At 59.7% G+C, this 57,671-nt stretch carries 41 protein-coding genes and 1 pseudogene (1 of these 42 running past the window's edge); 22 read left to right on the top strand and 20 right to left on the bottom strand.

Annotated features, from left to right (window positions below; translation table 11 throughout):
• The 6 genes from aroB to IE038_RS09040 form a co-directional block, all read left to right on the top strand.
• Window positions 1–752, top strand: the 3' portion of a protein-coding gene (gene aroB / locus IE038_RS09065) for a 3-dehydroquinate synthase (RefSeq protein WP_189395490.1). The gene continues 346 nt to the left of window position 1, outside the view; only the last 752 of its 1,098 coding nucleotides appear in the window; its start codon lies beyond the left edge, outside the window; the stop codon is at window positions 750–752.
• A 16-nt stretch (window positions 753–768) separates the two neighbouring features.
• The gene (locus IE038_RS09060) at window positions 769–2,406 is read left to right on the top strand and encodes an AAA family ATPase (protein ID WP_189395489.1); all 1,638 of its coding nucleotides are present in this window, start codon (window positions 769–771) and stop codon (window positions 2,404–2,406) included.
• A gap of 363 nt (window positions 2,407–2,769) precedes the next feature.
• A complete protein-coding gene (gene gltB, locus IE038_RS09055; RefSeq protein ID WP_189395488.1) occupies window positions 2,770–7,215 on the top strand; it encodes a glutamate synthase large subunit in 4,446 nt (1,481 codons plus the stop codon).
• A gap of 32 nt (window positions 7,216–7,247) precedes the next feature.
• Window positions 7,248–8,666 carry an FAD-dependent oxidoreductase gene (locus IE038_RS09050; RefSeq protein WP_099773340.1) on the top strand — a complete coding sequence of 473 codons (1,419 nt, stop codon included), beginning with the start codon at window positions 7,248–7,250 and terminating at the stop codon, window positions 8,664–8,666.
• 193 nt (window positions 8,667–8,859) lie between these two features.
• Window positions 8,860–9,924, top strand: coding sequence for a uroporphyrinogen decarboxylase (hemE, locus tag IE038_RS09045; RefSeq protein ID WP_102053224.1), 1,065 nt, complete (start codon window positions 8,860–8,862; stop codon window positions 9,922–9,924).
• A 109-nt stretch (window positions 9,925–10,033) separates the two neighbouring features.
• Complete coding sequence (locus IE038_RS09040; protein WP_163937240.1) at window positions 10,034–10,378, top strand: NirD/YgiW/YdeI family stress tolerance protein; 345 nt, start codon at window positions 10,034–10,036, stop codon at window positions 10,376–10,378.
• Window positions 10,379–10,415: 37 nt separating this feature from the next.
• Here IE038_RS09040 and IE038_RS09035 read toward each other — a convergent pair whose 3' ends face one another.
• Window positions 10,416–11,642, bottom strand: a complete 1,227-nt coding sequence (locus IE038_RS09035; RefSeq protein WP_229775649.1) for an MFS transporter — start codon at window positions 11,640–11,642, stop codon at window positions 10,416–10,418.
• A gap of 153 nt (window positions 11,643–11,795) precedes the next feature.
• On the opposite strand from IE038_RS09035, the gene IE038_RS09030 reads away from it, so the two are divergent.
• Window positions 11,796–12,698: a LysR family transcriptional regulator gene (locus IE038_RS09030; protein ID WP_163938617.1), complete on the top strand. Its 903-nt coding sequence runs from the start codon at window positions 11,796–11,798 to the stop codon at window positions 12,696–12,698.
• Window positions 12,699–12,751: 53 nt separating this feature from the next.
• Window positions 12,752–13,525 carry a ParA family protein gene (locus tag IE038_RS09025; RefSeq protein ID WP_065758219.1) on the top strand — a complete coding sequence of 258 codons (774 nt, stop codon included), beginning with the start codon at window positions 12,752–12,754 and terminating at the stop codon, window positions 13,523–13,525.
• On the opposite strand, the gene trxC is transcribed toward IE038_RS09025, so the two are convergent.
• From trxC to betI, 7 genes are all read right to left on the bottom strand, one after another.
• Window positions 13,522–13,956 (bottom strand): thioredoxin TrxC, encoded by a 435-nt coding sequence (trxC, locus tag IE038_RS09020; protein WP_189395487.1) that lies wholly within the window; start codon window positions 13,954–13,956, stop codon window positions 13,522–13,524. The two genes, IE038_RS09025 and trxC, sit on opposite strands and share 4 nt — an antisense overlap.
• A gap of 108 nt (window positions 13,957–14,064) precedes the next feature.
• Window positions 14,065–15,525 carry a protein adenylyltransferase SelO gene (selO, locus tag IE038_RS09015; protein WP_189395486.1) on the bottom strand — a complete coding sequence of 487 codons (1,461 nt, stop codon included), beginning with the start codon at window positions 15,523–15,525 and terminating at the stop codon, window positions 14,065–14,067.
• Window positions 15,526–15,583: 58 nt separating this feature from the next.
• Window positions 15,584–18,931: a mechanosensitive channel MscK gene (gene mscK / locus IE038_RS09010; protein ID WP_163938620.1), complete on the bottom strand. Its 3,348-nt coding sequence runs from the start codon at window positions 18,929–18,931 to the stop codon at window positions 15,584–15,586.
• Window positions 18,932–18,971: 40 nt separating this feature from the next.
• On the bottom strand, window positions 18,972–20,714 hold the full coding sequence (locus IE038_RS09005) for a potassium/proton antiporter (protein ID WP_189395485.1): 1,743 nt from the start codon (window positions 20,712–20,714) through the stop codon (window positions 18,972–18,974).
• Window positions 20,715–21,007: 293 nt separating this feature from the next.
• Window positions 21,008–22,705, bottom strand: a complete 1,698-nt coding sequence (gene betA, locus IE038_RS09000; RefSeq protein ID WP_163938623.1) for a choline dehydrogenase — start codon at window positions 22,703–22,705, stop codon at window positions 21,008–21,010.
• A 78-nt stretch (window positions 22,706–22,783) separates the two neighbouring features.
• On the bottom strand, window positions 22,784–24,256 hold the full coding sequence (betB, locus tag IE038_RS08995; protein ID WP_189395484.1) for a betaine-aldehyde dehydrogenase: 1,473 nt from the start codon (window positions 24,254–24,256) through the stop codon (window positions 22,784–22,786).
• 29 nt (window positions 24,257–24,285) lie between these two features.
• Entirely contained in the window at window positions 24,286–24,951 is a 666-nt protein-coding gene (gene betI, locus IE038_RS08990) for a transcriptional regulator BetI (RefSeq protein ID WP_163938626.1), read from the bottom strand.
• A gap of 481 nt (window positions 24,952–25,432) precedes the next feature.
• Between betI and IE038_RS08985 the strand changes: the two genes are divergently transcribed.
• From IE038_RS08985 to IE038_RS08975, 3 genes are all read left to right on the top strand, one after another.
• Window positions 25,433–27,379 (top strand): BCCT family transporter, encoded by a 1,947-nt coding sequence (locus IE038_RS08985; protein WP_163938666.1) that lies wholly within the window; start codon window positions 25,433–25,435, stop codon window positions 27,377–27,379.
• A gap of 130 nt (window positions 27,380–27,509) precedes the next feature.
• Entirely contained in the window at window positions 27,510–28,250 is a 741-nt protein-coding gene (locus IE038_RS08980; protein ID WP_189395482.1) for a substrate-binding periplasmic protein, read from the top strand.
• Window positions 28,251–28,354: 104 nt separating this feature from the next.
• Window positions 28,355–33,106, top strand: coding sequence for a dermonecrotic toxin domain-containing protein (locus IE038_RS08975; protein WP_189395481.1), 4,752 nt, complete (start codon window positions 28,355–28,357; stop codon window positions 33,104–33,106).
• A 27-nt stretch (window positions 33,107–33,133) separates the two neighbouring features.
• Here IE038_RS08975 and IE038_RS08970 read toward each other — a convergent pair whose 3' ends face one another.
• From IE038_RS08970 to gpmI, 4 genes are all read right to left on the bottom strand, one after another.
• On the bottom strand, window positions 33,134–33,883 hold the full coding sequence (locus IE038_RS08970) for a divergent polysaccharide deacetylase family protein (RefSeq protein ID WP_438810756.1): 750 nt from the start codon (window positions 33,881–33,883) through the stop codon (window positions 33,134–33,136).
• 19 nt (window positions 33,884–33,902) lie between these two features.
• Window positions 33,903–35,222, bottom strand: a complete 1,320-nt coding sequence (locus IE038_RS08965; RefSeq protein WP_163938636.1) for a S41 family peptidase — start codon at window positions 35,220–35,222, stop codon at window positions 33,903–33,905.
• An 87-nt stretch (window positions 35,223–35,309) separates the two neighbouring features.
• Window positions 35,310–36,596 carry a murein hydrolase activator EnvC family protein gene (locus IE038_RS08960; protein WP_163938639.1) on the bottom strand — a complete coding sequence of 429 codons (1,287 nt, stop codon included), beginning with the start codon at window positions 36,594–36,596 and terminating at the stop codon, window positions 35,310–35,312.
• Between the two features lie 127 nt (window positions 36,597–36,723).
• On the bottom strand, window positions 36,724–38,259 hold the full coding sequence (gene gpmI / locus IE038_RS08955) for a 2,3-bisphosphoglycerate-independent phosphoglycerate mutase (protein WP_163938642.1): 1,536 nt from the start codon (window positions 38,257–38,259) through the stop codon (window positions 36,724–36,726).
• A gap of 213 nt (window positions 38,260–38,472) precedes the next feature.
• Between gpmI and IE038_RS08950 the strand changes: the two genes are divergently transcribed.
• The 3 genes from IE038_RS08950 to secB are packed head-to-tail and all read left to right on the top strand — an operon-like array spanning window position 38,473 to window position 39,672.
• Complete coding sequence (locus IE038_RS08950) at window positions 38,473–38,886, top strand: rhodanese-like domain-containing protein (RefSeq protein ID WP_163938645.1); 414 nt, start codon at window positions 38,473–38,475, stop codon at window positions 38,884–38,886.
• A 3-nt stretch (window positions 38,887–38,889) separates the two neighbouring features.
• Window positions 38,890–39,144: a glutaredoxin 3 gene (grxC, locus tag IE038_RS08945; protein ID WP_163938648.1), complete on the top strand. Its 255-nt coding sequence runs from the start codon at window positions 38,890–38,892 to the stop codon at window positions 39,142–39,144.
• Window positions 39,145–39,183: 39 nt separating this feature from the next.
• Window positions 39,184–39,672, top strand: coding sequence for a protein-export chaperone SecB (gene secB / locus IE038_RS08940; protein WP_163938651.1), 489 nt, complete (start codon window positions 39,184–39,186; stop codon window positions 39,670–39,672).
• A 48-nt stretch (window positions 39,673–39,720) separates the two neighbouring features.
• On the opposite strand, the gene trmL is transcribed toward secB, so the two are convergent.
• On the bottom strand, window positions 39,721–40,176 hold the full coding sequence (trmL, locus tag IE038_RS08935) for a tRNA (uridine(34)/cytosine(34)/5-carboxymethylaminomethyluridine(34)-2'-O)-methyltransferase TrmL (protein WP_163938654.1): 456 nt from the start codon (window positions 40,174–40,176) through the stop codon (window positions 39,721–39,723).
• Between trmL and IE038_RS08930 the strand changes: the two genes are divergently transcribed.
• Window positions 40,175–40,612, top strand: a complete 438-nt coding sequence (locus IE038_RS08930; RefSeq protein WP_163938658.1) for a hypothetical protein — start codon at window positions 40,175–40,177, stop codon at window positions 40,610–40,612. The two genes, trmL and IE038_RS08930, sit on opposite strands and share 2 nt — an antisense overlap.
• Window positions 40,613–40,915: 303 nt before the next feature.
• Here IE038_RS08930 and ntrC read toward each other — a convergent pair whose 3' ends face one another.
• From ntrC to glnA, 4 genes are all read right to left on the bottom strand, one after another.
• Window positions 40,916–42,352, bottom strand: coding sequence for a nitrogen regulation protein NR(I) (ntrC, locus tag IE038_RS08925; protein ID WP_163938661.1), 1,437 nt, complete (start codon window positions 42,350–42,352; stop codon window positions 40,916–40,918).
• On the bottom strand, window positions 42,349–43,434 hold the full coding sequence (gene glnL / locus IE038_RS08920; protein WP_163938663.1) for a nitrogen regulation protein NR(II): 1,086 nt from the start codon (window positions 43,432–43,434) through the stop codon (window positions 42,349–42,351). The genes ntrC and glnL overlap by 4 nt, the downstream gene beginning before the upstream one ends.
• Before the next feature lie 391 nt (window positions 43,435–43,825).
• A complete protein-coding gene (locus IE038_RS08915) occupies window positions 43,826–44,242 on the bottom strand; it encodes a cupin domain-containing protein (RefSeq protein ID WP_163938046.1) in 417 nt (138 codons plus the stop codon).
• A 141-nt stretch (window positions 44,243–44,383) separates the two neighbouring features.
• Window positions 44,384–45,790: a glutamate--ammonia ligase gene (gene glnA, locus IE038_RS08910; RefSeq protein WP_065761549.1), complete on the bottom strand. Its 1,407-nt coding sequence runs from the start codon at window positions 45,788–45,790 to the stop codon at window positions 44,384–44,386.
• Window positions 45,791–46,120: 330 nt separating this feature from the next.
• Here glnA and thiI point away from each other — a divergent pair, with 330 nt between their 5' ends.
• On the top strand, window positions 46,121–47,575 hold the full coding sequence (thiI, locus tag IE038_RS08905) for a tRNA uracil 4-sulfurtransferase ThiI (RefSeq protein ID WP_189395479.1): 1,455 nt from the start codon (window positions 46,121–46,123) through the stop codon (window positions 47,573–47,575).
• A gap of 127 nt (window positions 47,576–47,702) precedes the next feature.
• Window positions 47,703–49,526 carry a translational GTPase TypA gene (gene typA, locus IE038_RS08900; protein WP_099773353.1) on the top strand — a complete coding sequence of 608 codons (1,824 nt, stop codon included), beginning with the start codon at window positions 47,703–47,705 and terminating at the stop codon, window positions 49,524–49,526.
• 97 nt (window positions 49,527–49,623) lie between these two features.
• Here the strand turns inward: typA and IE038_RS08895 are convergent, their stop codons facing one another.
• The gene (locus IE038_RS08895) at window positions 49,624–50,028 is read right to left on the bottom strand and encodes a YkgJ family cysteine cluster protein (RefSeq protein ID WP_189395537.1); all 405 of its coding nucleotides are present in this window, start codon (window positions 50,026–50,028) and stop codon (window positions 49,624–49,626) included.
• A 196-nt stretch (window positions 50,029–50,224) separates the two neighbouring features.
• Here IE038_RS08895 and IE038_RS08890 point away from each other — a divergent pair, with 196 nt between their 5' ends.
• The 3 genes from IE038_RS08890 to IE038_RS08880 all read left to right on the top strand — a co-directional run bounded on the left by IE038_RS08890 (window position 50,225) and on the right by IE038_RS08880 (window position 54,429).
• On the top strand, window positions 50,225–52,675 hold the full coding sequence (locus tag IE038_RS08890) for a glycogen/starch/alpha-glucan phosphorylase (RefSeq protein ID WP_189395478.1): 2,451 nt from the start codon (window positions 50,225–50,227) through the stop codon (window positions 52,673–52,675).
• 142 nt (window positions 52,676–52,817) lie between these two features.
• Window positions 52,818–53,828, top strand: coding sequence for a class 1 fructose-bisphosphatase (locus tag IE038_RS08885; RefSeq protein ID WP_163939227.1), 1,011 nt, complete (start codon window positions 52,818–52,820; stop codon window positions 53,826–53,828).
• Window positions 53,829–53,832: 4 nt separating this feature from the next.
• Window positions 53,833–54,429: a DUF924 family protein gene (locus IE038_RS08880; RefSeq protein WP_163939225.1), complete on the top strand. Its 597-nt coding sequence runs from the start codon at window positions 53,833–53,835 to the stop codon at window positions 54,427–54,429.
• A 36-nt stretch (window positions 54,430–54,465) separates the two neighbouring features.
• Here the strand turns inward: IE038_RS08880 and IE038_RS25250 are convergent, their stop codons facing one another.
• Window positions 54,466–55,191, bottom strand: coding sequence for a methyl-accepting chemotaxis protein (locus IE038_RS25250; RefSeq protein ID WP_438810757.1), 726 nt, complete (start codon window positions 55,189–55,191; stop codon window positions 54,466–54,468).
• Between the two features lie 129 nt (window positions 55,192–55,320).
• A pseudogene (locus tag IE038_RS25245) lies at window positions 55,321–56,358 on the bottom strand (cache domain-containing protein); the annotation flags it as partial.
• Window positions 56,359–56,582: 224 nt separating this feature from the next.
• Here IE038_RS25245 and IE038_RS08870 point away from each other — a divergent pair.
• Both IE038_RS08870 and IE038_RS08865 read left to right on the top strand, forming a co-directional pair.
• Window positions 56,583–56,837 (top strand): outer membrane protein assembly factor BamE, encoded by a 255-nt coding sequence (locus IE038_RS08870; protein WP_163939223.1) that lies wholly within the window; start codon window positions 56,583–56,585, stop codon window positions 56,835–56,837.
• Entirely contained in the window at window positions 56,834–57,406 is a 573-nt protein-coding gene (locus IE038_RS08865) for a lipocalin family protein (protein WP_163939221.1), read from the top strand. Before IE038_RS08870 ends, IE038_RS08865 begins: the two co-directional genes overlap by 4 nt.
• Window positions 57,407–57,671 lie beyond the last annotated feature (265 nt).

Raw genomic sequence — 57,671 nt, 5'->3', positions numbered from 1 at the left:
ACCAGCGTGGCGTGGATTTCATCCAGGTCCCGACCACGCTCCTGTCACAGGTCGACTCCTCGGTAGGTGGCAAGACCGGCATCAACCATCCGCTGGGCAAGAATATGGTCGGCGCGTTCTATCAGCCCAATGCGGTGCTGATCGATACCACCAGCCTGAATACCCTGCCGGCCCGCGAACTGTCGGCGGGCCTGGCTGAAGTGATCAAGTACGGCCTGATCTGCGATGAGCCGTTCCTGGGCTGGCTGGAAGCGAATGTCGATGCCCTGCGCAGGCTTGATCAAGCCGCGCTGACCGTTGCCATTCAGCGATCCTGTGCGGCCAAGGCCGCGGTGGTCGGCGCTGATGAGCGTGAGTCTGGCGTGCGTGCCACGCTCAACCTGGGGCATACCTTCGGTCATGCGATCGAGACCCACATGGGCTATGGTGTTTGGTTGCACGGTGAAGCCGTTGCCGCTGGCACAGTCATGGCGCTGGAAATGTCCATGCGTCTGGGCTGGATCAGTCAGCAGGCCCGAGATCGGGCCATCCGCCTGTTTCAATGCGCAGGCCTGCCGGTGGTGCCTCCACAGGAAATGACCCCGGCGCATTTCATGGAGCATATGGCGGTCGACAAAAAGGTACTCGACGGTCGCCTGCGGCTGGTGCTGTTACGCCAGTTGGGTGAGGCCGTGGTTACCGACGACTATCCAAGAGAGATTCTTCAGGCCACGCTGGAAGCGGATTACCGCGCGATCGTGGCCCAGCTTTGAGGTTGATAAGAGTTCGATGACTAGTTTGCATGCCGACGAGGCCTTTCTCGGCCATTACCAGTTGAGCCACGACCCCTTCGCTGCGCGGGTGCCGGGTTTCAAATTCTTCCCGGCCCAGCGCAAGCCGGTGTTGGGCCAACTCCATCACCTGGCGCGTTACAGTCAACTATTGCTGGTGGTCACCGGGCCGCTGGGCAGCGGCAAGACCTTGCTGCGCCAGGCCCTGGTCGCCAGTACCAACAAACAGTCCGTACAGAGCATTGTGGTCTCGGCACGTGGCGCCAGCGATGCTGCCAGTGTGTTGGGGCAGGTCGCTCAGTCGTTGAACCTGGCCAAGGCCGAGGTTCCGGAGATTCTCGCTCAGGTGGTGCAGTTGGCACTGACCGGGCAGGAAGTTTATTTGCTCGTCGATGATGCGGAACAACTCGATGAGTCGGCACTCCAAGCCTTGCTGGAACTGGCTGCGGGCACCCCTGAGGGTCGTCCGCATGTGTTCCTGTTCGGTGAGCCGTCACTGATCGCCGGGCTGGATGCGCTGAATGCCGAGCAGGAGCGCTTCCACGTCATTGAGCTGCAGCCTTACAGCGAGGATGAAACCCGGGAGTACCTGGAGCAGCGTCTGGAAGGTGCCGGAAGTGGCCTCAATGTGCTGACCAGTGAGCAAATCGCCGATATTCACGAGCATTCGGAGGGTTGGCCTGGCGTAATCAACCAGGTTGCCCGGGATGCCTTGATCGAAGCCATGATTGCCAGCCGCACGACGGCGAAGCGACCATCAATGGGGTTCAAAATGCCTAAGAAGTACGTACTGGCGTTGTCTGCTGTGGTAGTGGTCGCCGTTGGGGCGGCGGTGTTAATGCCCAAGAAGGGTGACCAGACGGCTCCTGGAGCGCCTGCAGAGCAGGCACAACTGCCACTGGGTCAGGGAAAACCAGGCACTGCCCAGTCCAACAATGGTGGCCCGGCCATCGAATTTGCCGGCTCCTCGCAGCCTATGCCATTGCCACTGGTGGGTCAGTCTCAACCGGTGATGCGTGGTCCGTTGGCTGAAGCTGCGGGCATGGGGGACGGTGATGAAAGTACGCCTGCTGGCGAAACTGCATTGCAGCCGCCTACGGTGACGACCATTGCGCCTCCTGCTGGCGTACCTGCTGGCCCTGCACCGACGCCTGCCCAGCCGGTTGCGGCTGCTCAGGTGCAACCTGCCACACATGCTCAACAAGCTCCTGTCGCTGCTGCCAGCAAGCCGGTTGCACCTGCGCCTGCAGCGAAGCCAGCACCCGCGCCTGTGCAAGTCGCTGCGGCCAAGCCAGCGCCGAAACCGGTAGAGAAGCCGGTAGAGAAACCGGTCGCGAAGGCCGCCGCCGGTGGCAACTGGTACGCCGGGCAAAAGCCGGGCAACTATGTGGTCCAGATCCTTGGTACCAGCTCTGAGGCGACGGCTCAGGCCTACGTCAATGCTCAGGGTGGCGACTATCGCTACTTCAAGAAAAACCTGCAGGGCAAGCCGCTGTTCGTCGTTACCTATGGCAACTTTGCCAGCCGTGATGCCGCACTTGCTGCAATCAAGGCCTTGCCAGCCAAGGTCCAGGCTGGTAAACCTTGGCCTCGTAGTGTTGCCAGCGTCCAACAAGAGCTGGCAGCGACCCGCTGAAATAGCTCGGTGGCACCACCCCCGCCACCTGCTGAGCGTCTCCTGAATTTCGGTCAAGCCTGCTGCGCCATGCGCGGCAGGCTTTTCTGTCCCAGACTGACGGCCAAAAGCCATTGCAGTCCAGGCTGAAACGCTTCAGACTCAAGCGAAGCCGCTATCACGGCAGTGCTTATAAAAACATTCAAAAATGCGACATGGATTTGCGTGGTTTCGTCGCGCGAATTTGTGGGCTACCTTGTCGCTGTGCAACAATGACTGCCCTTTTGCCCCCGCAAAGCTGGCGTTCGTTCGGCGTGGATGGTAAGTGGTTGTACTAAAAAGAGATTTGCCTTGGTGAGAGGCGAACCTGGTGAGAAAGTGTCTATGAAAACAGGTCTGTACCATCCCGAAGAATTCAAGGATAACTGTGGTTTCGGCCTGATCGCCCATATGACGGGCGAACCCAGCCACCACCTTTTGCAAACGGCCATCGAGGCCCTGACCTGCATGACCCACCGCGGTGGGATCAACGCCGACGGCAAGACCGGTGACGGCTGCGGTCTGCTGATGCAGAAGCCCGATCAGTTCCTGCGAGCTATTGCTCGCGAGCAGTTCGGCAGTGACCTGCCCAAGCAGTACGCCGTGGGCATGGTCTTCTTCAATCAGGATGATGCCAAGGCGCAAGCGGCACGCGCCAACATGGACAAGGAAATCCTTGCCGCAGGCCTGCAATTGCTGGGCTGGCGCAAGGTGCCGATCGACACCAGCGTTCTTGGCCGTCTGGCCTTGGAGCGCCTGCCGCAAATCGAGCAGGTGTTCATCGGCGGTGAAGGCCTGAGCGATCAGGAATTCGCCATCAAGCTGTTCAGTGCGCGTCGGCGCTCGTCGGTGGCCAACGCCGCCGATAGCGACCACTACATCTGCAGCTTCTCGCACAAGACGATCATCTATAAGGGCCTGATGATGCCGGCAGACCTTGCCGCCTTCTATCCGGACCTCAGTGACGAGCGCCTGCAGACTGCGATCTGCGTGTTCCACCAGCGCTTCTCCACCAACACCCTGCCGAAATGGCCGCTGGCTCAGCCATTCCGCTTTCTCGCCCACAACGGCGAGATCAACACCATTACCGGTAACCGCAACTGGGCTCAGGCGCGTCGGACCAAGTTCGCCAACGAACTTATTCCCGATCTGGAAGAGCTTGGCCCGTTGGTCAACCGCGTCGGTTCCGACTCTTCGAGCATGGACAACATGCTGGAGTTGATGGTCACTGGCGGTATCGACCTGTTCCGTGGCGTGCGGATGATCATTCCGCCAGCGTGGCAGAACGTCGAGACCATGGACGCCGACCTGCGTGCGTTCTATGAGTACAACTCCATGCACATGGAGCCTTGGGATGGTCCGGCCGGTGTGGTCATGACCGAAGGTCGCCATGCGGTGTGCCTGCTCGACCGTAACGGCCTGCGTCCAGCCCGCTGGGTCACTACCAAGAATGGTTACATCACCCTGGCGTCGGAAATCGGCGTGTGGGACTACAAGCCGGAAGACGTCATCGCCAAGGGCCGTGTCGGCCCGGGCCAGATCTTCGCCGTGGACACTGAAACCGGGCAGATCCTCGACACCGACGCCATCGACAACCGTCTTAAGTCGCGTCATCCGTACAAGCGTTGGTTGCGCCAGAATGCCTTGCGTATCCAGGCAACCCTGAGCGACGACCAGGGTGTGGCCAGCTACGATGCTGACCAGCTCAAGCAGTACATGAAGATGTTCCAGGTCACCTTCGAGGAACGTGACCAAGTGCTGCGTCCGCTTGGCGAACAAGGCCAGGAAGCCGTGGGCTCGATGGGTGACGATACGCCAATGGCCGTGTTGTCGCAGCGCGTGCGTTCGACCTACGACTACTTCCGCCAGCAGTTTGCCCAGGTCACCAACCCGCCGATCGACCCGCTGCGCGAAGCGATCGTCATGTCCCTGGAAATCTGCCTCGGTGCCGAGCGCAACATTTTCCAGGAATCGCCTGAGCATGCCTCGCGGGTGATCCTCAGCTCTCCAGTGATTTCGCCTGCCAAGTGGCGTTCGCTGATGAGCCTGGATCGTCCAGGTTTCGAGCGCCAGGTGATCGACCTCAACTATGAGGAAAGCCTCGGTCTGGAAGCGGCGGTGCGTAACATCGCTGATCAGGCTGAAGAAGCCGTGCGCAGTGGCAAGACTCAACTGGTGTTGAGCGACCGCCATATCGCACCGGGCAAACTGCCGGTGCATGCGTCGCTGGCGGTCGGTGCCGTACACCACCGTCTGACCGAACAAGGCCTGCGTTGCGACAGCAACATCCTGGTGGAAACCGCGACCGCGCGTGACCCGCATCACTTCGCGGTACTGATCGGTTTCGGTGCGTCTGCCGTGTACCCATACCTGGCGTACGAAGTGCTGGCCGACCTGATCCGCACCGGGGAAGTGCTGGGTGACCTGGATGAGGTCTTCAAGTACTACCGTAAAGGCATTGCCAAGGGCTTGCTGAAGATCCTGTCGAAGATGGGTATCTCCACCATCGCTTCTTACCGGGGCGCTCAATTGTTCGAGGCCGTTGGCCTGTCGGACGAAGTGGTGGCACTGAGCTTCCGTGGCGTTGCCAGCCGCCTGAAAGGCGCGCGTTTCGTTGATATCGAGAACGAGCAGAAGTTGCTCGCAGCCGAAGCCTGGAGCCCGCGCAAGCCAATCCAGCAAGGCGGCTTGCTCAAGTTCGTTCACGGTGGCGAATACCACGCGTACAACCCGGACGTGGTCAACACCCTGCAAGCCGCTGTGCAGCAAGGTGACTATGCCAAGTTCAAGGAATACACCGCGCTGGTCGACAAGCGCCCCGTGTCGATGATCCGTGACCTGCTGAAGGTCAAGGTCGCTGATCAGGCGTTGGCGCTGGAAGAAATCGAACCGCTGGAGGCGATCCTCAAGCGCTTCGATTCTGCCGGTATCTCGCTGGGTGCCTTGTCGCCAGAGGCGCATGAAGCGCTGGCTGAGGCCATGAACCGCCTGGGCGCGCGTTCCAACTCCGGTGAGGGCGGTGAAGACCCTGCCCGCTATGGCACCATCAAGAGCTCCAAGATCAAGCAGGTGGCCACGGGCCGTTTCGGCGTAACGCCGGAGTATCTGGTCAACGCTGAAGTGTTGCAGATCAAGGTAGCCCAGGGCGCCAAGCCGGGTGAGGGTGGGCAACTGCCTGGCGGCAAGGTCAACGGTCTGATCGCCAAGCTGCGTTATGCAGTACCCGGCGTGACCCTGATCTCGCCGCCGCCGCACCACGACATCTACTCCATCGAAGACTTGTCGCAGCTGATCTTTGACCTCAAGCAGGTCAACCCGCAGGCGCTGGTCTCGGTGAAACTGGTGGCAGAGGCGGGTGTAGGCACCATCGCCGCTGGCGTGGCCAAAGCCTATGCCGACCTGATCACCATCTCGGGTTACGACGGTGGTACCGGTGCTTCGCCTCTGACCTCGATCAAGTACGCCGGTGCCCCGTGGGAACTGGGCTTGGCCGAGACTCACCAGACCCTGCGCGGCAACGATTTGCGCGGCAAGGTTCGGGTACAGACTGACGGTGGCCTGAAAACTGGCCTGGACGTGATCAAGGCAGCCATTCTGGGTGCCGAGAGTTTTGGCTTCGGTACTGCGCCAATGATCGCCCTTGGCTGCAAATACCTGCGCATCTGCCACCTGAACAACTGCGCCACTGGTGTAGCGACTCAGAACGACAAACTGCGCAAGGACCACTACATCGGTACCGTCGACATGGTGGTGAACTTCTTCACCTACGTCGCCGAAGAAACCCGTGAGTGGCTGGCCAAACTGGGCGTGCGTAGCCTCGGTGAGCTGATCGGGCGTACCGATCTGCTGGAAATGCTCCCGGGCGAAACCGCCAAGCAGCAGCACCTGGATCTCAGCCCGCTGCTGGGCAGCGAGCATGTGCCGGCCGACAAGCCGCAGTTCTGTCAAGTTGACCGCAACCCACCGTTCGACAAGGGTGTGCTGGCCGAGAAGATGGTCGAGATGGCCCTGCCTGCGATCAAGGATCTGGCGGGCGCCGAATTCAACCTGGACATCTGCAACTGCGACCGTTCGATCGGCGCGCGGATTTCCGGCGAGATCGCCCGTCTGCACGGCAACCAAGGCATGGCCAAGGCGCCTGTCACCTTCCGTTTCAAAGGGACCGCTGGCCAGAGCTTCGGCGTCTGGAACGCAGGTGGCCTGAACATGTACCTGGAAGGCGACGCCAACGACTACGTCGGCAAGGGCATGACCGGCGGCAAGCTGGTGATCGTACCGCCAGCGGGCAGCCCGTTTGCTACACAGCACAGCGCAATCATCGGCAACACCTGCCTGTATGGCGCCACTGGCGGCAAGCTGTTTGCTGCAGGTACCGCCGGCGAGCGTTTTGCTGTGCGTAACTCCGGCGCTCACACGGTTGTGGAAGGCACTGGCGACCACTGCTGTGAATACATGACTGGCGGTTTCGTTTGCGTACTGGGCAAGACCGGCTACAACTTCGGTTCCGGTATGACCGGTGGTTTCGCCTACGTGCTCGACCAGGACAACAGCTTCGTTGACAAGGTCAACCACGAACTGGTGGAAATCCAGCGGATCACCGGCGAAGCGATGGAAGCGTACCGCAGCCACTTGCACCGCGTGCTCGGCGAGTATGTCGAAGAGACGGGTAGCGAATGGGGACGTGAGCTCTGGGAGAACCTGGACGACTACGTGCGCCGCTTCTGGCTGGTCAAGCCGAAAGCTGCGAGCCTGAAGAACCTGCTGTCCAGCACCCGTGCCAACCCGCAGTGATATGCGCCTGAAGAGTTTGATGAGGTTTAAACATGGCTGAACGTCTGAGTAATGACTTCCAGTTCATCGAGGTCGGGCGCAAGGATCCGAAGAAGAAACTGCTGCGTCAACGCAAGAAAGAGTTCGTGGAGATCTACGAACCCTTCAAACCCCAGCAGTCGGCCGAACAGGCCCACCGCTGCCTGGGGTGTGGTAACCCGTACTGCGAATGGAAGTGCCCTGTGCACAACTTCATCCCCAACTGGTTGAAGCTGGTGTCCGAGGGCAACATCCTGGCGGCGGCGGAACTGTCGCACCAGACCAACACCCTGCCGGAAGTTTGCGGCCGGGTGTGCCCACAAGACCGCCTGTGCGAGGGTGCTTGCACGCTCAACGACGGTTTTGGCGCGGTGACCATCGGTTCGGTCGAGAAGTACATCACCGACACCGCCTTCGCCATGGGCTGGCGCCCGGACATGTCCAAGGTCAAGCCGACCGGCAAGCGTGTTGCGATCATCGGTGCCGGTCCGGCAGGCCTGGGCTGTGCCGACGTTCTGGTGCGTGGTGGGGTGACCCCGGTGGTGTTTGACCGGAACCCGGAAATCGGCGGTCTGCTGACCTTCGGTATCCCCGAGTTCAAACTGGAAAAGACCGTGCTGAGCAATCGTCGCGAAGTCTTCACCGGCATGGGCATCGAGTTCCGCCTGAACACCGAAGTGGGCAAGGACATCAGCATGGAACAGCTGCTGGCCGAGTACGATGCCGTGTTCATGGGCATGGGTACCTACACCTACATGAAAGGCGGTTTCCCTGGTGAAGACCTGCCGGGCGTGCATGATGCGCTGGACTTCCTGGTGGCCAACGTCAACCGCAACCTGGGCTTTGAAAAGTCGCCGGAAGATTTCGTCGACATGAAAGGCAAGAAGGTCGTGGTGCTGGGCGGTGGTGACACCGCGATGGACTGCAACCGCACGTCCATCCGCCAGGGTGCCAAGGCGGTAACCTGCGCCTATCGCCGTGACGAGGCCAACATGCCGGGCTCGCGAAAAGAGGTGAAGAACGCCAAGGAAGAGGGCGTGAAATTCCTCTATAACCGTCAGCCGATCGCCATTGTGGGTGAAGACAAGGTTGAGGGCGTGAAGGTCGTCGAGACGCGTCTCGGCGAGCCGGATGCCCGTGGCCGCCGCAGCCCTGAGCCGATCCCCGGTTCCGAGGAGATCATCCCGGCAGATGCCGTAGTGATCGCCTTTGGCTTCCGTCCAAGCCCCGCGCCATGGTTCGAGCAGTTCAGCATTCAGACTGACAGCCAGGGCCGTGTGGTGGCGCCAGAGCAGGGTGCGTACAAGCACCAGACCAGCAACCCGAAGATCTTCGCCGGTGGCGACATGGTCCGTGGGTCTGACCTGGTGGTGACTGCGATCTTCGAGGGGCGCAATGCTGCCGAAGGGATCCTGGACTACCTGGGCGTCTGAAAAAACATCGCGGGACGCGCCCGCTCCCACCGTGTCGGCATCACAGCGACCACGGTGGGGCAGGTTCGTCCCGCGATGAAGTTTAGAAAATCTATTGATCTGGTGCAGGTCGATAGACAAAAGGCACGGTTCATACCGTGCCTTTTACGTTGGTGTCTGAGAAAATGCCCCCACTTTTTTTCCGGATGCCGACATGACTGCCTTGAAGAACGATCGTTTTCTGCGCGCCCTGCTCAAGCAACCCGTAGACGTTACCCCTGTATGGATGATGCGCCAGGCTGGCCGTTACCTGCCGGAGTACCGCGCCAGCCGCGCCAAGGCCGGCGATTTCATGAGCCTGTGCATGAACCCGCAGTTTGCCTGTGAGGTTACCCTGCAGCCGCTGGACCGCTATCCGCTGGATGCGGCGATCCTGTTCTCCGACATCCTCACCATTCCCGATGCCATGGGTCAGGGGCTGTACTTTGAAACCGGCGAAGGCCCGCGTTTCAAGAAGGTCGTCAGCACCCTGGCTGACATCGAAGCCCTGCCGATCCCAGATCCGCAGAAGGACCTGGGCTACGTGATGGATGCGGTCAGCACCATCCGCCGTGAGCTCAATGGCCGTGTACCGCTGATCGGCTTCTCTGGCAGCCCATGGACCCTGGCCACCTACATGGTCGAAGGCGGCTCGTCGAAAGACTTCCGCAAGACCAAGGCCATGCTCTACGACAACCCGCAGGCCATGCACCTGCTGCTGGACAAGCTGGCGCAGTCGGTGACTTCCTACCTCAACGGGCAGATCCTCGCGGGTGCACAAGCCGTACAGATTTTCGACACCTGGGGTGGCAACCTGTCGGCTGCCGCCTACCAGGAGTTCTCACTGGCCTACATGCGCAAGATCGTCAGCGGCCTGATTCGCGAGCACGAAGGGCGCAAGGTACCGGTCATCCTGTTCACCAAGAATGGCGGCCTATGGCTGGAAAGCATTGCGGATGCTGGCGCCGATGCCCTCGGTCTGGACTGGACCTGCGACATTGGTGAAGCCCGCCAACGCGTCGGCGCCAAGGTTGCCCTGCAGGGCAACATGGACCCGACCGTACTCTACGCCAAGCCTGAAGCCATCCGTGCTGAAGTGGGGCGTATCCTGGCCAGCTACGGGCATGGCACCGGCCACGTGTTCAACCTCGGCCATGGCATCACCCCGGAAGTCGATCCAGAGCACGCGGGTGTCTTCATCAACGCCGTGCATGAGCTGTCGGCGCAGTACCACCAGTAAGCATTTCTGTATAAAAAGCGCCCGGCCAATGCCGGGCGTTTTGCATTAAGTTTGAATTCAGCGTGCCTGCTTATGCTGGTCCCATCGAAACCAAGATTGGATCACATCTATGAACACTCGTTATCTCGCACTGCTTCTCGCTCCTCTGTTCAGCACCGCAGCCCTGGCTGCTGGTTACACCGGCCCAGGCGCACAATCGGTGGTCACGGTTGCCGAGGCCCACAAAGCGGCTGACGACACCCCGGTTGTGCTGCAAGGGCACATCACCCAGAAGCTGAAGAACGAGAAGTACGAGTTCAAGGATGCCACCGGCAACATCATTGTCGAAATCGACGACGAAGACCTGCCGCCCGTGGCCTTCAACGACAAGACCCTGGTCAAACTGACCGGTGAAGTCGACAAGGGCCTGATGAAGCGCGATGTCGATGTGGATCTGGTGGAGGTATTGAACTGAGTCTGTAGAAAGGATCAGTCCTCCAGCGTTTCAACACTTAGCTTTTCGGCGGCAACTTGCTCAGGTGCAGCGCCACCAGCAGGGCAATGACCAGCAGGCTGCCTATGAACAGGCCGATGCCGTTCCAGCCACCCTGGTGCCAAAACACCCCGCCGGCGGTACCCGCGACGCTGGAGCCGGCGTAGTAGCTGAACAGGTACAGCGATGAGGCCTGGCCCTTGGCCTTGGTGGCTCGACGGCCGATCCAGCTGCTGGCCACCGAGTGTGCGCCGAAGAAGCCGAAGGTGAAGATCAACATACCGATGACGACCAGCGGCAGGGGTTCGAACAGGGTCAGCAGCAGGCCGCCGAACATCAGCACAATGGTTGCCCAGAACACCTTGCGCCGACCCAACTTGTCGGCCAGCGCGCCAACGTGTGCCGAGCTGTAAATGCCTGACAGATAAACCACCGACAGCAGCCCGACCAGGGCCTGGTTCATGTGGTAAGGCTCGGCCAGCAGACGGTAGCCAATGTAGTTGAACAGGGTGACGAAGGCGCCCATCAACAGGAAGGCTTCAAGGAACAGCCAGGGCAGCCCGGCATCGCGAAAGTGCAGGGTGAAGCCATCCAGCAGGCTGCGAGGATTCAGAGGGCGCGCACGGAAGTTGCGCGACTCGGGGAGCATTTTCCAGAACAGTACCGCGGCGATCAGTGCCAGCCCACCGATGGCCAGCAGTGCCGTGTGCCAACTGACGAAGTCGATCAGTACGCCAGTAATCAAGCGTCCGCTCATGCCGCCAATGGCGTTGCCGCCGATGTACAGGCCCATGGCCAGGCCAAGGTGCTGAGGGTAGATCTCTTCGCTGAGATAGGTCATGGCCACTGCGGCCAACCCACTCAGGGACAGGCCAACCAACGCACGCATCGCCAGGACCCCTTCCCAGGTGGGCATCAGTGCGCTGGCGATAGTGCACAGTGCGGCGCAGAACAACGCTGCAACCATGACGGGCTTGCGTCCAATACGGTCTGAAACAGGCCCGGTCACCAGCAGACCGAACGCTAACAGCGCGGTCGATACCGATAACACCAGGCTGCTTTGCGCCGCATTGATGGAGAACTCTTGGGACAGCAGCGGCATCATGGGTTGTACGCAATACAGCAGCGCAAAGGTGGCGAAGCCGCCACAGAACAACGCCAGCACCGTGCGCATGAACGCCGGTGTGCCTTTTTCGATCCATTGGTCAGTGGCTGTGGCAACGTCCGCTGTGGGGGCGGGGGGCACTTCGTGGGCGAGGGGAGCAACAGCAGTTTTCACGGTAAACCTCGGAAGGGCTACGGCCAGTCAGGCAGTGAAAAAAGCATATAGCTAGCTAATGATCATTTCCAATATATTGTTCGACCTGTTTAAGAGGTTTTACGACCTGTTGAGGGTGTCATGGAATTACGCCACTTGCGGTACTTCATTGCGGTTGCCGAAGAGCTCCACTTCGGGCGGGCGGCACAGCTGCTGGGCATCTCCCAGCCACCCTTGAGCCAGCAGATCCAGGCCCTGGAGCAGGAACTGGGGGCGCGGTTGTTCGAGCGGACCAACCGACGGGTGGAACTGAGTGAGGCGGGTCGATTGTTCCTCGATGAGGCGCGACAGGTGCTGGCTCAGGTCGACAAGGCTGCCGATGTCGCCCGGCGGGCCCAGCTTGGTGAGTTGGGGGAAATGAAGATCGGTTTCACTACGTCGGCCCCCATCAATTCGGGTATTCCCAAGGCGATTTATGCCTTTCGTCAGCGCTTTCCCGCCGTGCACCTGAACCTCAAGGAAATGAGCAGCCGTGACGTCGCTGATGCGCTGCTCGACGAGACCATCGAAATCGGGTTGATGCGCCCGCTGGCCTTGCCGGAGAGCCTGCTCGCTACGGAGTTGTTCCGTGAGCCTCTGGTGGCAGTGCTCAGTGCTACACACCCGCTGGCAGAGGGCAGTGAGCGTGGTTTGTTGCTGTCGACGCTGGCCAATGAGCCGTTTGTGTTTTTTCCACGCAGCTATGGCAGTGGCTTGCACGCCCAGTTGATGAGCCTGGCACGGCAGGCTGGTTTCAGCCCGCACTTCGCCCAGGAGGCGGGTGAGGCCATGACGATCATCGGCTTGGTGGCAGCGGGCCTGGGGGTGTCAGTGCTGCCAGCATCGTTTCAGCGTATGCGCATTGACGGTGTGGTCTACCGCACGCTGCTTGATGCCGACGCGGTTACCGCTGTGTGGTTGGTGCAGCGACGCGAGTCGGCCTCGGCCATGGCCCGTGCCTTTGTCGAGCTCCTCGCAGGCCAAGGGCTCAATGGTGCTGGCTAAACCGCCGTCACGCCCACATACTCGGTCATTCACTGATACACGGAGGTCATTCCATGCGGCGCGTGGTGTTTAATCAGAAAGGTGGCGTGGGTAAGTCGAGTATTGCTTGCAACCTGGCGGCGGTGAGTGCCAGTGAAGGCTACCGAACCCTGTTGATTGACCTGGATGCTCAGGCCAACTCGACCCAGTACCTCACCGGCCTGACTGGCGAGGATATCCCCATGGGGATTGCCGATTTCTTCAAGCAGACATTGTCTTCCGGCCCCTTTGCCAGGAAGAACAAGGTCGACATCTACGAGACGCCGTTCGACAACCTTCATGTCGTCACCGCTACTGCCGAGTTGGCTGACCTGCAGCCCAAGCTCGAAGCCAAGCACAAGATCAACAAACTGCGTAAGTTGCTCGATGAGTTGTCCGAAGACTACGACCGGATTTATCTCGATACTCCGCCAGCGCTGAATTTCTATGCGGTATCGGCATTGATCGCGGCCGATCGAGTACTGATCCCCTTCGACTGCGACAGCTTCTCGCGCCAGGCCCTTTACGGTTTGCTGGCCGAAATCGAGGAGTTGCGTGAGGATCACAATGAACACCTGCAGGTCGAGGGCATTGTGGTCAACCAGTTCCAGGCCCGGGCCAGCCTGCCCCAGCAGATGCTCGACGAGTTGCTGGCTGAAGGCTTGCCGGTGCTGCCGGTCTACTTGAACAGCTCAGTGAAGATGCGCGAGTCGCATCAGGCCAACTTGCCGTTGATCCATCTGGAACCTCGGCACAAGTTGACCCAGCAGTTTGTCGAACTGCATTCGCTGCTGGAAGAAAACGCTTAAATCCCCTGACTGCGCAGCCACTCCAGCAAATGCTGGAGTGGGAAGGCGCCGCTTTGGCGTGCGACTTCTTGGCCATTTTTGAACAGGATCAGGCTGGGAATTGAGCGAATACCCAACTGCCCGGCCAGTTGCGGGTTGGCCTCGCTGTCGAGCTTGGCCAGGCGGCAGCGCCCGCTTAGCTGGCTGGCCGCTTGTTCAAAGATCGGCGCAAAGGATTTACATGGGCCGCACCAGTCGGCCCACACATCAACCAGCAGTGGCAGATCGCCCTTGATCTGGCTGGCATAGTCACCCTGTTTCAATTCAAACGGTTTGTTCAGCAGCACGGCCCCTTTGCAGCGTCCGCACTTCGGCGCGTCGCCCAGGCGTGCGGCGGGGATGCGATTCAGGCCATTGCAGTGGGGGCAGGGTATCAGCAGTGGGTCGGTCATGGTGGCGTCCGGGAAGCGAGTCGATAGTGGTTATCTGGAGCGTACGCACAGCGTTTTCAATGTTGGCTCCGGGTGAATCTCGTCTGATCCATTGGCGCTGGCAGTTGCTCACGAGGAGCAACTGATCTCCAGATGCTTGCCCCACTCCGGTGGCCGCTCTGCATACGCTTCCATGCCCGGCTGTTCATCGAAGGGCGTGCAGAGCACTTGGTGCAGGCGACGCACCTCGCTGTAGTCGCCCGCTTCGGCGGCTTCGATTGCACGCTGGGCCAGGTAGTTGCGCAGGATGTACAGCGGGTTGACCGCATGCATGCGGGCGCGGCGTTCTTCGCTGTTGCCCGGCTCACGGGCGACGCGTGCCAGGTAGTCCTCAGACCAACGGTCAAAACCGGCGAGGTCGACGAAGTCGTCGCGAACCACACGCAGCGCCGCTTCTGCAGGCTGGTCGCCGAGCTTTCTGAAGAACAATGTGTAATCCACCGCTCCCTGTTGCATGACCTGCAGGAGCCTTTCGATCAGTGCCTTGTCAGCATCCTCGGCGCAAGTCAGGCCGAGACGGCGGCGCATCAGGTCCAGGTAATGCGCTTCGTACAGCGGCAGGAACAATGTCAGTGTTTCGCGCAGGGCCTCGACGCTGATGAGCGGCGTCAGGGCCTGGGCCAGGGCGCTGAGGTTCCAGTGGGCAATCGGCACCTGATTACTGTAGCTGTAGCGCCCTTGGTCATCCGAGTGGTTGCAGACGAAGCGGGCGTCGAAATCGTCCAGGAATGCGAATGGACCGAAATCAAAGGTGATACCCAGGATCGACATGTTGTCGGTATTCATCACGCCGTGACAGAAACCATAGGCTTGCCAATAGGCGATCAGTTCGGCGTTGCGTTCGACGATGGTTCGGAACATCGCCAGGTACGGCTCGGGCTGGTCAAGGCACTCGGGGAAATGCTGGTTCAGCACGTGTTCGGCGAGGATCTTTTGCTGCTCCAGCTGGCGGGTGTAGTAAAAGTATTCGAAGTGGCCGAAGCGAACATGGCTGGGGGCAAGACGCAACAGCATGGCTGCGCGTTCCTGAGTCTCGCGCCACACCGACGTGCTTGAGCCGATTACACACAGTGCCCGGCTGCTGCTAATGCCAAGGGCATGCAGGGCTTCGGATGCGAGAAACTCTCGAATCGAAGAGCGCAGTACCGCACGGCCATCGCCCATGCGCGAATAGGGCGTCTGGCCGGCCCCCTTCAGGTGCAGGTCCCAATACGTGCCCGCGTCGTTACGCACTTCGCCCAGCAACAGGCCGCGACCATCCCCCAGGCGTGGGTTGTAGGAGCCGAACTGGTGGCCTGAGTAGACCATCGCCCGTGGCTCGGCTTCGGCCCAGAGTTTGTGGCCGCTGAACAGTTCGGCAAATACCGGCGAGTGTGCCTCGGTAGGGTCGAGGTCAAGCAGGGCCATGGCAGCGTCACTGGCAACCACCAGGCGCGGCTCGGCAATCGGCTCGGGCAGTACCGAAGTGGAGAACGCATCACCCAGGCGGGCGAAGCGGTTATCGAAGGTCAGTTCGTCGAGGGCTTTCAACGGCCATCTCCAGGAGAATGTCCGAGCATTCTGCAAGGGTATGGCCGTTGACGTCCAGTCAGGCGGGATTGGGACCTGATGCAGGATTACCCGGTTTGCCGATCAAGGGGATTGGCGCTGCGGTTTTCTGATCTTCTGCGGGAACGATGTTGAACACCTGCCCCTGCATATTTTTCAGATAGATCTCCAGTTGGCGGTAGGCAATGCTGATGCCGTGTTTCTTGAACTCGCTGTTGATGACCCGGTTGACCTCATCCAGCGCCGGGTTGCGGTCGCCCAGGTCGCGTACATGCATGCGCAGCTCGTGGTCCAGCGTGCTTTCGCCAAAATTGAGGAAGTAGACCGTCGGTGCCGGTTCCTTGAGCACACGCGGGTTATCGTTGGCGGCCTTGAGCAGCAGGCTGCGGACCATTTCCAGATCCGAGCCGTAGTCGACGCCGATCTTGAGTGTGACCCGTGTAATGGTGTCAGTCAGCGACCAGTTGATCAGTTGCCCGGTAATGAACGTCTTGTTCGGGACAATGATGTCTTTGCGGTCGAAGTCGGTAATGGTGGTCGCTCGAATACGGATCTTGCTCACGGTACCGGACAGGTTGCCAATGGTGATGGTGTCACCGATACGTACCGGGCGTTCGAACAGGATCATGATCCCCGAGATGAAGTTCGCGAAGATTTCTTGCATACCAAAGCCCAGGCCTACCGACAGCGCAGCGACCAGCCACTGCAACTTGTCCCAACTGACGCCGAGGGTCGATAGCGTGGTGACGAAGCCGATCCCGGCAATCGCATAGGACAGGAGTGTGGTCGTTGCGTAGGCGCTGCCCTGGGCCAGGTTCAGCCGCGACAGTACCAGGACTTCCAGCAGGCCCGGCAGGTTGCTGGCCAGGGCAAAGGTGATTCCGACGATCACCAGTGCGCCCAGCAAGTCGCCCAGGCTGATCGGCACCATGCTCATGGCGGCACCGGTGCCGCTGGTGTATTCGTAGAGCGTGATGTTGTCGAGGTAGGCAAACACGCTGATCAGGTCCGCCCAGACCCAGTACAGGGCACCGATAAAGATGCCGAGCAGTGCAAGACGGATCAGGCGCAGCGATTGCTGGTTGACCTGTTCAATGTCCAGGGTCGGCTCTTCGATAATCGTTTCACCGTCAGGGCCCTCCTTGACGGCATGGCGTTTGCTCTGTGCACGCTGATAGGCCAGGCGACGAGCGGCAACGGCCAGGCCACGGACGAACGCGGCCTCGACGACAAGCCAGAGCATCAACAGGTACAGCGTGTCTATCAGCCGGTCGGTGAGTTTCAGGGCGGTGTAGTAGTAACCAAAGCAGACCGCGACGAACAGGGCGATGGGCAACACGGTGAACGCCAGGCCCACGACCATGCGGAACAGCGAAGCATTGCCGCGGTTTGGACTGCTGAGCAGCAGGCGGCCGAGCAACCAGGCCATCAGTGCGTAGCAGGTCAGCACCACGCCGATGCCCAGCACATCGTCGGCCAAGGCCGAAGGTTGGTGCTCAGCCACCGCCACCACTGCGACCAGTGCCAGCACTACGGCGCCAAGACGCCGGATCCAGCCGCGAAGGAACTCCACCTGCGGCTTCTCCCAACGGAAATGCAGCTCGGCAACCCCTGCGGGCGCCAGAATCCGGTACGCGGTGTAGAACACCATCCAGGCCTGGGCAATCTGTAGCAGGGCGGCACCGAGGTTGGCGTTCTGACCGCGCGCGTCGATCTGCAAGGCAAGGCCGCACAGGGCCAGGGCCAGGCTGATCGGCAGGGCCAGGAGGACGTTGATCAGGAGGGCCTGCGGGGTATGCCACTGGCTATCACGCTTGAAGTGCCCGATGTCCCGATGAACCTTGCTCAACCGGGCATACAGATAGTTGCGTCGCCAGAGCAGTGCACCGATCAGCAGCAGCAGCGGCAGGAACAGCAGCGGCCGCTGGACCAGGCCATCGGCCAGCTCGCTCACGCTTGAGGCCCACGGCAGGCTCACGACCTGTTTCTGCAGGCGTTCGGGAACGCTGCGTAGCCATTCCAGTTCAAGCGGCTTGTTACTGGGAATCCAGAACATCTGCTCGTCGAGGGTGGCCCGCAGGTTCTGCGCCGTGCTCAGCAGCTGTTTCTGGTTCAGTTGCAGCGTGATGGATTCGTTGAGCAGTGCACTCAGTTCACGGTTAAGTCGTTCAAGCAGGTCACTGCGGGTGATCGCAACTTCCAGCAGTGCCTTGCGCAGTTGCGGCGTTACGTTCTCTTCCGGATGGCTGGCCAGCAGTTTGTCGACATAGCCGCTCGGGCTGCTGATCTGCTCACGCTGCTGGTTGATTTCAAACTGGTAGAGGCGGATATCGGCGATCTGGTCCGCCAGGTCTCCGTCGACCCTCAAGTGCGGCAGTGACTGTTTCTGCTTATAGAGAATCTTGGACAGCAGCAGGCTGCCCTTGAGTACACTGATTTGCTCGTCCAGCGCCTGGTCGCTTTGGGTCAGGGCGTCCAGTTGTTGCTTGGTCTTGAGGTTCTCCTGAGTCAGCTCGTTGAGCTGGTCTGTGCTACGCAACAGGTAGTCGGAGAGCTTGAGGTTGGTGGCACTCTCGGTGGCCAGCACACTGCTGCCTCCGGCTTTCTGTACTTCGATGGACTGCTCGGTGACCGTCTGTTGTGACTGGGCCAGGCGCTTCTGGTTGATCAGGGTCTGCAGGTCCTGGATCTCTTGCTCCAGGCGTGCCGCACGCTCAATCAGCAAGTCGTGCTGGCTGTTACCCAGGTCTTGCAGCAGGCTGTTCCCGGCCAGTTCCTGTCGGCGCAGCAGGGTCAGGGCGTTGAGGGCGGCCAGTTCGGCATTCAGTTGGTTGCGCTGTTCGGGCGAGAGCACCTTCCCGGCGTCCTTGCCCAGCTTCAGGCTGGTGTTGATTTGCTGGCTACGTGTCTGGTTGTTGCTGATTTCAGCCTGGGCACGTTCCGGTCGGGTCTGGGACGTAATGGTCAAGCTATTGGCTTCGGACAGAGCCTTTTGCAGCTCGCTCTGTTGGGTGCTGCGCTCAGTGAGCAGTTGTTCCAACTGAGGGACGTCGAGGCTGGCATAGCGCTCGGCGACTGGAATGACCTTGCTGCTGGTGAGCTTGGCCAGTTCGCGCTGGTTCTCACTGGTCTTCTTCGGGGCATCGCTCAATTGCTGCTTGAGGGCGGCCAGGCGCTTCTCACTGTCATCCTTGCTGTTGAGGAAGACCAGGGTCTGCTCCAGCACCTGACGCAGGGCTTTCTGTTCGGCCTCAGGCAGCTTGCGCTCGGCGATCTTGTCGAGGCTTTGCTGGACAGCTGCAGCATTGGGTGGCTCCGCCGCGAAGGCGAAGGTGGCAGAAAGGCACAGCCCTAACAGGGCTGCGCAGATAAGCGTGCGCAGAGACATAGGCAGAAGATTCGTACAACCAGATGTAAGAAAACGGAGTTTAGAGGAACAGCCCCGGGCCGGGGCGACTTCCTTCGGGAAATTTGACGCCCACTTTGAGGATCTTGTTCCCCTCCATCAGCGCAACGGTCCACAAGGTGTTGTTCCATTCGATCTGGTCACCCACTACCGGCGCACCCCCCACCTTCTGTTGGATGAAGTGGCTCAGAGGCGTGTGTGGGTCCTGACCGTCGAGCTTGAGGCCGTACAGCGCCGCTACAGCGCCCAGTTCTGCGTCACCTTCAAGGACAAAATCGCCGAAGAAGCGCAGGTCCAGGCCGCGCTGCGGTGCCTGGCTGAACAGCTTGCCCAAGGCCGGAAGGTCGTGTTCATGGCCGATAACGCAGAGCAGGTCGCCCACCTCCAGGGTGGTACTACCCGACGGATGGAGCAGTTGCTGACCCCGAAACAGCGCGGCAATACGGGTGCCCTCAGGCATTTTCAGCTCACGCAGGGCTGCGCCGATGCACCATTTTTCCGCACCCAGGCGGTAGACGAACAGTTCCCACTCACTGGTGATGTGCACTTCCAGGGCAGAGCGGGAGATGGGTGCCGGGTCGGGGGGCACGGTGACCTTCAGCAGCCTGGCCACCCATGGCAGGCTGGTGCCTTGCACCAGCAGCGAGACCAGAACGATGAAGAAGGCCAGGTTGAAATACAGTTGAGCATTGGGCAGCCCGGCCATCAGCGGGAACACCGCCAGAATGATCGGTACCGCGCCACGTAGGCCTACCCAGGAAATGAAGGCCTTTTCGCGGCCATGGAAGGCTTTGAATGGCAGCAGCCCGGCCAATACTGACAGTGGGCGGGCGAAGAGGATCATCCACAAGGCCAGGCCCAATGCGGGCAAGGCAATCGGCAGCAGGTCATGCGGGGTGACCAGCAGGCCCAGCACCAGGAACATGCCGATCTGTGCCAGCCAGGCCATGCCGTCGAGCATATGCAGAATGCCGTGGCGGCTGCGGATCGGACGGTTTCCCAGCACCAGACCGCACAGGTACACGGCCAGGAAACCGCTGCCGTGCAGGGCGTTGGTCAGCGCAAACACCAGCAGGCCACCGCTGATCACCAAGATGGGATAGAGGCCACCGGCCAGATTGATTCGGTTGACCAACTGCAGCATCAGCCAGCCGCCGCTCAGGCCGAGCAACGCGCCAATACCGAATTCACGCACCAGGTGACCGAGCAGGCCCCAGTGCAGGCCGGTCTGACCGCTGGCGAGCATGTCGATCAGGGTCACGGTGAGGAACACGGCCATCGGGTCGTTACTACCGGATTCGATTTCCAGCGACGCGGTGACCCGTTCGTTCAGGCCCTTGCCGCCGAGCAGGGAGAACACCGCCGCGGCGTCGGTAGAGCCAACGATGGCGCCAATCAGCAAGCCCTGGATCAGGTTCAGGTTGAACAGCCAGGCGGCCATCATGCCGGTCAGGCCCGTGGTAATCAGTACCCCGACAGTTGCCAGCGACAACGCCGGCCACAAGGCCACCCGGAAACTGGCGACCCGTGTACGCAGGCCGCCATCAAGCAGAATCACGGCCAGTGCCAGGTTGCCGACGAGGTAGGCGGTGGGGTAATTGTCGAAGATGATACCGCCGCCATCGACCCCGGCGGCCATCCCTACGGCGAGAATGATCACCAGGATGGGGATGCCCAGGCGTGAGGACAGTGAGCTGACCAGAATACTTGCACCTACCAGCAACGCGCCGATCAAGAACAGGCTGTTGATGGCGGTCGCATTCAAAGGCAGTACTCCAGGACAAACGGCGGGAAAGATACGTAGAAACAAGCAGGTCGCGTGCCAAGGATTCTAACCTGAGCGCTTGGCAAACTGTCTAGATAGTTACCACCGTGATGTGTCAGATAGCGTTTGCAATGTTGATCCGCAGAGTCGCGTCAAAGCGATTCGGGTCGCGGGCGCCAGTATATTGGGGGCGGGTAAGCTCGGGCTTAGTGGAGATGACGAAGATAGCGAGCAAGGTTGCCCCCTGACAGCCTGTGGTCAGGAGGGGCCTTGCCCGCGATTGGGAGCAGTGCTTACGCCGACTTCACGTCACGCAACGGCTTGCCTTTGACCGGCGCACCGTTGGCCACGTAGTACTTGGCGGTACTGCGTGGCAGTGGCTGACGCCCACGAATCTTGTCGGCGATTTTCTCGGCCATCATGATCGTTGGGGCATTCAGGTTGCCAGTAGTGATGATCGGCATGATCGAGGCATCGACCACGCGCAGGCCTTGCATGCCATGCACGCGACCCTGGCTGTCGACCACCGCCATTTCGTCGGTGCCCATCTTGCATGAGCAGGACGGGTGGAACGCGGTTTCGGCGTGCTCGCGAATGAAGGTGTCCAGCTCTTCGTCGGTTTGCACGTGCGCACCTGGGCTGATTTCACGCCCACGGTAGGCGTCCAGCGCCGGCTGAGCCATGATCTCACGGGTCAGGCGGATGCCATCGCGGAACTCCTGCCAGTCCTGTTCGGTTGCCATGTAGTTGAACAGGATGCTTGGGTGCTGGCGTGGGTCCTTGGACTTGACCTGGACACGCCCGCGGCTTGGCGAACGCATCGAACCCATGTGGGCCTGGAAGCCATGCTCCTGCACACCGTTGCTGCCGTTGTAGTTAATCGCGACCGGCAGGAAGTGGTACTGGATGTTCGGCCATTCGAATTCAGGACGGGTGCGGATGAAACCGCCAGCTTCGAATTGGTTGCTGGCACCGATACCGGTTCCGGCAAACAGCCACTGGGCACCGATAGCGGGCTGGTTCCACCACAGCAGCGAGGGGTACAGCGAGACCGGCTGGGTGCAGGCGTACTGCAGGTACAGCTCCAGGTGGTCTTGCAGGTTTTCACCCACGCCCGGCAGGTCGTGGACCACCGGAATGTCCAGGCTTTGCAGCAGTTTCGCTGGGCCAACACCGGAGCGTTGCAGCAACTGCGGCGAAGCAATGGCGCCGCTGCAGACGATGACTTCCTTGCGTGCACGGGCTTCGACACGCTCTTCGCTGTCGCCTTGCAGGTAGGTCACGCCAATAGCGCGTTTGCCGTTGAACAGCACGCGATCGGTCAGGGCATGGGTGACGATGGTCAGGGTCGAGCGCTTTTTCGCGATGTCCAGGTAGCCGCGTGCGGTACTGGAGCGACGGCCTTCCGGGGTCACCGTACGGTCCATCGGACCAAAGCCTTCCTGCTGGTAGCCGTTCAGGTCTTCGGTGCGCGGATAACCGGCTTGCACGCCCGCTTCAACCATGGCGTGGAACAGCGGGTTGTTGCCCGCCTTTGGCGTGGTCACGCGGACCGGGCCTTCGCCGCCATGGTAGTCGTTCGGGCCGATGTCACGGGTTTCCGCCTTACGGAAGTACGGCAGGCAGTCCAGGTAGCTCCAGTCTTCCAGGCCTGGCAGTTTGGCCCAGCCGTCATAGTCCATGGCGTTGCCACGGATGTAGCACATGCCGTTGATCAGCGATGAGCCGCCCAGGCCCTTGCCGCGGCCACATTCCATGCGACGGTTGTCCATGTGGGGCTCTGGGTCGGTCTCGTAGGCCCAGTTGTAGCGGCGACCCTGCAGCGGGAAGGCCAGGGCAGCGGGCATCTGGGTACGGAAGTCGTAGCGGTAGTCCGGGCCGCCAGCTTCGAGCAGCAGGACGGTGACGCCTTCGTCTTCGGTCAGGCGTGTGGCCAGGGTGTTACCGGCCGAGCCTGCACCGACAATGATGTAATCGAATTCTTGGGACATGAATGTACCCTCTTGGCAGTGAGCGAGGTGAGCGGATGGCGCCCGGGCCTAGCAACCCGGGCGCGGCTACAAGGGTGCTTAGAACACCGAGTTGTAGTTGCCCAGCTCGACCTGTACCGACTTGATGCGAGTGTACTGAGCCAGCGAGCTGATGCCGTTCTCACGGCCGACACCGGACTGCTTGTAGCCGCCGACCGGCATTTCGGCAGGCGATTCGCCCCAGGCGTTGATCCAGCAGATACCGGCTTCCAGCTGGTGGATGATGCGGTGTGCGCGCGTCAGGTCGTTGGTGCAGACACCCGCGGCCAGGCCGAAGTCGGTGTCGTTGGCGCGACGGATGACTTCTTCTTCGGTTTCGTAGGTGAGGATGCTCATCACCGGGCCGAAGATTTCTTCGCGAACGATGGTCATGTCGTCGCGGCAGTCGGTGAAAACGGTCGGCGCAACGAAGGCACCCTTGGCGAAGTCACCGGTGGTCAGGCGTTCGCCACCGCACAGTACGCGTGCGCCTTCTTCCTTGCCCTTGGCGATGTAGCCAAGGACATTTTCCATATGGGCGAAGCTGACCAGTGGGCCGAAGTTGGTGTTTTCGTCTTCCGGGTTGCCCACGCGGATGCGTGCAACGCGTTCAACGATCTTGGCTTCAAAGGCGGCTTTCAGTGAGGCAGGCACGAACACGCGGGTGCCGTTGGTGCAGACCTGACCTGAGCTGTAGAAGTTGGCCATCATGGCGATGTCGGCGGCGCGATCCAGGTCGGCGTCGGCGCAGATGATCAGTGGCGACTTGCCGCCCAGCTCCATGGTGACTTCCTTGAGCGAGGAGCTCGAGGCGCTGGCCATGACCTTCTTGCCGGTATCGGTGCCGCCGGTGAAGGACACTTTTTCGACGCGCGGGTGCTCGGTCAGCCAGGTGCCGACTTCGCGGCCGCTGCCGGTCAGGACGTTGAACACGCCAGCTGGCAGGCCAGCCTCGGTGTAGATTTCGGCCAGTTTCAGGGTGGTCAGCGAGGTGACTTCACTGGGCTTGAAGATCATTGCGTTGCCCGCAGCCAGGGCCGGGGCGGATTTCCACAGGGCGATCTGGATCGGGTAGTTCCAGGCGCCGATACCGACGGTGACACCCAGTGGCTCGCGGCGGGTGTAGACAAAGGAACTGTCGCGCAGCGGGATCTGCTCGCCTTCGATAGCCGGTACCAGGCCAGCGTAGTACTCGAGTACGTCAGCGCCGGTAACGATGTCGACGTAGCGGGTTTCGGAGTAGGACTTGCCCGTGTCCAGGGTTTCCAGCGCGGCCAGTTCATCGTTGCGCTCGCGCAGGATGTCGACGGCGCGACGCAGGATGCGCGAACGCTGCATGGCGGTCATCGCGGCCCAGACTTTCTGGCCACGTTCGGCGCTCTCGACGGCGCGCTCGACGTCTTCTTTGGTGGCACGTTGCACGTGGGCGAGGACTTCGCCGTTGGCCGGGTTGATGGCTTCGAAGGTGGCATCGCCGCCAGCGTCGACATAACCACCATCAATGTAGAGTTTTTGCAGTTCGAAACGGGCCATAGTGTCCTCGCAAGTGCATTGTGGTTTGGCTATCCGCGCAGCGCTCCTGCCTGTGTGGCAATCGCCGGGCGCGGTGCATCAGAGGCCTGGTTGTATGTGTCCGGGCTCGTCTGTTTTGCCAGTTGTAGATCCATGTATTCGTAAGCGATTTGCTGCGCCTGGTCGGTGTCGAAGGCGTCTCCCGATAACGCACCACGCAGCCACAGGCCGTCGATCAAGGCTGCCAGCCCGCGTGCTGCACTGCGTGCTTCAGGCAGCGGCAGGACGCGGCGGAACTGACAGCACAGGTTGGAATACAAGCGGTGATCGTTGATCCGCTGCAACCTGTGCAAAGACGGCTGGTGCATGCTGGTTGCCCAGAATGCCAACCAGGTTTTCATTGCCGGGCCGTTGACCTGACTGGCGTCGAAGTTGCCTTCGATGATCACCTGCAGGTGGGCGCGCGGGCTGTTGTCCTTGAGCGCATGCCGACGTGCGGCGACGCTCTCGGTGAGCACGCTCATCAGGTACCGCATGGTCGCTGCAATCAGGCCGTTCTTGTCCTGAAAGTAGTGACTGATGATGCCATTCGACACACCGGCCAAACGGGCGATCAGCGCAATGCTGGCATCTCCCATGCCGACCTGATCGACCGCCATCAACGTGGCTTCGATCAACTGCTGGCGGCGGATGGGTTGCATACCGACCTTGGGCATCTTGCAAATCTCCTCAGGCCTGCGGGCAGACGACAAGCGGCTGCCTCGGCGAAGGCCAGTCTATTTTGTTTTGATTGAACGTTCAATCAACAAAGAATAAGCTCTGCGACAATCTGCACCATTGACAGGCTTTTTGGGCCTTTCGCTGGTGTGAATTGGCACCCCAAAATGACGTGTAAGCCCCGTAATAAAAGGCGTTGACGGTTTTTTTTGAAAAAATTAACAGATCGGCTGAATGGCACTCAGCCATGTGGCAAACCTTCTGATCGGGGTTTTCGGCCTGTTTTTTTAACGCAATCGTTCGGGATTACGGTTTTTTCCAAGGTGCTTTTATAACACCTGAGACAATGTGGCTATTGCACCATTTGCTCAGGTAACGGGTCGTTTTGTTGTTTTCTCTCGCACTGCCTGGAGCATCTGTGCAATGAGTTCTGCCTCTTTGATAAAGACCCCTGTTGAGAGGGTCCGGGTCAACAGCGTGGTGTTTTTCACCTCGGCGCTGTTGATTCTTCTGCTGACTGCCTTGCTGATCGCGGTTCCTGAAACTGCAGGTCGTGTGCTTGGCCAGGCCCAAGCCTGGTTGTCGCGTAGTTTCGGTTGGTACTACATGCTGGTGATTGGCGGCTACCTGCTGTTCGTCATCGTTCTGGCGTTTTCCTCCTTCGGTAAGCTCAAGCTGGGCAGCAAGGACGATACGCCGGACTTCAGCTACGGTGCCTGGGCCGGCATGCTGTTCTCCTCCGGTATCGGTATCTCGCTGCTGTACTTCGGCGCGTCCGAGCCGCTGGATCACTATTTCAACCCGCCGGAAGGTACACCGGCCAGCCTGCAAGCGGCTCGTCAGAGCCTGCAGTTGACGTTCCTGCATTGGGGCCTGCATGGCTGGGCGATCTACGCGTTGGTTGGCCTGTCGGTGGCCTACTTCGCCTATCGTCATAACCAGCCGCTGGCGCTGCGTTCGGCGCTGTACCCGCTGATGGGGGAACGCTGGGTCAAGGGTGCAGCCGGTCATACCGTCGATATCTTCGGCATGTTCGTGACCCTGCTGGGCCTGGTGACCAACCTGGGTATCGGCTCGATGCAGGTATCGTCCGGCCTGGAGTACCTGTTTGGCATCGATCACAGCAAGACCAACCTGCTGATTGTCATCCTGGTGATGAGTACGGTGGCGACCATTGCAGCGGTGTCGGGCGTGGAAAACGGTATTCGTCGTCTGTCCAACCTGAACATCCTGCTGTTCAGCGGCCTGCTGCTGTTCGTTCTGTTCAACGGCCCGACCCTGCATTTGCTCAACAGCTTCGTGCAGAACACCGGTGACTACCTCAATGGTGTGATCCTCAAGACCTTCGACCTGTATGTCTATGAGGGCGACAGCGCCAAGTCAGAGCGCTGGCTGGGCTTGTGGACGGTGTTCTATTGGGCCTGGTGGATCTCCTGGGGCCCATTCGTAGGCATGTTCATCGCCCGTATTTCTCGTGGTCGTACGGTGCGTGAACTGGTGGCTGGCGTGCTGCTGATTCCGTTGGGCTTCACCTTGGCCTGGCTATCGATCTTCGGCAATACCGCGCTGGACCTGGTGATCAACCAGGGCGCAGTGGAGTTGGGGCGCACGGCGCTGGAACAGCCGTCGATGTCGATCTATCAACTGCTGGAGCACTATCCAGCGGCCAAGATCGTGGTAGGTGTGGCTGTATTCGTCGGTTTCGTGTTGTTCCTTACCCCGGCCGATTCCGGTGCAGTCATGATGGCCAACCTGTCCTGCAAGGGCGGTCAGGTCGATGAAGATGCGCCGCACTGGTTGCGTATTCTCTGGTCGGCGATCATCACCCTGGTCACTATCGGCCTGCTGTTCGCGGGTAACTTTGAAGCCATGCAGACCATGGTGGTGCTGGCTGGCCTGCCGTTCTCGGTGGTTCTGGTGGTGTTCATGTTCGGCCTGTTCAAGGCCATGAAACAGGACGCTCAGGTTGAGCAGGAGCAGGCTGAACTGGCTGCTCGTGGCCGTCGTGGCTTTAGCGAGCGCCTGAGCCAACTGGACCTGCAGCCGACCCAGGCCATGGTTCAGCGCTTCATGGACAAGCAGGTTAGCCCGGCGCTGAAAGACGCTGCCGTGCAGTTGAAGGCCATGGGCTTCGAGGTGCAGACCCGCCTTGGCCAGTCGCGTGCAGCGATGGGCCTGCGGATCGACATGGAGGAAGGCAACCCCTTCGTCTACGAGGTCAGCCTGGATGGTTACCTGGCCGCGCCAAACGAAGCGCCGGTTGACGGTGCCAGCGATGTACGGCAACGCTTCTATCGGGCCGAGGTCTACCTGCATAACGGTAGCCAGGAATACGACCTGATGGGCTTCACACCGGAACAGATCACCCGGGATGTGCTCGATCAATTCGAGAGTCATCGTCAGGTGTTGGGCCGGGTGTACAGCTGACCATCGTCTGCTGAAACCCGAGGGCTCTGTTCGCGAGAACAGGGCCCTTTATGTCTCTTTATGCGGCGATGCTGGACAGTCGCGCGGGTGCCCGGCACTCTTGAAGGCGCCAAGGAGCCCGGTGCCTCTTATGTTCAAGCTTCCTGCTGTTCTGATCTTCAGCATTTTTCTGCTCAGCGGTGCTGCTCGTGCAAGCGAGCCGCTGGTGCTGCTGACCGAAAATTTCCCGCCTTACAACATGGCCAAGAACGGCAAGAGCTTTGCTCAGGATGCCAATATCGAAGGCATTGCTGCCGATATCGTCCGTGAGATGTTCAGGCGTGCCGATATCCCCTACAGCATGACCCTGCGTTTCCCTTGGGAGCGTATCTATAAACTGGCAATGCATACGCCCGGCTATGGCGTTTTCGTCACGGCTCGTCAGCCGGATCGCGAGGCGTTGTTCAAGTGGGTTGGCCCTATCGGGCCGGATGACTGGATCCTGCTGGCCCGGGAAGACAGTCCGATCACTCTGGAACGCCTGGAGGACGCCCGGGGCTTTCGGATTGGCGCCTACAAGGGCGACGCCATCGCCGAGCACCTGAGCAAGGAAGGGTTGCGACCTGCCATCGTGCTTCGAGACCAGGACAATGCCGGGAAGCTGCTCCGGGGTGAGATCGACCTATGGGCGACGGGTGATCCGGCGGGCCGCTACCTGGCCCGTCAGATCGGCATCAGCCAGCTCAAGACGGTGCTGCGTTTCCAGGGGGCAGAGCTCTACCTTGCGCTGAACAAGAGCGTGCCGGATGAGGTTGTGAGCAAACTTCAGCAGGCGCTTGAACAAATGCGTGTCGAGGGGGCTGTCGACGCGATCTTTGCGCGTTATCTGTAAAACAAGAAGGGCGTGGTTGTTCAGTGATAGATAGTTATTGATTGGCCGCGCAACGCTGACGTTAGGCTCCTGTAAGTGTTTTTTCATACTTACAGGAGTTGTTTATGCCCGGTTCTTTGCATCCCAGCGACTTGAACCTGAAAGCGGCGGTTGCCCTGCAGTTTGCTTCGCGTCCTACCCTGCGTAGCGTTCTTGAGCGGCGGATAGTTGAGGTGCTGTTCGCGCTCTATCCGTCCTTCGCCCAGAAATACCCCAGCTTGGTATCGGCCAGTCAGATCAACCTGATGGTGCCCGAAAGGCGCGAGGCGAACCTGTTCTATTCGCGCCATTCGCTACTCGATGTGTTCATGGAGCATTTTGCACAGGCCAAGGTGCTGGCATTCGCCAATGAGACTCAGCAGGCCTATCGGCTCAGCTATGAGTACCCGGTCTCCATGCGATCAGGCGACCTGAAAACGCCTCTGGATATGGATGTCGTGGCGCAGGCGCTCAATGAGTTGCAGGCAACGGTTCATATCGATCTGCAACAAGCGCTGCTCGATTACTGGCAGCAGGCGGGCAGCACCCAGTTGTCACGTACGGTGTGGTTGAGCGAAGTGCTTAAAGCCGCGTTGAACAGCAATCTGACCTCTGACCGTTTGGGGGGAGAGGAGCGTGCGGCGCTTTCCCAGGTTGTGGACGCCTCGGTGAAGATGAGTCGACACCATCGCTACGGCAATGGCTTCACGCAGGTGTACTTGATCGACATTCATGTGGAAGGCCCAGCTGGTGGTTATGCACTGCTCAGCGGCGACATGCTGTTGACGTTCCAGGTGAACGGGCGTGACAGGTTCCTTTGGTGTCAGCCATCTGGGCTTGTCGAGTCGTTTACCAGTGAGGAGGCGTTTTCCCAGGCTCTTTACACGTGGGTCGCCAAGCGCTTCGTGGTGACTCAGGTGACCTGGAACTGTTACGAGCCGGAAGACGACCTGTTCGAGGTGCAGGCCAGCGTGCTGTTGAATCGTCAACTGGAAGCGTTGAAACCGCTGGTGTCGCGTCGATTTGCCGATGTTAAGGCGCTGGAGCAAGGCTACAGTGCGATCACTGACCCTTCGGCGTACTTCAACGCCTCGGCACCGCCGACGGTGGTGCCGCAAGCCTTGCTCAGCGACAGCTTGCCAACATGGTTGCGGGATGCCTCGGCATCCGATCAGTTCGCTTATCGGGGCCTCTTGCAGGCGCTGGCCAACGCACAGGCAGCCTCTTTAGGACAATCATTTCTTTATGATGTACCGAGCTTGAAGGTCTTTGCTGCCCAAACGCTGCGCGACCAGCTATTGAGCGATCACCCTGCGGACGGTGACTACTTTGCCGATGACCTGATGCTGAGGTTCACGATTGCCGAAGGGCAGTTGGGTACGGCCGGCATGATCAGGCACAAAGTCATGACCTTGACCGAATATGCCATAGGCAATCTGGTCTCCAAGCCCAGCGGCAGCGTGGTTATCCTTCATCGGGCCGAAAAGCCGATCATGGCCTGGATGACACCTGAGTACCTCGACGACCTGGTGCAACGGGTGAACATTGGTGAGGTATACCCCAAACACGTTGCTACGCTGCTGGGCGACCCGGTCCAGCTCAAGCATCGACAGTTACTGTTTTGCCGTGAGCTTGAAGTGCAATTGCCGCTCATGGCGCTGCAGGCCAAGATTCGTGGCGAGTCCGGTTTCACGGAGGACGGCTATCGGTATGTGCAGACTGTGGCGCAGGGGCTGCACGACGAGGTGACGGGCGATGAGGACGCCGTGATGATCAGGCCGCTGGCCTTCAAGCGCGAGCCAGACAGCGATACAGCAGATGAAGTAGTCAATTTTTTTGTCATCGGTCCAGGGGGCATGACACAAGGTCCGTGCGTGCTGTACCGACCTCACGATGTCGAGCAACCGCTGGTTGAGTACCCCAGCCATGACGCCTTGTTCGAGGCCATCAGGGCGGACGGCGCGCTACAGGAGAGTGTCCTCAGTTGGTTCAGTGAGGATGCCCGACGTATCTATGCCAACGGTGGTTTTGATGAGCCTCACTTACCCAGGGTAATCATCGATACGTCACTGCCGCTGGAGCGACCGGCTCCTGCCCGGTTGGCTAAGGTGAAAGTGTCGGGAGCAGCGTGTGAGCGGCTCTTTGAGGCCAATACCCGGATGCTGGTCGAGCTGGCCAACCGCGCGTCGGTGTCCAATGCTGAAAGCCGTTGGGCACTGCTTCAGCAAGGTGCTTGGCTGGTGTTTGGCTCGATAGTGCCTCTACTGCGTGGGCCTGTTGCCATCGTTGCCTGGGTAGTGCAACTGATCAGAGGCCTGGATGACGATTTCAAGGCGCTGCGCAACGGGAATGAGTTTCAGCGTGACGCGGCGATTATTGATGTGTTGCTCAATGTCGGCATGGTCCTGTTGCATCGCTCATTGCCAGCTGATGAAACCGTGCCTCCCAAGCATGTTGCCTTGCCGGATATTGTCGGGCCCCAGCGCAGGCTTGAGGGGGATGTGGTGCCATTGATAAAGGCAAAAAAAGGCCAGCCGCTCTCCCCGTCGGCCACGCTGGGCGATAGTGGTACGGTGCTGGATTTTTCCTGGAGCAATCCAAAGAACCAACTGAGCGCGGTGCAGCGCGAAAAACTCCGGCGCTGGCAAGTGGACCCCATGACGGATTTGGGTGGCTATCGTGAGGAGGGCGAAGCACGGGGGTTGTATGGTGCAGATGACAACCTTTATGCCAAGGTCGCGGGGGCTGTTTACCGTGTGGATCGTGCTGCTGGTGAGGTTTGGATCGTCAATCCCGTTTACCGTTTTGAGCGTGGCCCACGGTTGCGGTACGTGTCGGCTGATGAGTGGGCGCTGGATTTGAGGTTGGCCCTGCGTGGCGGTGGCCCGAAGCGACAGCTCAATGCGTTGCTCGAGGCAAACAAGGCGCACTACGAGGCCGCGTTGCAACGGTTGAACAAGGCCTCGCAAGACTACATGGCCGAGAAAGAGGCATTTGACAAAGCGCTCGCGAAGTCGCGCGAAATGGTGCTGGAAAAGAGCAAGGGAGAGCGGACGCTGGCGGGATTCAAGGTCAAGCACGAAACCGCAGATGAGCAGGCCAGGATTGTGCTTGAGGGGGTCATTGCAAAGGTACAAGAGCGGCTCAGGCTACAAGAAGAAGCACTGTCGGCGAATTACAAGGAAGAGATCGCGCATTTACGCCGCATGCTGGATATTCAATGGCAAGCCAGGGACCTCATTATTGACATGAGCAAGCCCCAGTACGCGAAGTTCGATGCCCGTGTGGGAGCCGCCAGAAAACACAATGCTGTGTTGACCGAACTGGCGAATGACGCTGCTGAACTGCACCGCAAATTGTGTCTGATTATTGATTGGGACACGCTCACCGAGCGCCGAGAACGCGTTGTCAGATGGCCGCGTAGCGAGCTTCAAATCGAACAGTACAACCTGTTTGTCGATGCCTTGAAGACCAACCTGCAGGAGCAGAAGGGGATATTGGACTTCATTGAGCAACTCGATCATCTGGACAGCCTCCTCGTTGAAGCCGGTTTGAGCATCCCCTTGGCTCAGGTTCGCGACGACCGTATGTTCAGTACAAAAGAGCTTCGCTTTGCCTACCTGACCGACCTCGGTGAAATGGTCATGAACAGGGCTGCGATGTCTGATCCAGATGACTTCCTGTGGTTGGAAAACCTGCTGATCGGTCCTGATTTAAATCGTGCAGGGTACTCTCATGCGGCCTTGGCGCAGGAGGGTATTCCGCTCGGTGATCGAATCGGCATCCTGAACAGTAGTCTTGAGGCCTACGAAACGACGCTACAGATCTGTGAGTTTCTTCAGGAGGATCAATACCCCAGTGTGCGACTCGACGCACTGGAACAGTACAGTAAAGAGTTGAAGAGTCTTAAGCAGAGTGCCGAGACAGACCTGGCACTTGCGATCAGGGCTCAGGAGCTCGACCAGCCACGGGTTTCCGCTCGACCACGGCCGACACCGAAGTCTTCTACCAAAGCACGCGCCTTCGTCACGGTCGACCAGCGCATGCTGGTGGGTGAGGAGGTCACCGAGGGGGACCAGGTTTACGTTGAGCAACGTAACAAGGTGACGGGTGAGCGCTTGAGTCGCTTTCACCAGCACGGCGACCAGTGGGTCGAAGTGGTTGAGCAGAAGCAAGGCAGCAGCAATGCGTTGCCTGACCAGCAGGAGGGCGGGGCGTCGCCTGATGCGTTGCGTCTGGCCAGAGAAAAAGCCAATCGCATGCTGAAAAGGCGGGAGGGTACGTTGCGCAAGCTGCGTGGTTACCTCAAAAAAATGGACTCACTGAAGAGTCTTGAGCACGTCTTCGAGCATGAGGAGCGCAACCTGCGCGAGGCAGCCCAACAGCTGGAAGCACTAGGGGAGCAGTTAACGGATGGCGATCAGGACAAGATCGTCAAGCTCGGGGAGGCAGCCGATACCCTTCGCCAGGATCTGATTACTTTCTACAGGGAGAGCCCACCACAGGCCGAGAGCCTGAAGTACCTGTACACGTATGACAACCTGCAGATTGCACGGGTGGGCCATCGGGTACCGGTCGAAGGGAATGCCAACGACTTCATTGAAAAGTATGAAATCAGAACGCAAAAGTTGGAGCCGCTGTGGGAAATACACCTCCACTACCCGGACAATGCAACGCCGCGCCGGCAGTTTGTCAAAGGTCACCTGAAAACCTGGAAGGACCGAAACCTGGGGCGCCGCTATCAGTTGGCCAATGCCCTGGATGATGGAAGCCTGATCAATATCCACAGGGGGGATTTGACGTTGGCTGATGTCGAGAGGATCTTGCCTTTCGACTGATCGTCGCCTGGGCGTGAGCTTGAGCGTTCAGCGTGCGGGAATGTACCGGCCATGTTTGCCGTGGCCGGGCATGGCCTGATTGCTGCGTTCGGCGATCATCTGGTGGATTTCGATCCAGGTGATGCCCTGGGCTTTCAGCTTTGGCAGTTCGCGCTCCAGCACGTCAAGGGTTTGCGGGTAAGGATGACCAATCAGTACTGCCGAGCCCTGTTTGTGCGCCAGTTCGATGCCTTGTTGCAGCTGCGCCGCGATGGCGGCGGCGGTGCGGACATCGTCGAGAAACACATCGCGCGATACGCTGGCCAGGCCCTTTTCCTGGGCCTTGGCTGCGGCCACTGTGCGGGCGCTGGTGCGGCTGTCGACAAAAAACAGGTCGCGTTGATGCAGTTCGTCCATCAGCCAGCCCATGGCTTCGGGTTCTGCGGTCATGCGGCTGCCCATATGGTTGTTCAGGCCAGCCGCGAAAGGCACCTTGGCCAGGGCTGCATCCAGACGGCGCAGCAGTTCGGCCTGGGGCAAGCCTGGATGCCAGGCATAGGGCCCTGTTGCCGGGTCCATGGGCATGTGCAGAATTACCGTTTTACCGGCCTGATGGGCTTGTCGAGCAAATTCGCTGGCGTGCGGCGTGTCGGGCATCACGGCCAGTGTCACCGGGCCAGGGAGCGCGAGCGCACGGTTGTCGCGCGCCGGGTTTTGCCCCAAGTCGTCGATGATCAGGCTCAGATAGGCCGGTGCCGCAGAGGCAACACCGGCCAGCCCGCACAGCAGTGCGAGCACGAGGCAGCGTAAGAGCACCCTATTTTTCGCGCGTGATGCTCAAGCCTTTGAGCAGGCTGAGGGCCTGACTGAGCTGGAAGTCATCATCCTGCGGCCGCGCCTTGCGTTCGGAGCCTTTGCCGGATGGACGGTCGGCCCCGCCATTGCCATTCCCCAGGTGGCCTTGCAGGTCGGCTTCCTTGAAGTTCTCGCTGTCTTGCTCGCTGGTGATCTTGGCGCGGCGCACCTCGATGTCGGGAACAATGCCCTGGGCTTGGATCGAACGGCCATTTGGGGTGTAATACAGCGCGGTAGTGATCTTCAGTGCGCGGTCGTTGTTCAGTGGCAGTACCGTCTGTACGGAGCCCTTGCCGAAGCTGTCGGTGCCCATCAGTACACCACGTTTCTGGTCTTGCAATGCACCGGCGACAATCTCCGAGGCCGAAGCACTGCCGCCGTTGATCAGCACGACCAACGGAACGCCTTCGCTGGCATCGGCCGGGTCAGCCGAGAAGCGCAGTTCGGAGTTGGCGATACGCCCCTTGGTATAGACGATCAAACCTTTGGTCAGGAAATGGTCGGCCACTTCGACAGCGGCCTGCAGTACGCCGCCAGGGTTGTTGCGCAGGTCCAGGACCAGGCCGCGCAGTTTCTTGCCATTGTCTTTGCGCAGCTTGGCCAGCGCCTTGCCGACTTCTTCGCCGGTCTTGACCTGGAACTGGGTGATACGAATGTAGCCGTAGCCGTCTTCGAGCATCTGGCTCTTGACGCTCTTGACCTGGATGATGGCGCGAGCCAGCGTCACGTCGAAGGGCGTACCGCCATCGCGGACCAGTGTCAGGGTGATTTTTTCACCGACCTTGCCCCGCATCTTGTCGACCGCTTCGGTCATGGTCTGGCCGCGAGTCGGTTGGCCGTTGATCTTGACGATCAGGTCGCCTGCCTCGATTCCTGCACGGGAAGCCGGGGTATCGTCGATGGGGGAAACCACCTTGATAAAACCATCTTCGCTGCCGACTTCGATGCCCAGGCCACCAAACTCGCCACTGGTGCTTTCCTGCAACTCCTGGAAGTCTTCCGGGCCCAGGTAGGCCGAGTGCGGATCGAGGTTGCTGAGCATGCCCTTGATGGCATTCTCCAGCAGGGTCTTGTCATCGACCGGTTCGACATAGGCTGCCTTGATGCGGTCCATGACCTCGGCAAAGGTGCGCAGCTCATCGAGTGGCAGCGGAGCCTTGGCGCTGACGGTCGTGGCCGGCACCGCGGTTGGCTTGGCCGGTTCGGCGGCGGAGGCCAGAGGCGCGCCGATGACCAGGGCAGCAGCCAGGGCCAGCGAGGTGAGGCGGGGCGAGTGCAGCATGTCGAACGAACTCCTGATCCGGGTTTCGCCCCTCGCGGGGCATCGGCATGACAGATAGCGGTCAGGCCGTGAACAATAAGGTAATGCCTATCCCTGGGACCTGCACCATTGCGCCGGATCGCTTGGGCGACCTTGCTGGCGAATGGCGAAATACAGCGCCGAAGTACTCTGGCCACCGCTGTTACCGACGGTGGAGATGGCTTCGCCGGCTTTGACGATGTCACCGGCATCCTTGAGCAGGGTCTGGTTGTGGCCATACAGGCTCAGATAACCATTGCCATGGTCGAGGATGACCAGAAGTCCTGCACCGCGCAACCAGTCGGCGAAGACCACGCGGCCCCCATGCACGGCATGCACCTGGCTACCGGCAGAGGCGCTGATCATTACGCCGTCCCATTTGGCTCGTGAGTCGTCGCCCCGGGTTTCACCAAAGCGCGCCAGCAAGCGACCATTGACCGGCCATGGCAGTTTGCCACGAGCTGCGGAAAATGCCCCGCCGAATGCTGCTCCATCGCTGGACACCAGCGGGCCAGGGGTTGTCTGGGGCTTCTTCGGTGCATCGTTCTCGCGGGCTGCAAGGGCTTCGCGCTGGCGCTGTTTCTCGGCTTCCTGCTGGGCAAGCAATGCACGCTGGCGTGCTTCTTCGGCCTCGCGTGCCTGACGGGCCAGGGTTTCCTCGATGGTCTTGAGTACGCGACTCAGGTCAGCCTGGTCTTGCTCGCGTGCCTGTAGCTTCTGATCACGGGCTTTTACGTCAGTGTCGAGTTTGGCCAGTACCTGCTGGCGCTCTTCACGGACCTTTTCCAGCTCTTGGCGCTGACTGTCGAGGCTGCCTTGCTGGGCCAGCAACTGGGCCTGCTGCAGGGCGATGTCCTTTTCCACATTGGCAAGCTGGCGCAGGGTTTCATTGAAGCTGCGTAACTGGCTCAAGCGCGCCTGACTCAAGTAATCATAGTAGGTCAGGGTGCGGGCGAACTTTTCCGGGTTCTGCTGGTTGAGCAGCAGCTTGAGGTATTCCTCGCGGCCATTCTGGTAGGCCGAGCGCGCCTGGATTGCAATCAGGCGTTGTTGTTCAATGCGGGCGCTCTGGAGTTTTTTTTTCTCGCCGTCGAGGTGCTCCAGCTCGCCCTCAGTCTTTTTTAGTTCCTTCTGTAATGCCTCCACCTGTTTTTCCAGCTTGCCGATGTCGGTTTCGGTCGCGCGCAGGTCTTTCTGCACACCGGATTTTTCCTGCTGCAACTGGCCAAGGAGCTTTTTCAGCTCGGCAATGTCCTGGCGCGTGGCGTCCAGTTGCTGCTGGGTTTGTGCGCGTTCGTCGGCGAAGGCCGGGCTGAACAGGCAGGTCAGGGCGAGAAGGATCAGGGCGCGAAGCATCTGAAGGGCGATACCAAGAGGGAGACCGGCCTAGTATGCCCGGCACGCGCCGCAAAAAAAACGCCTCAAGGCAACTGCCTTGAGGCGTTTGTCCGGAAAACCGACCGTTATGGCCGGTTTATGCAGGTCAGGCGTCGAGCAGGATCGAGGTCCCGGTCATTTCCTGAGGTTTTTCCAGGCCCATCAGTTTCAGCATGGTGGGGGCGACATCCGCCAGTACACCGCCTTTTCGAACGGTGAACGGACGTTTACCCACGTAGATGAAGGGAACCGGCTCGGTGGTGTGCGCCGTGTGCGCCTGGCCGGTGCATTCATCTTCCATCTGCTCGACGTTGCCGTGGTCGGCGGTGATCAGTGCTTCGCCGCCAACCTTTTCCAATGCCTCGACCAGGCGACCGACGCAGGTGTCCAGGCATTCCACGGCCTTGACCGCTGCCTCGAACACACCGCTGTGGCCAACCATGTCGCCATTGGCGTAGTTGACCACGATCACGTCATAACGCTGCTGCTCGATGGCTTCGACGATTCTGTCGGTCACCTCGGGGGCGCTCATCTCCGGCTGCAGGTCGTAGGTGGCGACCTTGGGTGACGGGATCAGGATGCGCTCCTCGCCGGGGAACGGCTCTTCACGGCCGCCGGAGAAGAAGAAGGTGACGTGGGCGTATTTTTCGGTTTCAGCGATGCGCAGTTGGGTCTTGCCCTGCTTGGCCAGGTATTCCCCGAGCACATTGTCCAGGCTTCCCGGGGCGAATGCGGCCGGTGCCGGGATCTTGGCCGAGTACTGGGTCAGGCCGATGTAGGCGGCCAGCTTCGGCAGTCGTGCACGCGGGAACTCATTGAAATCGGCCTCGACGAAGACCCGCGACAGCTCGCGGGCACGGTCGGCACGGAAGTTCATGAAGATCACGGCGTCGCCGTCTTCGACCTTGACGGCTTCACCGATGCGTGTGGCTTTGACGAATTCGTCGCTTTCATCGCGGGCATAGGCTGCCTCCAGGCCGGCCTGGGCGGTATCGGCGCTGAACTCGGCGACGCTGTCGACGATCAGGTTATAGGCGGCTGCGACGCGGTCCCAGCGGTTGTCTCGGTCCATTGCGTAGTAGCGGCCGATCAGGCTGGCAATGCGACCCTTGCCCAAGCGGGCAAAGCTGGCGTCGAGCAGCTCGATGGACGATTGCGCACTTTTCGGTGGCGTGTCGCGACCATCGAGGAAGGCGTGCAGGTAGATCTTTTCTGCGCCGCGCTGGGCAGCCAGTTCGGCCATGGCAATCAGATGGTCCTGGTGGCTATGTACGCCGCCGTCGGAGAGCAGGCCGAGGATATGCACGGCCTTGCCAGCACCGACCGCTTTGTCCACCGCACCGCACAGCACGGGGTTCTGGAAGAACTCGCCGTCCTGGATCGCCTTGGTGACACGGGTGAAGTCCTGATACACCACGCGCCCGGCACCCAGGTTCATGTGGCCGACCTCGGAGTTGCCCATTTGCCCGTCTGGCAGGCCCACGTCCATGCCAGAGCCGGAAATCAGGCCGTGCGGCTGGGTAGCGCGCAGGCGATCGTAGACCGGGGTCTTGGCCGAGTAGATGGCGTTGTACTCGTGGCTTTCGCTGTGACCGAAACCATCCAGGATGATCAGGACCAGGGGTTTTGGCGTGCTCGTCATGAATCCCACTCGCGCTTGTTCAGATGAAAAAGAAACGCATTTTAGGGCATCTTGGTCCCGGATGACGAATTCCCTTTGTGTGGTTGATCGGACGAGCCGACAGGCTGCAACAAATTAACCGGGATTACTGGGGTCAGGGTTGCCGGGCGGGCTTTGGCCGACCTTGGTGGCTGTGTATACTGGCCAACATTTTTAATGGCACGGAACCCTCTGATGGTTGCTCACCTGATTGAATTCGCCACTAACCACTACTTGCTCGTCGCACTGTTCGCGGTGTTGCTGGTACTGCTGATTCTCACCGAGGCCCGTCGCGGTGGTCGCAGCCTCAGCACCGGCGAACTGACCGCTCTGGTCAACAGCGAGAAGGGCCTTGTCATCGACATTCGTGCCAGCAAGGATTTCGCTGCCGGCCATATCGTCGGCGCCCTGAACATTCCTCAGGACAAGCTGGCTGCACGCATTGGCGAGCTGGAAAAGCACAAGGCCAAGACCCTGATCGTGGTCGACAACATGGGCCAGCATTCCGGCACTACCTGCCGTGAGCTGCTCAAGGCTGGTTTTACCGCTGCCAAGCTGTCGGGCGGTGTATCCAGCTGGCGCGCCGACAACCTGCCATTGGTGAAGTGATCCATGCCTGATGTCATCGTCTACTCCAGCGATTACTGCCCTTACTGCTCACGCGCCAAGCACCTGCTCGAGAGCAAAGGTGTGGCCTTCGACGAGATAAAGGTCGATGGCAAGCCGCAGCTGCGTGCTGAAATGAGCCAGAAGGCCGGGCGCACATCGGTGCCGCAAATCTGGATCGGCGCTACCCATGTGGGCGGCTGCGACGACCTGTATGCCCTTGAGCGAGCGGGCAAGCTGGACGCTCTGCTCAAGGCGTGATTCAGAACCCCTACAAGACCCTGGAAAGAAGGATCTGTCATGACTGATCAACAGAACAACGGCGCAGAAGCGCTGGATGAGAACGCACCGCAGTTTTCCATGCAGCGCATCTATGTGCGCGACCTGTCGTTCGAAGCGCCGAAAAGCCCGGCGATCTTCCGTCAGCAATGGGAACCGAGCGTCGCGCTGGACCTGAATACCAAGCAGAAAGGCCTGGAAGGCGATTTCCACGAAGTCGTACTGACCCTGTCGGTCACGGTCAAGAACGGTGAAGAAGTAGCGTTCATCGCTGAAGTGCAGCAGGCCGGTATCTTCCTGATCAAGAACCTCGATGCGGCTTCGATGAGCCACACCCTGGGCGCATTCTGCCCGAACATCCTGTTCCCTTATGCGCGTGAAGCGCTGGACAGCCTGGTGACCCGTGGTTCGTTCCCGGCACTGATGCTGTCGCCAGTGAACTTCGATGCCCTGTACGCCCAGGAAATGGCGCGTATGCAGGAAGCGGGTGGCTCTCCGTCGCTGCAGTAAGCGATAGCCGCCATCTGAAAGCGCCCTACGGGGCGCTTTTTTCTTGGCTCAGGCAAAGCCTTGCTGGCGCCATGCCTCGTAGACGGCCACTGCCACGGTGTTGGACAGGTTCAGGCTACGGCAGCCTTCGCGCATGGGCAGGCGCAAGCGTTGTTCGCTGCTCAGTGCATCAAGCACTTCTGCCGGCAAGCCGCGGCTTTCCGGGCCGAACAAAAACGCATCGCCGGGCTGGAAGGTGGCATCATGGAAGGGCCTGGAGGCCTTGGTGGTGAACGCGAACAGCCGCGGCTGGCCCAGGCTTTCCAGGCAGCTTGGCAGGTCGGCATGACGCTTGAGGGTGGCGTACTCGTGATAGTCGAGCCCCGCTCGGCGCAAGCGCTTGTCGTCCAATTCAAAGCCGATAGGCTCGATCAGGTGCAGGTGGCAGCCGCTGTTGGCGCACAGCCTGATAATGTTGCCGGTATTCGGCGGAATCTCTGGTTGAAAGAGGATGACGTGAAACATGCACGGCTCCGGGCAAAAAGACGAAGGGCATTCTACTCCTGAACCAGACCCACGTTCGCAACTCTGGCCGCGAGTGATGTTCTCACTGGCAATCTTCGGCATGTTGGTCGGGCTGATGATCGGTCGCTTGACTGCACCCGAGCCGCGAGAGCTGGAGCGGGTCGAGGTCATCGAAGGGGGGCTGAACCTGTGGTTCAACGAAGAACCCAAGCTGCATGGCGAAGAAGTCGAGGGGGCGGTTGCGCTGCTGTTTGAAGCGGAGGGGCGGCCCCAGCGCGGTCAGTTGCAGCTTGAAGGCAAGCCTGTGAGCTGGCGGGTACAGCGTACCGACAAGGGCTTGCTGGTGAACCTGGTGGCGGCCCGCCCTCTGCACGGCGAGTGGGCCGGTGCAGAGCAGGACGGGCGCTGGCGGTTGCAGGTGCGATTGCACGAATAAAAGAGGGGATTCCCCGGCCTGCCTGTACCAAGGTCCCCAAAACGGGTGATACCTATGTTATGCACTGTGTGTGCCAGTTTTGTTGCAGGGCTGAAAACGGCTGATTACAGCCGTTTTACGGGAAAGAGAAGGGTCTAGGACGGGGGTTCTTGCCTTGTCGCGGTGCATCGCGAGCGGGTTTGGTGCAAGGTGGCACGTTCAGCAGGAGGCGCAGCATTTACAGGGAGGGGGCAGGAGTCGGCGCCGCGTCACGTGACGGGCGCCTTTATCGCCAGCAAGGCGTGCTCCTGCGGTAGCGGGGTATCAGGCGTCGTCAGCCTCGTCCTCTTCTCCGCCCGCTACGTTCATTCCCAGCTCCTTGATCTTCCGGGTCAGGGTATTGCGCCCCCAGCCCAGCAGCACGGCGGCATCCCGGCGGCGCCCGGCGGTGTGTTTGAGGGCCGTTTCGATCATGATCCGTTCAAAGCTAGGTACTGCACTGTCGAGCAGGTTCGACTGCCCGCGCGCCAAGGCCAGGTCTGCCCACTGCCGCAAGGCCTGCTCCCAGTTGGTGACCGGCGCAGCGTCCTGTGGCAGGTTCAGCAGTTCGGGCGGCAGGTCGCCAATGTGTACTTCCCGGCCCGAAGCCATGACAGTGATCCAGCGGCACGTGTTCTCCAACTGGCGAACGTTGCCCGGCCACGGCAGGTTGCGAATGAACTCTTCGGTTTCAGGCTTTAGCAGCTTGGGCTCCACCGCCAGCTCCTGCGCCGCGCGGCTGAGGAAGTGCCGGGCCAGGGTCGGGATGTCTTCGCGACGATCCGACAAGCGTGGGATGTGAATGCGGATCACGTTGAGGCGATGGAACAGGTCTTCCCTGAACTTGCCTGCCTGAACCAGTGTCTCCAGGTTCTGATGGGTTGCGGCAATGATCCGTACATCGACTTTGACTGGCACGTGGCCACCGACCCGATAAAACTCGCCGTCGGCCAGTACGCGCAGCAGGCGCGTCTGCGTATCGGCCGGCATGTCGCCGATTTCATCGAGGAACAGGGTGCCGCCATCGGCCTGCTCAAAGCGCCCGCGTCGCAGGTTGGCCGCGCCGGTAAAGGCGCCTTTTTCATGGCCGAACAGCTCCGACTCCATCAGGTCCTTGGGGATCGCTGCCATGTTCAGTGCAATAAACGGCGATGCTGCCCTTGGGCTATGGCGGTGCAGGGCATGGGCGACCAGCTCTTTGCCGGTACCGGACTCGCCGTTGATCAGCACGGTAATGTTGGAGTGGCTCAGCCGACCGATGGCGCGAAACACTTCCTGCATCGCCGGCGCTTCGCCGATGATTTCCGGGGTACGGGTCAGGCTGGGTACCTCCGTCATGCCCTGTTGTTCCTGGGCATGCTGGTTGGCGCGTTTGACCAGTGACACGGCCTCGTCAACATCGAACGGTTTTGGCAGGTACTCGAAGGCTCCGCCCTGATAGGACGCGACCGCGCTGTCGAGGTCCGAGTGCGCTGTCATGATAATGACCGGCAGGCGTGGGTACTGTTCGCGAATCTGCGCGAGCAGGTCCAGGCCGCTGGCCCCGGGCATGCGAATGTCAGAGATGATGACGTCCGGCTGCTGCCGGGACAAACGACCCATGACGCCGTCAGCGCTGTCGAAGCTCTGGGTGGTCATGCCTTCCTGCTGCAAGGCTTTTTCCAGAACCCAGCGGATGGAGCGATCGTCATCGACGATCCAGACAGTTTCACTACGGCTCATGAGGACATGGCTCCTTGTTCCAGCGGCAGGAAGATCGAAAAATTGGTGTGCCCAGGGTGGCTGTCACACTCGATCAGCCCTTGGTGCTGGCTGATGATGTTCTGGGTGATGGCCAGGCCCAGCCCGGTTCCGTCGGGGCGACCGCTGACCATTGGGTAAAAGATGGTTTCCTGCAGTTCGGCGGGAATGCCGGGGCCGTTGTCGATGATTTCGACCTTGGCCACCAGGCGATGACGCGTATGGCCGATGGTGAACTGGCGCATGGCCCGGGTACGCAGGCTGATGCGGCCCAGGCGCAGTTCATTCTGTGCGCTGATGGCCTGCATGGCGTTGCGGACGATGTTGAGTACGGCCTGGATCATCTGCTCGCGATCGATCAGGACGTCCGGCAGGCTTGGGTCATAGTCCCGCACCAGGGTGATGCAGCCCTGGCTTTCCGCTTCGACCAGGCTGCAGACCCGCTCAAGTACTTCATGGATGTTGGTCATCGCCAATGACGGCAGCTTGTTCGAGCCGAGCATGCGGTCGACCAGATTGCGCAGGCGATCCGCCTCTTCAATGATGACGTTGGTGTAGTCCTTCAGGCTCTCTTCGGGCAGCTCGCGAGCCAGCAGCTGTGCGGCGCCGCGAATGCCGCCAAGCGGGTTCTTGATTTCGTGGGCCAAGCCACGCACCAGCATTTTGGTGGTCTCCTGCTTGGACAGTTGAGCCTCTTCCTTGGTGATCCGCAGCAAGCGGTCGCGTGGATGGACTTCAAGCAGCAGCAGGGTCTGACCGTTGCTCAGAATGGGCGTTACCGCGTAGTCGACCGTCAGGGTCTGGCCGGCCAATGATGTGAGCTGGGCTTCGCGCTTGGTGAACGGGTGTGCGTGTTCGACGGCCTGGCGCAAGGAGTTCAGCGCTTCGGTCGATTCCGTGAACAGTTCGCTGATGAACTGGCCATGGCTGCGCTGACCACTGATGGCGAGCAGCATCTCCGCCGCCGGATTCATGTACTCAAGACGCAGCTCGGCATTGAGCAGAATGGTGGCAGTGGTCAGGTTGTCCAGTAGCAGTCGGTGCAGAGCATCGCTGATGGTCATGGGGCGTCGTTGACCTCTTTTGGTACATGACAGCCGTGGCTGGAGCCAGGGTCGCATGCACTGGTAATCCACTGATACGTAGAAAATGCAAAAAACAAACCAAGGCTCCGAAAAGAAGCGGATTCGCCTGAAAAAGACCTGTATATGCCCAAAAAAGGACTACAAAGCCCTGGGGTTGCGATTTTCTTGAACCAAAATGGGCTGCGAACAGCAGCTGCAGGTGGCTCATTGCACCAATATAGAGCAATGAGCCGGGGTCGGTTTTGAATAAAGGCGTTGACCGAAAAGAGGCGAGGGGGCTTGAGTGGTGTTCCCTGCGTCCCACAGGGATCAGTGCCCGCCGCCTGGGCTTTCCGGGGGAGGCTTTTCACGTGCCCAGGCAGGTGAAGCTTTACTCTGACAGAGGAATGTTCGGGCTGCCGGCATAGAACACCAGAAGCTCCACGGGGTGTTTGCCGGTGACGCCGCGATGGCTGATGTCCACCAGCTCTGCCAAGGCATCGCCTGCGCGCAACGTGATGCGTTCGCCGGTATCACGTTTTTGCACGGTCAGTTCGCCGGAGACAACGTAGGCCATGTTGGGGATTGGGTGGGTGTGCCATTTGAGCTTTGTACGGGCGGGAATCTGGATCTTGACCAAGGTTAGCTCTGGCTGCCCCTCCGGATAGTGAGTGTAGGGCGTGCCATCCCAGGACGATTGCGCTTTGTGGATGATGTGTGATTTGACATCAGCCGCGTGACTGGCAGGAGCATTCATCACGGCAAGGCTGGCCAGTAGGGCAATGGTGGTGACGGGTATCCATGTCATGCTGTAACTCCTTCTGTGGGGAGGCTTCAGCATGCGGGGGTTGCGTCAGAGTGAATATCAGATGCATCCGCTTTGTACGTCAGAAAAAAAAGGCCTCCCGAGGGAGGCCTTTCTTACGCCGCTTGCGCGAGCGTCACGGGATTAGCAGCTGTAGTACAGCTCGTATTCCAGTGGGTGTACGAAGGTACGAACCTTGATTTCTTCTTCGCTTTTCAGGGCGATGTAGGCGTCGATGAAGTCGTCGCTGAAAACGCCGCCTTTGGTCAGGAACGCACGGCCCTTGTCCAGCTCTTCCAGGGCTTCTTTCAGGCTGCCACAAACCTGTGGGATTTCCTTGGCCTCTTCAGGCGGCAGGTCGTACAGGTTCTTGTCGGCGGCATCGCCTGGGTGGATCTTGTTCTGGATACCGTCCAGACCTGCCATCAGCAGCGCTGCGAAGCACAGGTATGGGTTGGCAGCCGGGTCCGGGAAGCGGGCTTCGATACGACGGGCTTTCGGGCTGGAAACGTATGGAATACGGATCGAGGCAGAGCGGTTGCGCGCCGAGTAGGCCAGCATTACAGGGGCTTCAAAGCCTGGGACCAGACGCTTGTAGGAGTTGGTCGAAGGGTTGGTGAAGCCGTTCAGGGCCTTACCGTGCTTGATGATACCGCCGATGAAGTACAGGGCGGTGTCGGACAGGCCGGCATAGCCTTCGCCGGAGAAGGTGTTCTTGCCTTCTTTGGAGATGGACATGTGAACGTGCATGCCCGAACCGTTGTCACCGTACAGTGGCTTAGGCATGAAGGTAGCGGTACGGCCGTAAGCGTCGGCAACGTTGTGTACGCAGTACTTCAGGGTCTGAACTTCGTCGGCTTTCTTCACCAGGGTGTTGAAACGCACGCCGATTTCGTTCTGGCCGGCAGTTGCCACTTCGTGGTGGTGAACTTCGATGACCAGGCCCATTTCTTCCATGGCATTACACATGGCAGTACGGATTTCGTGGTCATGGTCGAACGGAGGAACTGGGAAGTAACCGCCTTTGACGCCTGGACGGTGGCCTTTGTTGCCGCCTTCGACGTCCTGGTCGGACATCCACGAACCTTGTTCGGAGAAGATCTTGAACATCGAGCCCGAGATGTCGGACTTGAACTTCACTTCGTCGAAGATGAAGAACTCTGGCTCCGGGCCGACCAGTACGGTGTCACCGATAGCGGTGGACTTCAGGTACTCTTCCGCACGCTTGGCGATGGCGCGTGGGTCGCGGTCATAGCCTTGCATGGTCGAAGGTTCGATGATGTCGCAAACGATGATCAGCGTTGGCTCTTCGGTGAACGGATCGAGCACGGCAGTATCGTCGACCGGCATCAGGATCATGTCGGACGCTTCGATGCCTTTCCATCCAGCGATGGACGAGCCGTCGAACATCTTGCCGGCTTCAAAGAAGTCTTCATCCAGCGCATCACGGGCTGGCATGGTCACGTGGTGCTGAGTGCCTTTGGTGTCAGTGAAGCGCAGATCAATCCATTTAACGTCATGATCTTTGATGAGTTGAACCGACTTCGACATAGTGTCCTCCGGGTGGGGTAGAGCTTGCCTGTGCAGCCCTTGAATTTGGGTGATGCCGGGCGCGAATAGTCCGCCAAGGCAACCTGCCTCACAAGGGAGCAAATTGCATGCCAGTGCCCCGACTTGGGTTTTTTGCCCCAAACACAGGCGTTTGCGCCGTAAATACTGAAAAAGCTGATTTTTTTCGCACTCTTATGATGCGGTTTTTAATTGTTATGACCCGTTTTGGTGCGCGTGATGCCGTCCGTACAATAGTTGGTCAAACCTTGAGCAATTTCCGCTATAATCCGCGCCCCCCTTTTTCGCTTGGCACATTGCACGCAGTTTTTCATGAAACTAATCGTCAAGATTTTCCCAGAGATCACCATCAAGAGCGGCCCAGTGCGCAAGCGCTTCATTCGCCAGCTCTGCCGCAACATTCGTGTCGTGCTCAAGGACCTCGATCCAGAGCTCGTGGTAAAGGGTGTCTGGGATAATCTCGAGATCATCACGCGCCTGGACGACGAGAAAGTGCAGCGCGAGATGATCGAGCGCCTGTCCTGTACGCCGGGCATTGCGCATTTCCTGCAGGTCGACGAATACCCGCTGGTCGATTTCGACGATATCGTCGCCAAGTGCAAGCTTCATTATGGTGCGCAGCTGGCCGGCAAGCATTTTTCGGTTCGCTGCAAGCGTGCGGGCAAGCACAGCTTCACCTCCATGGATGTCGATCGCTATGTTGGCAGCCAACTGCGCCAGCAATGCGGCGCAGCCGGGATCGATCTGCGTAACCCGGAAGTCGTCGTGCGCCTTGAGCTGCGTGACGAGCGCCTGTTTGTGGTGCACAGCCAGCACCCGGGCATCGGTGGTTATCCACTGGGTGCGCTGGAGCAGACCCTGGTACTGATGTCGGGTGGTTTCGACTCCACCGTGGCGGCTTACCAGATGATGCGCCGCGGCCTGATGACCCACTTCTGCTTCTTCAACCTCGGTGGCCGTGCCCACGAGCTTGGGGTAATGGAAGTCGCACACTACCTGTGGAAAAAGTACGGCAGCAGCCAGCGCGTGCTGTTTGTCAGCGTGCCGTTCGAAGAAGTGGTCGGAGAGATTCTCGGCAAGGTCGGTAACAGCTATATGGGCGTTACCCTCAAGCGTATGATGTTGCGTGCTGCAACCCGCATTGCCGATCGCCTGGAAATCGACGCGCTGGTAACTGGCGAGGCGATTTCCCAGGTCTCCAGCCAGACCCTGCCGAACCTTGCGGTGATCGATTCTGCTACTGAAAAACTGGTGTTGCGCCCACTGTTGGCCAGCCATAAGCAGGACATCATCGATCAGGCCTACCAGATCGGGACCGCCGAGTTTGCCAAGCACATGCCAGAATACTGCGGCGTGATTTCGGTGAACCCGACCACCTGCGCCAAGCGTCATCGCGTCGAAAGTGAAGAGCGCGGCTTCGACATGGCTGTGCTGGAGCGTGCGCTGGAGCGTGCTCGGCTGATTTCGATCGACAATGTGATCGACGAACTGGGCCAGGATATTGAGATTGAGGAAGTCAGCCAGGCGCTGGCCGGGCAGGTGGTGATCGACATCCGTCACCCCGACGCTCAGGAAGACCAGCCACTGGTACTCGAAGGTATCGAAGTTCAGGCACTGCCGTTCTATGCCTTGAACAGCCGTTTCAAGGAACTGGATGCTAACCGCCAGTACCTGCTGTATTGCGACAAGGGCGTAATGAGCCGCCTGCATGCCCACCACTTATTGAGCGAGGGACATGCCAATGTGCGTGTTTATCGCCCGGCATAAGACGCCAGGGCTGTATGGCGGGAGCATCCGCCACCGCCCTCCCGACCGGCGGGCCCGTTGAGCGTTTTTCATTCATATTCGCCGCCTAAACTGGCGGCAACCCGAATCCTCTGCTCGAGATACACAAGTGATCGAAAATCTCCGTAACATCGCCATCATCGCCCACGTTGACCATGGTAAAACCACCCTGGTAGACAAACTCCTGCGTCAGTCCGGCACTCTGGAGCGCAACGAGCTCAACGACGAGCGCGTGATGGACTCCAACGACCAGGAAAAAGAGCGCGGCATTACCATTCTGGCGAAGAACACCGCCATCAACTGGAACGGCTACCACATCAACATCGTGGATACCCCCGGCCACGCCGACTTCGGTGGCGAAGTTGAGCGCGTAATGTCGATGGTTGACTCCGTGCTGCTGCTGGTTGACGCTCAAGACGGCCCGATGCCGCAAACCCGTTTCGTGACCAAGAAGGCCTTCGAAGCCGGCCTGCGTCCAATCGTGGTCATCAACAAGGTTGACCGTCCAGGCGCGCGTCCTGATTGGGTTCTGGACCAGATCTTCGACCTGTTCGACAACCTCGGTGCTACCGATGAACAGCTGGACTTCAAAGTCGTCTACGCCTCGGCCCTGAACGGTATTGCCGGTCTGGACCACACCGACATGGCTGAAGACATGACCCCGCTGTACCAGTCGATCGTCGACAACGTACCAGCACCTTCGGTTGACCGTGACGGTCCGTTCCAGATGCAGATCTCCGCTCTGGACTACAACAGCTTCCTCGGTGTTATCGGCGTTGGCCGTATTGCCCGTGGCCGCGTCAAGCCGAACACCCCGGTTGTAGCGATCGACGTTGACGGCAAGAAGCGTAACGGCCGTATCCTGAAACTGATGGGTCACCACGGTCTGCACCGCGTTGACGTTGAAGAAGCACTGGCAGGCGACATCGTCTGCGTCAGCGGTTTCGACGAGCTGTTCATCTCCGACACCCTGTGCGACCCACTGAACGTCGAAGCGATGAAGCCTCTGACCGTCGACGAGCCAACCGTTTCGATGACCTTCCAGGTCAACGACTCGCCGTTCTGCGGCAAGGAAGGCAAGTTCGTCACCAGCCGTAACATCAAGGAACGTCTGGACAAAGAGCTGCTGTACAACGTTGCACTGCGCGTTGAAGAAGGCGACTCGGCTGACAAGTTCAAGGTTTCCGGCCGTGGTGAGCTGCACCTGTCGGTTCTGATCGAAACCATGCGTCGTGAAGGCTTCGAGATGGCTGTAGGCCGTCCTGAAGTGATCATTCGCGAAGTCAACGGCGTCAAGCAGGAGCCGTTCGAGAACGTCACCATCGACATCCCTGAAGAAGCTCAGGGCAAGGTCATGGAAGAGATGGGTCTGCGTAAAGGCGACCTGACCAACATGTCGCCGGATGGCAAAGGCCGTGTGCGTCTGGAGTACAACATTCCAGCCCGTGGTCTGATTGGTTTCCGTAACCAGTTCCTGACCCTGACCAACGGTGCAGGCATCCTGACCTCGATCTTCGATCGCTACGACACCATGAAGTCCGGCCACATGTCCGGCCGTCAGAACGGTGTACTGGTATCGGTTGAAACCGGCAAGGCACTGACCTACTCCCTGGAAACCCTGCAGGCCCGTGGCAAGCTGTTCATCGAGCACGGTCAGGACATCTACAACGGTCAGATCGTTGGTCTGAACAGCCGTGACAACGACCTGGGCGTCAACCCTACCAAGGGCAAGAAGCTCGACAACATGCGGGCTTCGGGTAAAGACGAAACCATCGCTCTGGTTCCACCGGTTCGTTTCACCCTGGAACAGGCCCTGGAATTCATCCAGGACGACGAGCTGTGTGAAGTTACGCCGAAGTCGATCCGTCTGCGTAAGAAGATCCTCGACGAAGGCGAGCGTACCCGCGCTGCCAAGAAAGCCAAGGCTAACTAAGCTCGGCTAAATGAAAACGCCCCCGGTCGAAAGGCCGGGGGCGTTTTTTTTTGTGCGTCTGTCGCCGGCCAGGCCGACGACTACCTGCCAGTTATGCTTAGCGCGCAGGTGGCTTTGGCTTGTAGGCACAGTAACCTGGCCGAGGGCCGACTTTCGGGTGGTTGCGGCAGGTATCCGGACGCTTGTCGTAGATGGTGCAGAGGCGGCTCTTGCGGTCTAGATAGAGGCAATCGTCGTTGCTCATCCGCGCCAGGGTGAAGATGCCCGACTTCTGGTTGAAGCGCTCGACAATCCCTTCCTTCTGCAGTCGCTTGGCAACGTTCTTCGGCGGCTCGTCCTTTTCAAATTCGTCGACAACCCCGATACGGATCAAGTCCTTGATGCGCACTTCCACTGGCAGGGTGCAGCAACTGGACATGCAGCCTCCGCACATGTGGCTGGCATATTTTTGCCAGGTGTCCAGGCGGTCTAGTTCAGCAGCTGCGATCAAGGTCGGTTTCATCGGGTTCGGCTTTCGGCGGTCATACGGGCGCGCGATGATACCGGGGTTGGTGAAAGAATGAACAACCATTTGCCGGTTTTTCTCGATGAAACTATTCATCACGGTGCAGAAAACCGCGAACCAGGGCTGTCAGTCTGTGCTGGAGCGTCTAGGCTGATAGATCGCACCCGAACGTCAACCTGCTTGAGGACGACGAATGTCTCAGGAAATGCTTGCTCGTGACGAAGAGGTGGCGGCCTTCCGCGCCGCTGTATTGGCCAAACTGACGTATGCGGTTGGCAAGGACCCGGAGCACGCTTTTGACCATGACTGGTTTGAAGCCATTGCCCTGGCGGCCCGTGATCATATGGTCAACCACTGGATGGACCATACGCGGGAGATCTACCGACGTAACCAGAAACGAGTCTACTACCTGTCACTGGAGTTCCTGATTGGTCGCCTGCTGTATGACAGCCTGAGCAATCTGGGCCTGCTGGACGTTGCACGTGAAGCCTTGACCGGGCTGAACGTTGACCTGGAGCGTATTCGCTTGCTTGAGCCGGATGCGGCCTTGGGTAATGGTGGCTTGGGGCGGTTGGCAGCCTGTTTCATGGAAAGCATGTCGACGCTCGGTATTGCCGCACATGGCTACGGCATTCGTTATGAACATGGCTTGTTCCGTCAGGCGGTGGTCGATGGTTGGCAGCAAGAGCAGACCGAAAACTGGCTGGACTTCGGGAACCCCTGGGAATTTGAACGTGCCGAGGTGATTTACCCCATCAGCTTCGGGGGCAGTGTGCAGACCGTCAGTCAGGCTGATGGATCGCACCGGCAAATCTGGTGGCCGGCCGAGACCGTGCGCGCAGTGGCGTATGACACACCGGTCGTCGGTTGGCGTGGTGCCAGTGTGAACACGTTGCGTCTCTGGCGGGCGCGGGCGCTGGAAGAGCTGCACCTGGAGCGTTTCAACGCCGGTGACCACCTGGGTGCGGTGGCTGAAGTGGCGCGGGCCGAGAGCATTTCTCGGGTGCTGTACCCTGCCGACAGCACTGAAGCCGGTCAGGAGTTGCGGCTGCGTCAGGAGTACTTCTTTGTTTCGGCCTCGCTGCAGGACCTGTTGCGTCGCCACCTGAACATGCACGATGACTTTCTTAACCTGCCCAAGCAGGTGGCGATCCAGCTCAACGACACCCATCCCTCCATTGCCGTGGCCGAACTGATGCGGCTGTTGGTGGATCAACACGAGGTGCCTTGGGATACCGCCTGGCAGTTGACTGTCGATACCTTGGCCTACACCAACCACACGCTGTTGCCCGAAGCGCTGGAAACCTGGCCTGTGGGGCTGATGGAGCGGATGCTGCCACGGCACATGCAGATCATTTACCTGATCAACGCGTTCCATATCGACGCCCTGCGGGCCAAGGGCATCCATGACTTCGATGTGCTGCGGGCGGTGTCGCTGATTGAAGAAGACAATGGACGCCGGGTGCGCATGGGGAATCTGGCGTTTCTGGGTTCACACAGTGTCAACGGTGTTTCGGCACTGCATTCCAGGCTGATGCGCAGTACGGTGTTTGCCGAGCTGCACAAGCTTTATCCCGACCGAATCAACAACAAGACCAATGGCATTACCTTCCGCCGCTGGCTGTACCAGGCCAATCCACGCCTCACAGCAATGATGGTGGAAGCACTTGGCACCGATCTGCTCGACAATCCAGAGGCGCGTTTGAGGGACCTTGAACCCTTTGCCGAGCAGGCCGACTTTCGCAAGCGCTTCGCCGCGCAACGCTTGCACAGCAAGCGGGTGCTGGCGCAAATGATTCAGGATCGATTGGGGATCACCCTCAACCCTGAAGCGATGTTCGATGTGCAGGTCAAGCGCATCCACGAGTACAAGCGCCAACTGCTCAATCTGCTGCATACCGTGGCGTTGTATCAGGCGATCCGCGCCGAACCCGAGACCAACTGGGTGCCGAGGGTGAAGCTGTTCGCTGGCAAGGCCGCGGCCAGTTACCACCAGGCCAAGCTGATCATCAAGCTGGCCAACGACATTGCCAAGGTGGTCAATAACGACCCGACGGTGCGTGGCCTGCTCAAGGTCGTCTTCCTGCCCAACTACAACGTCAGTCTGGCGGAGAGCATCATTCCGGCGGCCGACTTGTCCGAGCAGATCTCCACTGCCGGTTATGAGGCGTCTGGTACCAGCAATATGAAGTTCGGCCTCAATGGCGCCCTGACTATTGGCACCCTGGACGGAGCCAACGTCGAGATGTCCGAGCAGATCGGTGCCGAGCACATGTTCATCTTTGGTCTCACTGCGCAACAGGTCGAGGCGCGCAAGCGCAGCGGCGATTTCAGTGCCCATGCCACGGCCGCTGCTTCGCACCGTCTCAACGATGTGCTTCATGCCATTCGTGGCGGGGTGTTTTCGCCGGACGATCCGTCGCGTTACATCGGCTTGATCGACTCACTGCTGGCCTACGACCGCTTCCTGGTATGCGCCGATTTTGACGCCTATTGGGAGGCTCAGCGGCGTGTTGAAGCGCTGTGGCGCGAACCTGACTTGTGGTGGCGTTCGGCAGTGCTCAACAGCGCGCGCATGGGGTGGTTTTCTTCGGATCGCACCATTCGCGAGTACGCCACCGATATCTGGCAGGCACTGGAATGAGTCGGTGCACATTGGTCCGAGGGGATGAACTCTCGGACCAATGTGCCGTCTGATCGGACGAGCCCGTCCTATTGCTCGCTAGCGCTTCACTCTCCCTGTAAACTGCGTGGGTTTTTACTACCCCCTTCCTTCGGAGCCTTACATGTCCCGCGTTACCCTGAGTCGCTATTTGATTGAGCAGACCCGCAGCAACAGTACTCCTGCCGATCTGCGCTTCCTGATCGAAGTGGTGGCGCGTGCGTGCAAGGAGATCAGCCACCACGTCTCCAAAGGCGCCCTGGGCGGCGTCCTCGGCAGCATGGGCACTGAAAACGTGCAAGGCGAAGTCCAAAAGAAACTGGACGTGATCTCCAACGATATCCTGCTGGAGGCCAACGAGTGGGGCGGTCACCTGGCCGGCATGGCGTCCGAGGAAATGGACAATGCCTACCAGATCCCGGGCAAGTACCCGAAGGGTGCCTACCTGCTGGTATTCGACCCGCTGGACGGTTCGTCGAACATCGACGTCAACGTGTCGGTCGGCACTATTTTCTCGGTGCTGCGTTGCCCGAATGAGTACCTGAGCCAGAACGAGAGCCTGAACGAGAAAGCCTTCCTGCAGCCTGGCACCCAGCAGGTTGCTGCCGGTTACGCGATCTATGGTCCACAGACCATGCTGATCCTGACCTTGGGCGATGGCGTCAAAGGCTTCACCCTGGACCGTGAACTGGGCAGCTTCGTACTGACCCACGAAAACATCAGCGTGCCGGAAAGCACCGCCGAGTTCGCCATCAACATGTCCAACCAGCGTCACTGGGAAGCACCGGTACAGCGCTATGTCGGCGAGTTGCTGGCGGGTGAGACCGGCCCGTTGAACAAGAACTACAACATGCGCTGGATCGCGTCGATGGTTGCCGATGTGCACCGTATCCTGACCCGTGGCGGCCTGTTCATGTACCCGCGCGATTCCCGCGAACCTTCCAAACCGGGCAAGCTGCGCCTGATGTACGAAGCCAACCCGATGTCGTTCATCATCGAGCAGGCCGGTGGCGCTGCCACTGATGGTCATCAGCGTATCCTCGACATCCAGCCAGACAGCCTGCACCAGCGCGTTGCGGTATTCCTCGGCTCCAAGCAGGAAGTCGAGCGCGTGACCGGCTATCACCAGGAGTAAGTCCATGCTCGCACCTTGGCAGCCGTTACTGGAATGGTGGTTCGGTTGGGGCACCAGTCCTCAAGACGTAGCTGACGAGAAGAGCACCTTGTGGTTTGGCAAGCACCACGATGCCGAGGCGCATGAGCGCTTCGGTGATCTGGTCGAGCAGGCACTGGCTGGCGGCCTGGATGAGTGGCTGCAAAGCCCTCAGGGCTGGTTGGGTCTGGTACTGCTGCTTGATCAGTTGCCGCGGATGATCTATCGCGATACGCCGCGAGCCTTCGACGGTGACCGGCGTGCCCAGGTGCTGGTGATGCAGGGCCTGGACAAAGCCTGGGATTATCAGCTGTTGCCGATCCAGCGGGTGTTCATCCTGCTGGTGCTGGAGCATGCCGAAGTCCTGGACTGGCAGAATATCTGCGTCGAGCGTTACCGGCTGTTGCTGGCGGCCCAGCCTGAGTCTGATCGTCGCTTGTTCGAGGGCTTTCTGGATTATGCCGAGCAGCATCAGCGCGTCATAACCCGTTTCGGGCGCTTCCCGCACCGCAACCTGACACTCGGTCGACCCAGTACCGACGAGGAGATGGACTTTCTGCTGGAGCCGGGCTCTCGGTTCTAAGGCACATCGCCGGCCTGGCCGGCGATGCACCCATCTTTAGATCCTGAAGCTGCCGACCAGGTGCTTCAAGCGTGTGGCCTGGTACTCCAGGTCATTGCACGCCTGCAGCGTGGTTTGCAGGTTTTGCACCCCTTCCTGATTCAGTGTGTTGATCTCGGTGATATCGACATTGATCGACTCCACTACGGCAGTCTGTTCCTCGGTGGCCGTAGCAACCGATTGATTCATGCCATCGATCTCGCTGATCCGCTGGGTCACGCTGCCCAGGCGCTCACCGGCCTGGTTGGCGATACCGACACTGCTTTCACTCTGGCTCTGGCTTTCGGTCATGGTGTTGACCGCATCCCGCGCCCCGCTCTGCAGTTCCTCAATGATCCGCTGTACCTGCTGCGCCGAGTCCTGGGTACGATGGGCCAGGTTACGCACTTCATCGGCCACCACCGCGAAACCACGCCCGGCTTCACCGGCACGCGCCGCTTCGATGGCGGCGTTAAGCGCCAGCAGGTTGGTCTGTTGGGAGATGCCGCTGATGACTTCGAGGATTTGCCCGATGTTCACCGTGTTGGCGTTCAGGGTTTCGATATTGCCACTGGCGTCGCTGATTTTCGTCGACAACTGATTCATGACCGAGATGGTCTGATCAACCACCTGCTGGCCTTCTGCAGCCAGGTTGCGCGCATCACTGGAGTGTTGCGAGGCGAGTGCCGCGTTTTGGGCGATCTCCTGTGCAGCCGCGCCCAGTTGGTTGATGGCTGCCGCCACACTGTTGGTCCGGCTGGCCTGCTGATCAGCATTTTGAATCGAGGCGTTTGAAGCACTGACCACGCGGGTGGCCACCTCATTGACCTGACCGGTGGCGGAGGACACTTCGCGGATCGACTCGTGGATGCGTTCGACAAAGCGATTGAACGATTGCCCCAAGGTGCCGAATTCGTCCTGAGCATGGATGCGCAGCCGCTTGGTCAGGTCGCCTTCGCCTTCAGCAATGTCGTGCATCGCCCGGCCCATTACATGCAGCGGCTCCATCAATACGCGAATCAGCATGCCGAGCAGGCCGATGATGATCAGTACGGCAATCGCCATGGCAATCATGGCCGAGGTGCGGAATTCGCCCAGCATGGCAAAAGCTGCTTCCTGATCCAGCTCCAGCGCAACGTACCAGTTGACCGACGGAATGCCACTGACCTGAGTGAAGCTGATGAACTTCTTGTGGCCGTTGACCTCAACCTCCTTGAGCCCATTGCCAATAGTCGGTGCACCTTGTGGGTACACGTCGGCCAGCGTCTTCAGGTTCAACGAGCTGTCTGGGTGAATCAGGATCTTGCCATCACTGCTGACGATGAAAGCCCGGCCGTGTCCATCGAAGTTCAGGGCGTTGATGATCGAACTGATGGTATCCAGGCCCGTATCGGCACCACTCACCCCAACATGCTTGCCGTCATGCTGCACTGGGGTCGCAATGGTAATGACCAGTTTGCCCAGGGAGGCCGACACATAGGGCTCGGTGATAATGGTGCTGTTGGCGTTGCTGGCAGCCTTGTACCAGCCACGTGCGCGAGGGTCGTAGTCAGCGGCACGGTTTCCGACAGGCACCGACAACATGCTGCCATCCTGGCCGCCGAAGTAGGTCATCAGGAAGTTATCGCGATACACCGGCAGCTCGATGCTGCGTGTCAGGCGGTCTTTTGGGGTACCGTCCACGGCAATTTGCTGGGCCAGCGAATTCAAGATCTGAATACGGCTGCCTAGCCAGTTCTGGATGTTGCTGGTAGTCAGGCTGCCCAGTTCCCGCATCGACGCTTCAGTGCTGTCACGCAAGGCCTCGCGCTGCCGGTAATCATTGAACAGGATAAAGCCGGTGAATGCGACGACGACCACAAGGGCGGCAGCGAGCAGGATCTTGTGGCTGAACTTCAGGTTTTTGGTCATTACGAGGTCTTTTTACGCAAGGCGAATCAATGGTGAGGGCGCGGCAAATAGTCGCAGCGCACTCTAGGTGTCGTCCGAGCGGTAAAAAAGATTAATGCTCATTTCACCTGAGCCGACCAACGTCCTCGATCAATGTTCTACTGCAGGGAACCACGGGGGCTTTTCCCCTTCTAAGCTGATGGCAGGCTATCCGCCCAGCCCCTCATGTTCAGGAGTGACCTTTCATGTCGTTGCGTTCCCTCGCCCTGTTGTCCTTGTGCGTGTTTTTGACTGCGTGCAACAAAATCAACCAGGAAAACTACTCACACCTCAAGGCGGGCATGGCAAAGGTCGACGTCGAAAAGCTGCTTGGCAAGCCGACTGACTGTTCCGGCGCCTTGGGCATTTCCAGCTGCACCTGGGGTGACAAAGACACCTTTATCAGCATTCAGTTTGCCGGTGACAACGTGCTGATGTACTCAGGGCAGGGGCTTAAATGAAACGACTTCCCCTCCTGCTGGGATTGAGCGCCGCCTTGCTCCTTGGCGGTTGCGCCCACTCCGATCTCGGGCCATTGCCGCCAAAGACAGCCGACCGCGTCGATCTCAAGCGCTACCAGGGTACGTGGTATGAACTGGCGCGCCTGCCCATGTTCTTCCAGCGCGATTGTGCGCAATCTGAAGCGCATTACAGCCTCAAGCCAGATGGCAATGTCGGTGTCCTGAACCGCTGCCGCACGCTGGAGGGTGAATGGCAGGAGGCACGCGGCACCGCCACGCCGCAGTTCGCGGGCAAGACTGACAAGCTCTGGGTCGAGTTTGATAACTGGTTCTCGACGCTACTGCCGGGCGTTGCCAAGGGCGACTACTGGGTGCTGTACGTCGATGATGACTACCAGACCGCACTGGTCGGCAACCCGAACCGGCGTTACCTCTGGTTGCTCTCGCGCAAACCGACGGTATCGGCCTATCAGCGCGAAAGCCTGCTGGCCAAAGCGCGCCAGCAGGGGTACGACACGACTCGCTTGATCTGGCGAGTGTCTGATCGGGATGTTGCCAGGCAGCCATGATCGCCTGCGTATTATTGTTGTGCGGGCTGGCACGTTGTTGGGCGCGGTGTCTGCATCGCCAGCAAGGCAGGCTCACGTTAGTTCCTGCGCCTAAAAGCTTTCGTCTAGCATGTCCCTGAGAGTAGACAGTCAAAACAATCGAGAGGGAGTTGGCACTAAGTAGGGGGCAATCTGATTTCAGAAACGTCCTACATATATTTAAGGATGGTCTGAAGTAGCCATGCATCTCTGGCTGACTTCAGCGTCTGCCGATTTCAAAATCGCC

Source organism: Pseudomonas laurentiana (genome assembly GCF_014648275.1).
GTDB classification, from domain to species: domain Bacteria; phylum Pseudomonadota; class Gammaproteobacteria; order Pseudomonadales; family Pseudomonadaceae; genus Aquipseudomonas; species Aquipseudomonas laurentiana.
This window is presented reverse-complemented; position numbering and strand designations above follow the sequence as displayed.

Bases quoted from the DNA above. Each gene is read 5' to 3' on its own strand.
- IE038_RS09060 (WP_189395489.1), top strand. From the start codon at position 769: ATGACTAGTTTGCATGCCGACGAGGCCTTTCTCGGCCATTACCAGTTG.
- gltB (WP_189395488.1), top strand. From the start codon at position 2,770: ATGAAAACAGGTCTGTACCATCCCGAAGAATTCAAGGATAACTGTGGT.
- IE038_RS09050 (WP_099773340.1), top strand. From the start codon at position 7,248: ATGGCTGAACGTCTGAGTAATGACTTCCAGTTCATCGAGGTCGGGCGC.
- hemE (WP_102053224.1), top strand. From the start codon at position 8,860: ATGACTGCCTTGAAGAACGATCGTTTTCTGCGCGCCCTGCTCAAGCAA.
- IE038_RS09040 (WP_163937240.1), top strand. From the start codon at position 10,034: ATGAACACTCGTTATCTCGCACTGCTTCTCGCTCCTCTGTTCAGCACC.
- IE038_RS09030 (WP_163938617.1), top strand. From the start codon at position 11,796: ATGGAATTACGCCACTTGCGGTACTTCATTGCGGTTGCCGAAGAGCTC.
- IE038_RS09025 (WP_065758219.1), top strand. From the start codon at position 12,752: ATGCGGCGCGTGGTGTTTAATCAGAAAGGTGGCGTGGGTAAGTCGAGT.
- trxC (WP_189395487.1), bottom strand. From the start codon at position 13,956: ATGACCGACCCACTGCTGATACCCTGCCCCCACTGCAATGGCCTGAAT.
- mscK (WP_163938620.1), bottom strand. From the start codon at position 18,931: ATGTCTCTGCGCACGCTTATCTGCGCAGCCCTGTTAGGGCTGTGCCTT.
- betA (WP_163938623.1), bottom strand. From the start codon at position 22,705: ATGTCCCAAGAATTCGATTACATCATTGTCGGTGCAGGCTCGGCCGGT.
- betB (WP_189395484.1), bottom strand. From the start codon at position 24,256: ATGGCCCGTTTCGAACTGCAAAAACTCTACATTGATGGTGGTTATGTC.
- betI (WP_163938626.1), bottom strand. From the start codon at position 24,951: ATGCCCAAGGTCGGTATGCAACCCATCCGCCGCCAGCAGTTGATCGAA.
- IE038_RS08980 (WP_189395482.1), top strand. From the start codon at position 27,510: ATGTTCAAGCTTCCTGCTGTTCTGATCTTCAGCATTTTTCTGCTCAGC.
- IE038_RS08975 (WP_189395481.1), top strand. From the start codon at position 28,355: ATGCCCGGTTCTTTGCATCCCAGCGACTTGAACCTGAAAGCGGCGGTT.
- IE038_RS08965 (WP_163938636.1), bottom strand. From the start codon at position 35,222: ATGCTGCACTCGCCCCGCCTCACCTCGCTGGCCCTGGCTGCTGCCCTG.
- IE038_RS08960 (WP_163938639.1), bottom strand. From the start codon at position 36,596: ATGCTTCGCGCCCTGATCCTTCTCGCCCTGACCTGCCTGTTCAGCCCG.
- gpmI (WP_163938642.1), bottom strand. From the start codon at position 38,259: ATGACGAGCACGCCAAAACCCCTGGTCCTGATCATCCTGGATGGTTTC.
- IE038_RS08950 (WP_163938645.1), top strand. From the start codon at position 38,473: ATGGTTGCTCACCTGATTGAATTCGCCACTAACCACTACTTGCTCGTC.
- grxC (WP_163938648.1), top strand. From the start codon at position 38,890: ATGCCTGATGTCATCGTCTACTCCAGCGATTACTGCCCTTACTGCTCA.
- secB (WP_163938651.1), top strand. From the start codon at position 39,184: ATGACTGATCAACAGAACAACGGCGCAGAAGCGCTGGATGAGAACGCA.
- IE038_RS08930 (WP_163938658.1), top strand. From the start codon at position 40,175: ATGCACGGCTCCGGGCAAAAAGACGAAGGGCATTCTACTCCTGAACCA.
- trmL (WP_163938654.1), bottom strand. From the start codon at position 40,176: ATGTTTCACGTCATCCTCTTTCAACCAGAGATTCCGCCGAATACCGGC.
- ntrC (WP_163938661.1), bottom strand. From the start codon at position 42,352: ATGAGCCGTAGTGAAACTGTCTGGATCGTCGATGACGATCGCTCCATC.
- glnL (WP_163938663.1), bottom strand. From the start codon at position 43,434: ATGACCATCAGCGATGCTCTGCACCGACTGCTACTGGACAACCTGACC.
- IE038_RS08915 (WP_163938046.1), bottom strand. From the start codon at position 44,242: ATGACATGGATACCCGTCACCACCATTGCCCTACTGGCCAGCCTTGCC.
- glnA (WP_065761549.1), bottom strand. From the start codon at position 45,790: ATGTCGAAGTCGGTTCAACTCATCAAAGATCATGACGTTAAATGGATT.
- thiI (WP_189395479.1), top strand. From the start codon at position 46,121: ATGAAACTAATCGTCAAGATTTTCCCAGAGATCACCATCAAGAGCGGC.
- IE038_RS08895 (WP_189395537.1), bottom strand. From the start codon at position 50,028: ATGAAACCGACCTTGATCGCAGCTGCTGAACTAGACCGCCTGGACACC.
- IE038_RS08890 (WP_189395478.1), top strand. From the start codon at position 50,225: ATGTCTCAGGAAATGCTTGCTCGTGACGAAGAGGTGGCGGCCTTCCGC.
- IE038_RS08885 (WP_163939227.1), top strand. From the start codon at position 52,818: ATGTCCCGCGTTACCCTGAGTCGCTATTTGATTGAGCAGACCCGCAGC.
- IE038_RS08880 (WP_163939225.1), top strand. From the start codon at position 53,833: ATGCTCGCACCTTGGCAGCCGTTACTGGAATGGTGGTTCGGTTGGGGC.
- IE038_RS08870 (WP_163939223.1), top strand. From the start codon at position 56,583: ATGTCGTTGCGTTCCCTCGCCCTGTTGTCCTTGTGCGTGTTTTTGACT.
- IE038_RS08865 (WP_163939221.1), top strand. From the start codon at position 56,834: ATGAAACGACTTCCCCTCCTGCTGGGATTGAGCGCCGCCTTGCTCCTT.